General features: G+C 68.8%; 48 protein-coding genes and 1 other RNA gene. 30 read left to right on the top strand and 19 right to left on the bottom strand.

The genetic code is table 11. The features are described from left to right. The 6 genes from mtrB to secA all read left to right on the top strand — a co-directional run. A partial coding sequence (gene mtrB / locus ACT3T9_RS15900) for an MtrAB system histidine kinase MtrB (RefSeq protein ID WP_444601041.1) occupies nt 1-1,106 on the top strand: 1,106 nt, incomplete at its 5' end. Beyond that, entirely contained in the window at nt 1,103-2,806 is a 1,704-nt protein-coding gene (locus tag ACT3T9_RS15895) for an LpqB family beta-propeller domain-containing protein (protein WP_442332195.1), read from the top strand. The genes mtrB and ACT3T9_RS15895, both read left to right, overlap by 4 nt. A 100-nt stretch (nt 2,807-2,906) precedes the next feature. Beyond that, on the top strand, nt 2,907-3,701 hold the full coding sequence (locus tag ACT3T9_RS15890) for a ComF family protein (protein WP_441443279.1): 795 nt from the start codon (nt 2,907-2,909) through the stop codon (nt 3,699-3,701). A gap of 165 nt (nt 3,702-3,866) precedes the next feature. Beyond that, on the top strand, nt 3,867-4,526 hold the full coding sequence (gene hpf / locus ACT3T9_RS15885) for a ribosome hibernation-promoting factor, HPF/YfiA family (protein WP_441443278.1): 660 nt from the start codon (nt 3,867-3,869) through the stop codon (nt 4,524-4,526). Nucleotides 4,527-4,611: 85 nt separating this feature from the next. Beyond that, nucleotides 4,612-5,874 carry a winged helix-turn-helix domain-containing protein gene (locus ACT3T9_RS15880; RefSeq protein ID WP_441443277.1) on the top strand — a complete coding sequence of 421 codons (1,263 nt, stop codon included), beginning with the start codon at nt 4,612-4,614 and terminating at the stop codon, nt 5,872-5,874. A 113-nt stretch (nt 5,875-5,987) separates the two neighbouring features. Then, nucleotides 5,988-9,005 (top strand): preprotein translocase subunit SecA, encoded by a 3,018-nt coding sequence (secA, locus tag ACT3T9_RS15875; RefSeq protein WP_441443276.1) that lies wholly within the window; start codon nt 5,988-5,990, stop codon nt 9,003-9,005. Between the two features lies 1 nt (nt 9,006). Here the strand turns inward: secA and ACT3T9_RS15870 are convergent, their stop codons facing one another. Continuing rightward, nucleotides 9,007-9,408 carry an Rv3235 family protein gene (locus ACT3T9_RS15870; RefSeq protein WP_441443275.1) on the bottom strand — a complete coding sequence of 134 codons (402 nt, stop codon included), beginning with the start codon at nt 9,406-9,408 and terminating at the stop codon, nt 9,007-9,009. Continuing rightward, nucleotides 9,405-10,298, bottom strand: a complete 894-nt coding sequence (locus tag ACT3T9_RS15865) for a LysM peptidoglycan-binding domain-containing protein (protein WP_444607010.1) — start codon at nt 10,296-10,298, stop codon at nt 9,405-9,407. The genes ACT3T9_RS15870 and ACT3T9_RS15865 overlap by 4 nt, the downstream gene beginning before the upstream one ends. A 259-nt stretch (nt 10,299-10,557) precedes the next feature. On the opposite strand from ACT3T9_RS15865, the gene ACT3T9_RS15860 reads away from it, so the two are divergent. After that, a complete protein-coding gene (locus ACT3T9_RS15860) occupies nt 10,558-11,103 on the top strand; it encodes a hypothetical protein (RefSeq protein WP_441443273.1) in 546 nt (181 codons plus the stop codon). Nucleotides 11,104-11,144: 41 nt separating this feature from the next. On the opposite strand, the gene ACT3T9_RS15855 is transcribed toward ACT3T9_RS15860, so the two are convergent. Continuing rightward, nucleotides 11,145-11,384, bottom strand: a complete 240-nt coding sequence (locus ACT3T9_RS15855) for a helix-turn-helix domain-containing protein (RefSeq protein ID WP_441443272.1) — start codon at nt 11,382-11,384, stop codon at nt 11,145-11,147. Between the two features lie 219 nt (nt 11,385-11,603). On the opposite strand from ACT3T9_RS15855, the gene ACT3T9_RS15850 reads away from it, so the two are divergent. From ACT3T9_RS15850 to ACT3T9_RS15840, 3 genes are read left to right on the top strand one after another with little or no spacing between them, the layout of a single operon-like run. Further along, the gene (locus tag ACT3T9_RS15850) at nt 11,604-12,245 is read left to right on the top strand and encodes an SAF domain-containing protein (protein ID WP_441443271.1); all 642 of its coding nucleotides are present in this window, start codon (nt 11,604-11,606) and stop codon (nt 12,243-12,245) included. Then, nucleotides 12,242-13,444 (top strand): AAA family ATPase, encoded by a 1,203-nt coding sequence (locus ACT3T9_RS15845; protein ID WP_441443270.1) that lies wholly within the window; start codon nt 12,242-12,244, stop codon nt 13,442-13,444. The genes ACT3T9_RS15850 and ACT3T9_RS15845 overlap by 4 nt, the downstream gene beginning before the upstream one ends. 16 nt (nt 13,445-13,460) lie before the next feature. After that, a complete protein-coding gene (locus ACT3T9_RS15840) occupies nt 13,461-13,946 on the top strand; it encodes a DUF6912 family protein (protein ID WP_441443269.1) in 486 nt (161 codons plus the stop codon). A 19-nt stretch (nt 13,947-13,965) separates the two neighbouring features. On the opposite strand, the gene ACT3T9_RS15835 is transcribed toward ACT3T9_RS15840, so the two are convergent. Further along, nucleotides 13,966-14,472, bottom strand: a complete 507-nt coding sequence (locus tag ACT3T9_RS15835) for a DUF2505 domain-containing protein (RefSeq protein ID WP_441443268.1) — start codon at nt 14,470-14,472, stop codon at nt 13,966-13,968. Nucleotides 14,473-14,580: 108 nt separating this feature from the next. Here ACT3T9_RS15835 and ACT3T9_RS15830 point away from each other — a divergent pair, with 108 nt between their 5' ends. Continuing rightward, nucleotides 14,581-16,074 carry a sensor histidine kinase gene (locus ACT3T9_RS15830; RefSeq protein WP_441443267.1) on the top strand — a complete coding sequence of 498 codons (1,494 nt, stop codon included), beginning with the start codon at nt 14,581-14,583 and terminating at the stop codon, nt 16,072-16,074. A gap of 116 nt (nt 16,075-16,190) precedes the next feature. On the opposite strand, the gene ACT3T9_RS15825 is transcribed toward ACT3T9_RS15830, so the two are convergent. After that, nucleotides 16,191-16,439, bottom strand: coding sequence for a WhiB family transcriptional regulator (locus ACT3T9_RS15825; protein ID WP_299304496.1), 249 nt, complete (start codon nt 16,437-16,439; stop codon nt 16,191-16,193). A gap of 386 nt (nt 16,440-16,825) precedes the next feature. On the opposite strand from ACT3T9_RS15825, the gene ACT3T9_RS15820 reads away from it, so the two are divergent. Beyond that, complete coding sequence (locus tag ACT3T9_RS15820; protein ID WP_441443266.1) at nt 16,826-17,278, top strand: hypothetical protein; 453 nt, start codon at nt 16,826-16,828, stop codon at nt 17,276-17,278. Nucleotides 17,279-17,525: 247 nt separating this feature from the next. Here the strand turns inward: ACT3T9_RS15820 and ACT3T9_RS15815 are convergent, their stop codons facing one another. From ACT3T9_RS15815 to ACT3T9_RS15790, 6 genes are all read right to left on the bottom strand, one after another. Then, complete coding sequence (locus tag ACT3T9_RS15815; RefSeq protein WP_441443265.1) at nt 17,526-20,039, bottom strand: ABC transporter permease; 2,514 nt, start codon at nt 20,037-20,039, stop codon at nt 17,526-17,528. Beyond that, nucleotides 20,039-20,788: an ABC transporter ATP-binding protein gene (locus ACT3T9_RS15810; protein ID WP_441443264.1), complete on the bottom strand. Its 750-nt coding sequence runs from the start codon at nt 20,786-20,788 to the stop codon at nt 20,039-20,041. The genes ACT3T9_RS15815 and ACT3T9_RS15810 overlap by 1 nt, the downstream gene beginning before the upstream one ends. A 194-nt stretch (nt 20,789-20,982) precedes the next feature. Then, nucleotides 20,983-21,672 (bottom strand): response regulator, encoded by a 690-nt coding sequence (locus ACT3T9_RS15805; RefSeq protein WP_444591995.1) that lies wholly within the window; start codon nt 21,670-21,672, stop codon nt 20,983-20,985. Between the two features lie 78 nt (nt 21,673-21,750). Further along, the gene (locus tag ACT3T9_RS15800; protein ID WP_441443262.1) at nt 21,751-23,013 is read right to left on the bottom strand and encodes a sensor histidine kinase; all 1,263 of its coding nucleotides are present in this window, start codon (nt 23,011-23,013) and stop codon (nt 21,751-21,753) included. Between the two features lie 218 nt (nt 23,014-23,231). Continuing rightward, complete coding sequence (locus ACT3T9_RS15795; protein WP_444607009.1) at nt 23,232-23,978, bottom strand: SOS response-associated peptidase; 747 nt, start codon at nt 23,976-23,978, stop codon at nt 23,232-23,234. Nucleotide 23,979: 1 nt separating this feature from the next. Then, nucleotides 23,980-25,140, bottom strand: coding sequence for a YihY/virulence factor BrkB family protein (locus tag ACT3T9_RS15790; RefSeq protein ID WP_444607008.1), 1,161 nt, complete (start codon nt 25,138-25,140; stop codon nt 23,980-23,982). A gap of 194 nt (nt 25,141-25,334) precedes the next feature. On the opposite strand from ACT3T9_RS15790, the gene ACT3T9_RS15785 reads away from it, so the two are divergent. From ACT3T9_RS15785 to smpB, 13 genes are all read left to right on the top strand, one after another. Beyond that, a complete protein-coding gene (locus ACT3T9_RS15785; RefSeq protein WP_444607007.1) occupies nt 25,335-26,561 on the top strand; it encodes a CpaF family protein in 1,227 nt (408 codons plus the stop codon). Then, nucleotides 26,558-27,430 (top strand): type II secretion system F family protein, encoded by an 873-nt coding sequence (locus ACT3T9_RS15780; RefSeq protein WP_441443258.1) that lies wholly within the window; start codon nt 26,558-26,560, stop codon nt 27,428-27,430. The genes ACT3T9_RS15785 and ACT3T9_RS15780 overlap by 4 nt, the downstream gene beginning before the upstream one ends. Then, entirely contained in the window at nt 27,427-28,371 is a 945-nt protein-coding gene (locus ACT3T9_RS15775; RefSeq protein ID WP_444601049.1) for a type II secretion system F family protein, read from the top strand. The genes ACT3T9_RS15780 and ACT3T9_RS15775 overlap by 4 nt, the downstream gene beginning before the upstream one ends. A 151-nt stretch (nt 28,372-28,522) precedes the next feature. Continuing rightward, nucleotides 28,523-28,783: a hypothetical protein gene (locus ACT3T9_RS15770; RefSeq protein ID WP_441443256.1), complete on the top strand. Its 261-nt coding sequence runs from the start codon at nt 28,523-28,525 to the stop codon at nt 28,781-28,783. Between the two features lie 28 nt (nt 28,784-28,811). Then, the gene (locus ACT3T9_RS15765) at nt 28,812-29,282 is read left to right on the top strand and encodes a TadE/TadG family type IV pilus assembly protein (RefSeq protein ID WP_444502084.1); all 471 of its coding nucleotides are present in this window, start codon (nt 28,812-28,814) and stop codon (nt 29,280-29,282) included. Further along, complete coding sequence (locus ACT3T9_RS15760) at nt 29,279-29,746, top strand: hypothetical protein (RefSeq protein WP_442331765.1); 468 nt, start codon at nt 29,279-29,281, stop codon at nt 29,744-29,746. The genes ACT3T9_RS15765 and ACT3T9_RS15760 overlap by 4 nt, the downstream gene beginning before the upstream one ends. 53 nt (nt 29,747-29,799) lie before the next feature. Continuing rightward, nucleotides 29,800-30,207, top strand: a complete 408-nt coding sequence (locus tag ACT3T9_RS15755) for a pilus assembly protein TadG-related protein (RefSeq protein WP_442331764.1) — start codon at nt 29,800-29,802, stop codon at nt 30,205-30,207. Next, nucleotides 30,204-31,355, top strand: a complete 1,152-nt coding sequence (locus ACT3T9_RS15750; RefSeq protein WP_442331763.1) for a glycerate kinase — start codon at nt 30,204-30,206, stop codon at nt 31,353-31,355. Before ACT3T9_RS15755 ends, ACT3T9_RS15750 begins: the two co-directional genes overlap by 4 nt. Before the next feature lie 93 nt (nt 31,356-31,448). Continuing rightward, nucleotides 31,449-32,564 carry a peptide chain release factor 2 gene (gene prfB / locus ACT3T9_RS15745; RefSeq protein WP_441443251.1) on the top strand — a complete coding sequence of 372 codons (1,116 nt, stop codon included), beginning with the start codon at nt 31,449-31,451 and terminating at the stop codon, nt 32,562-32,564. 282 nt (nt 32,565-32,846) lie between these two features. Further along, nucleotides 32,847-33,797, top strand: a complete 951-nt coding sequence (ftsE, locus tag ACT3T9_RS15740) for a cell division ATP-binding protein FtsE (RefSeq protein ID WP_444607006.1) — start codon at nt 32,847-32,849, stop codon at nt 33,795-33,797. After that, nucleotides 33,794-34,711: a permease-like cell division protein FtsX gene (gene ftsX / locus ACT3T9_RS15735; protein WP_441443249.1), complete on the top strand. Its 918-nt coding sequence runs from the start codon at nt 33,794-33,796 to the stop codon at nt 34,709-34,711. Before ftsE ends, ftsX begins: the two co-directional genes overlap by 4 nt. 2 nt (nt 34,712-34,713) lie before the next feature. Further along, nucleotides 34,714-36,048, top strand: coding sequence for a peptidoglycan DD-metalloendopeptidase family protein (locus ACT3T9_RS15730; protein WP_441443248.1), 1,335 nt, complete (start codon nt 34,714-34,716; stop codon nt 36,046-36,048). Between the two features lie 182 nt (nt 36,049-36,230). Next, a complete protein-coding gene (smpB, locus tag ACT3T9_RS15725) occupies nt 36,231-36,737 on the top strand; it encodes an SsrA-binding protein SmpB (protein WP_299306216.1) in 507 nt (168 codons plus the stop codon). A 90-nt stretch (nt 36,738-36,827) separates the two neighbouring features. Here the strand turns inward: smpB and ACT3T9_RS15720 are convergent, their stop codons facing one another. Beyond that, nucleotides 36,828-37,400: a hypothetical protein gene (locus ACT3T9_RS15720; protein WP_442331760.1), complete on the bottom strand. Its 573-nt coding sequence runs from the start codon at nt 37,398-37,400 to the stop codon at nt 36,828-36,830. Between the two features lie 213 nt (nt 37,401-37,613). Here ACT3T9_RS15720 and ssrA point away from each other — a divergent pair. After that, nucleotides 37,614-37,984, top strand: a transfer-messenger RNA (tmRNA) gene (gene ssrA / locus ACT3T9_RS15715). Nucleotides 37,985-38,231: 247 nt separating this feature from the next. Here the strand turns inward: ssrA and ACT3T9_RS15710 are convergent. Together ACT3T9_RS15710 and ACT3T9_RS15705 are read right to left on the bottom strand one after the other, a co-directional pair. Further along, nucleotides 38,232-40,259 (bottom strand): glycoside hydrolase family 3 N-terminal domain-containing protein, encoded by a 2,028-nt coding sequence (locus ACT3T9_RS15710; RefSeq protein ID WP_442331759.1) that lies wholly within the window; start codon nt 40,257-40,259, stop codon nt 38,232-38,234. Further along, the gene (locus ACT3T9_RS15705) at nt 40,256-41,137 is read right to left on the bottom strand and encodes a sugar phosphate isomerase/epimerase family protein (RefSeq protein WP_442331758.1); all 882 of its coding nucleotides are present in this window, start codon (nt 41,135-41,137) and stop codon (nt 40,256-40,258) included. Before ACT3T9_RS15705 ends, ACT3T9_RS15710 begins: the two co-directional genes overlap by 4 nt. A 190-nt stretch (nt 41,138-41,327) precedes the next feature. Here ACT3T9_RS15705 and ACT3T9_RS15700 point away from each other — a divergent pair, with 190 nt between their 5' ends. Beyond that, complete coding sequence (locus ACT3T9_RS15700; protein ID WP_442331757.1) at nt 41,328-42,275, top strand: phosphotransferase; 948 nt, start codon at nt 41,328-41,330, stop codon at nt 42,273-42,275. 51 nt (nt 42,276-42,326) lie between these two features. Here the strand turns inward: ACT3T9_RS15700 and ACT3T9_RS15695 are convergent, their stop codons facing one another. Next, nucleotides 42,327-42,908, bottom strand: a complete 582-nt coding sequence (locus ACT3T9_RS15695) for a hypothetical protein (RefSeq protein WP_444599507.1) — start codon at nt 42,906-42,908, stop codon at nt 42,327-42,329. 357 nt (nt 42,909-43,265) lie between these two features. Next, on the bottom strand, nt 43,266-44,669 hold the full coding sequence (locus ACT3T9_RS15690; RefSeq protein ID WP_444607005.1) for a hypothetical protein: 1,404 nt from the start codon (nt 44,667-44,669) through the stop codon (nt 43,266-43,268). A 168-nt stretch (nt 44,670-44,837) separates the two neighbouring features. Between ACT3T9_RS15690 and hrpA the strand changes: the two genes are divergently transcribed. Both hrpA and ACT3T9_RS15680 read left to right on the top strand, forming a co-directional pair. Then, nucleotides 44,838-48,761 carry an ATP-dependent RNA helicase HrpA gene (gene hrpA / locus ACT3T9_RS15685; RefSeq protein ID WP_444607004.1) on the top strand — a complete coding sequence of 1,308 codons (3,924 nt, stop codon included), beginning with the start codon at nt 44,838-44,840 and terminating at the stop codon, nt 48,759-48,761. A 444-nt stretch (nt 48,762-49,205) separates the two neighbouring features. Next, nucleotides 49,206-49,847 carry a hypothetical protein gene (locus tag ACT3T9_RS15680; RefSeq protein WP_444607003.1) on the top strand — a complete coding sequence of 214 codons (642 nt, stop codon included), beginning with the start codon at nt 49,206-49,208 and terminating at the stop codon, nt 49,845-49,847. Between the two features lie 107 nt (nt 49,848-49,954). Here ACT3T9_RS15680 and ACT3T9_RS15675 read toward each other — a convergent pair whose 3' ends face one another. Genes ACT3T9_RS15675 through ACT3T9_RS15665 form a run of 3 tightly spaced genes read right to left on the bottom strand, consistent with a single transcriptional unit; the run spans nt 49,955 to nt 51,900 of the window. Continuing rightward, nucleotides 49,955-50,467 carry a hypothetical protein gene (locus ACT3T9_RS15675; RefSeq protein WP_444607002.1) on the bottom strand — a complete coding sequence of 171 codons (513 nt, stop codon included), beginning with the start codon at nt 50,465-50,467 and terminating at the stop codon, nt 49,955-49,957. After that, nucleotides 50,460-50,819, bottom strand: coding sequence for a hypothetical protein (locus ACT3T9_RS15670; protein WP_444607001.1), 360 nt, complete (start codon nt 50,817-50,819; stop codon nt 50,460-50,462). The genes ACT3T9_RS15675 and ACT3T9_RS15670 overlap by 8 nt, the downstream gene beginning before the upstream one ends. 4 nt (nt 50,820-50,823) lie before the next feature. Further along, nucleotides 50,824-51,900: a C2 family cysteine protease gene (locus ACT3T9_RS15665; protein ID WP_444607000.1), complete on the bottom strand. Its 1,077-nt coding sequence runs from the start codon at nt 51,898-51,900 to the stop codon at nt 50,824-50,826. Nucleotides 51,901-52,116: 216 nt separating this feature from the next. Here ACT3T9_RS15665 and ACT3T9_RS15660 point away from each other — a divergent pair, with 216 nt between their 5' ends. Then, the gene (locus ACT3T9_RS15660) at nt 52,117-53,574 is read left to right on the top strand and encodes an NAD-dependent malic enzyme (protein ID WP_441443236.1); all 1,458 of its coding nucleotides are present in this window, start codon (nt 52,117-52,119) and stop codon (nt 53,572-53,574) included. Nucleotides 53,575-53,706: the final 132 nt, after the last annotated feature.

Here is a 53,706-nt window from a genome sequence, read left to right as displayed (position 1 = left end):
AGCGGGTGATCCTGGGTGGCGGCGGGGTGCTGATGGCTCTCATCGTCGGCATCGCGATCGTCGTGGCGCGGATGGTGACCACTCCTCTGAAACGCGCCGCATACGCGGCGGAGCGGATGGCCGCAGGGGATCTGACCAGCCGCGTCGAGGTCTCCGGTGGTGACGAGCTGGCCCGGGTGGGGGAGTCCTTCAACGATATGGCCCGCAGCCTCGAGCAGAAGGTCGACGATCTCACCGAGCTCTCGTACGTCCAGCAGCGGTTCGTCTCCGACGTCTCCCATGAGCTTCGTACGCCGCTGACCACGATCCGCATGGCCTCCTCGGTGCTCGATGCTCGACGCTCCGATCTGCCCGGTGAGCTGCAGCGGACCACTGAGCTGCTCTCCGCGCAGGTCCAGCGCTTCGAGGTGCTGCTCACGGACCTGCTGGAGATCTCCCGCTTCGATGCGGGCGCCGCTGAGCTCGAGGCGCACCGCGAGAACGTCGACGCGCTCGTCGAGCGGGCGCTCGAGGACCTCCGCCCGCTGGCAGGGGCCCGCGGCTGCCTGCTGGACGTGCGGCTGGCGGGCGGGGACGTGCATGCGGTGGTCGACGCACGTCGCATCGACCGGGTGCTGCGCAATCTGTTGACCAATGCGATCGAGCATGGTGCGGGGCATCCGGTGCTGATCCAGACCGCCGCGGACGATGACGCGGTGGCGGTGGTGGTCCAGGACCAGGGCCATGGCATCTCCCCTGAGGATGCGGCGCACGTGTTCGACCGTTTCTGGCGTGCCGATCCCTCCCGGGCGCGGACCCTCGGGGGGACCGGCCTGGGGCTGTCGATCTCCGCCGAGGACGCGAGACTGCATGACGGCTGGCTCCAGGCCTGGGGACAGGAGGGCAGGGGCGCAGTATTCCGGCTCACTCTCCCGCGGCGCCCGGGAACCCCGTTGACACGTTCCCCGCTGCGGCTCGAGCGATCGCTGGATCGGTGGGGGGCCGACGCCGCGGTCTCCCCGACCCCGACCGGGGAGCTCCGGATCGGACCCGGCCTGCTCCCGGATCTGGAGGATCCAGGGAGCGATTCATTCCCGGAGCCCGACGAGAGCGGAGGTGTGCGATGAGACCGGCACGTCGTCATGTGCTGCGCGCTGCGGGTGCCGCGGCGGTGTTGGGAGTGGGCGCGGCCTGTGCCCGTATTCCCACGGACTCCCCGATCGACAGCCGCGCATTGACCGGACGGTCCCAGCCGGGGGCCCCTTATGTGAGGGCGCTGCCGCCCCCGCCCGACGCCGACGCCTCGGAGGTCGCTGCCGGATTCGTGCAGGCCGGGGTCGGTTCCGAGGACGACTTCGCGGTGGCTCGCGCATATCTCACCGACCCGGCCAGCGAACTGTGGAACCCGGCCGCCGGGATCACCGTGTACTCCGGCAGCCAGGAGCTGCAGGTTGAGACGCTCGATGACGGCAGGCTCGCACTGGTCCTCCAGGTGGTCGCCCTGGTGGACGGCAGCGGGGTGCGCACGGTGCTGGCCGGAGCGGTGCCCCGGGAAGTCCAGGTGGCGATCGAGCAGGTCGATGACCAATGGCGGCTCAGCGAGGTGCCCGACGGGATCTTCCTCTCGGAGGCGGCGTTCGAGACGCTCTATGGCCCTGCCCGGCTCTACTTCCTGGATGTGCGGGAGCGTCACCTGGTCCCCGATCATCGCTGGTTCCCGCTGCGCCGGGGCGCCGCCAGCGTGCTCGAAGCGCTCGTCGCCGGTCCCGCCATCTTCCTCCAAGGGGCTGTCAGCAGCGAGATCCCCCGCACCTCCGGGATCTCCGATGCCGTCATCACCACCGGCGCCGACGGCGGCACGCAGGTTGCGGTGCCCACCGCGATCGCCAGCCTTCCCACCGGCCCGAGGATGCTGGCGCTGTCCCAGCTGGAGGCCTCTCTGCGCTCGTTGCGCACCCTGTCCGGAGTCCGGATGGTGCAGGACGGCGAGGAGCTGGTGCTCGACGAGGAGGTGCGGACCGAGCGCGCGCTGCCCGGACATCGCCCGATCGCCGCCGGAGCGACCGGGATCATCTCGCTGGCCGAACCGGGCGGGGGAGCACCCGCCGCACAGCTGGTGCCTGCACTCGAAGATGCTGAGCTCTCCTCCCCGGTGATCGCGCAGGACGGAGTGCTCGCAGCAGCCCGCAACCCGGAGGGGAGCATCGTGCTGCTCGCCTCGACGGACGGTTCCGTCCCGGTGCGGGAGGCCGCGACCGGTGGCGCATTCGTCGCACCGTGCCTCGATGACGCGGGATTCGTCTGGACCGCCACCCGGTCGAGCGCGGGCGCTCTGCTGGCGCTGTCCGGCCAGGGGGCGGAGCTCGATGCGAAGGTCGATGCCCCCTGGCTGACCTCCCGCGAGATTCGTGCCCTGGACATCGCAGCCGACGCCACCAGGATGCTGGTGCTGTCCGCGGATTCCGGGGGCAGCCGGCTGGATCTGTGCGCGGTGGTGCGGGATGGGGAGGGGAGCCCGACCTCGCTCACCGAGCCCGTTGCCGTGCGCACCTATCTCCAGGACATCACCGAGGCCGGCTGGTATGACGAGATCGCGGTGCTGGTGCTGGGGACCGACCCCGCGTCGGGGGAGCGGCGGGCGCAGATCGTCGACTTCGCCAGCGGCAGGGAGGCATTGCCCCCGCTCGCTCCCGGCACCGATCGGATCGCCGGCTCGGTGGTGGCGGAGACGGTGTGGGCCGGCACCACGGAGGGCGTTCTGCTGCGCAGCAGCGGAGAAGGGTGGGCCACGGTCGACATCGAGGGCCGGGATCCGTCGTTCTACTGAGCAGCCCGCCTCGCGGGCCATCGTTCCTCCACAGAGCAGTTTCATCCACCAACGGGGCCCAGGGATGGATCGCCCGGCCGAGCTGGCGTGAAATGGAGGCATGACGGATACCGGCCACCCGACCCTGTGGGGGATGCTGCGCGGGGTGGCAGCCCAGACCTGCGCACTGGTCGCGCCCCGGCACTGCCCCTGCGGGCAGGAGGGCACATGGCTCTGCCAGCCATGCACGAAGCTGCTGGAGACGGCGCCATGCCGAGTGGAGTCGTGCTGTGACGCGCTGCAGGAGCTGAGCGCTGCACGGGTGCGAGACGTGGAGCTCGGCGATCTCGTGCTGCCCGCCGGAGTCGACCACGCACCGTTGCTGCCTGTGCTCGCGCTCGGAGAGTACGGCGGGGACCTGCAGCGGTTGATCCTGGCATGGAAGAACGGAGGCATGCTCCACCTCGGCGCACGAATCGCCCCTGCGCTGGCCCCTGCGGTCGCCCGGCTCGTCGAGGGAGCTGACCCCGCCCCGCCCTTCCTGGTCCCGGTGCCCTCGCAGCGCAGCGCACGGCTTCGTCGAGGTGAGGACCACACCGCGGAGCTGGTGCGTGCCATGGAACGCAGCGGTGCCGGGCACGCTCTGCTGCTGCGCGCGCGGCCCACCACCGCCCAGGAGGGACAGGGCGCACGACAGCGCCGCACCCGTCAGATACTCCTTCGAGGGCGCGCCGCCCGCGAAGCGGGACGGCAGGGTGCTCCGGTGGTGATCGTCGACGACGTGGTCACCACCGGCTCCACCCTGCGCGGGATGCATCAGGCGCTCACCTCCGCCGGCATGCGGGTGCTGGGGGCGGCGGTGGTCGCTTCCGCCCGAGTCCCTGCGCAGAGCGCGGCCAGCGAGCGAACAGGATGAACTTTCGGCACGAACATTCAGGAAACCCTGCGCAAAACATGGCATGCTGGTGATACCCGCCACACGACGGCGGGACCCCCTTCACCAGGAGGTGCGACACCCAGCCGAAGAGCCACCGCGGCCGGGCTCAGAGCGGCCGCACCCGGATAGGAGGAGAACCCACTCATGGAGATCAATGTCGTCGGACGCCATATGGACGTCCCGGACCGATTCCGTCGCCATCTCGCCGACAAGCTCGACAAGGTCACCCAGCTCGCCCCCGCGGCTCTCCGCGTGGACGTCGAGATCTCACAGGAGAAGAACCCCAGGCAGACTGAGCTCAGCGATCGTGTGGAGCTGACCGTCCATGAAAATGGCGCGGTGATCCGCTCGGAGGCCCGGGCGGACGATCTCTACGGAGCGCTCGACGTCGCCTACGGCAAGCTCCTCGAACGCCTCCGTCGGTCCCGCGACCGCCGTAAGGACCACCGTCGTGGCCGAGACCGCTCCCATCAGGGCGCCGGAGCGAGCCTCCGCACCATGCCTGCTGACCAGGAGATGCCCCCACCTCTGCTGGACGACGCAGCCGCGAGCGAGGACGAGACGGAGTCGGTCACGGCCACGGACGAGCACGACCTCGCCGAGGCCGGTTCACCGGTGGTCATCCGCGAGAAGAAGCACTCCGCAACACCCATGAGCATTGATGACGCGCTCTATCGGATGGAGCTCGTGGGCCATGACTTCTTCCTCTTCGTCGACGCCGAGACCGGCCACCCGAAAGTGGTCTACCGCCGCAAGGGCTGGAACTACGGTGTCATCGAGCTCGACGCAGAGCTGACAGCCTGACCTCTCTTCACGACGGCCGGGCGGGAGGAGCTGCACAGCTTCCTCCCGCCCCTTGTCGTGCCGACCATGCAGGAGCACCCCGCTGATGAGCTCGACCCTCACGTGGACCCGTGCACGCCGGATCGCCCTGCGGGCACAAGGCATGGGGCGAGCCCGCCGCAACGATATGCCGGCCATGGCGACCAGCCGACGTGCGCTCGCACGCACCCTCGAGCGGACCCACCTGCTCCAGATCGATTCGGTGAGCGTGTTCGCGCGCGCCCATCACCTCCCCGTCTTCACCCGCAGCGGGCCCTGGGACCCCTCCGTGCTCGAGGACTCCGTCCGTCCCGGGCCGCGACGCACTCTGCGGGAGAGCCTGGCGCATGAGGCCACCTACACCTCTCCCGAGATTCACCGCCTGCTGGCCTTCCGTCGCCGGGCCACCTCCGAGAAGGACTGGGGAGTGCTGCGGGACATCGCTGTGACCTCACCCCATCTGTTCCCGCAGATCCGGGAGGTGCTGGAGGAGATCGGGCCCGCCAGCGCGGCCACCGTCTCGAAGCACCTGGGCGACACCGAGCGCGGAGAGGGCTGGGGGTGGCGCCGCACCGCCACCCAATGGGCGGTGGAGTATCTGTTCCGCACCGGAGACCTCGACTGCGTGGGCCGCTCGTCGCAGTTCGAGCGGCTGTACTCCCTCGCAGGGGAGGACTCCCCACCGCCTCAGGAGGAGCTAGGGGAGGACACAGCATCGATCGAAGAGCTCACCTCGAGAGCGGCCTGCTCGCTGGGCATCGCCGAGGTCGGCTCGCTGGCGGACTACTTCCGCCTTCGCACGCGGGAAGTCATTCCCGCCGTCGAGCGTCTGATCGTCCAGGGCGAGCTGCAGGAGGTCGAGGTCTCCCACCCCGCCGGCAGCCGGAGGATGCTGCTGCACCGGGATGCCCCGGCCCCCGCCCCGTTGCGCGTCGCCGCACTGGTCAGCCCGTTCGACCCGATCGTGTTCCATCGCCCACGACTCGCGCATCTCTTCGATGTGGAGTACCGCATCGGGATCTACACCCCTGCCGCACGGCGCACCACCGGCTACTACTCGCTGCTCTTCCTGCTCGATGACGTCATCCCGGCGCGCGTGGATCTGCGGGCGGATCGCGCCCGGGACGTGCTCGAGGTGCGGGGCACCTACCGTGAACCGCTGCCCAACCTGCCCACCGGGCAGCGGCCGGAGGACCACCTGATCGTCGCGGCGCTCGCCGAGGAGCTCCGGCGCGCCGCCCGCTGGCAGGGCCTTGAGACGATCGAGGTCCTCACCGGGCCCGGGACCGGGGAGCTCTCGCCCGAGCTCGCGGCGGCCGTCCACGGGTGAACCGGCTTCGGGTGATGATGCGCGCAGGTGGTCACCTTCCTGGGCGGTGACGCATACGATGGGGCAGGCATCAGCCGCCCCACGGGGTGTACACGAGATCTACGGGAGCACGAGTGGTCAACCTCTTCGACAAGATCCTGCGCGCCGGCGAAGGCCGGGAAGTGCGCAGGCTCGAAGCCATCGCCCAGCGAGTGGGAGAGGCGGGGGACGTCTTCAGCGAGCTCAGCGATGACGAGCTCCGTGCCGAGACCGACCACTTCAAGGAACGGCTCGAGGACGGCGAGACCCTAGACGATGTGATGGTCGAGGCGTTCGCCGCGGTGCGCGAAGCGGCTCACCGCACGCTCGGCCAGCGTCCGTACGACGTGCAGATCATGGGTGGCGCGGCCCTGCACCGGGGCCGCATCGCCGAGATGAAGACCGGTGAGGGCAAGACTCTCGTGGCGACGCTCCCCGCGTACCTCAACGCGCTCTCCGGCAAGGGCGTGCACGTGATCACCGTGAACGACTACCTCGCCGGCTACCAGAGCGACCTGATGGGCCGCGTGTTCCGCGCGCTGGGACTGACCACCGGGGTGATCAAATCCGGGATGACCCCTGCCGAGCGTCGCGAGCAGTACAACGCCGACATCACCTACGGCACGAACAACGAGTTCGGCTTCGACTACCTGCGCGACAACATGTCCCTCAAGCCCGAGGACAGGGTCCAGCGAGGGCACAGCTTCGCGATCGTCGATGAGGTCGACTCGATCCTGATCGATGAGGCGCGCACCCCGCTGATCATCTCCGGGCCCGGCTCCGGGGACGCGAACAAGTGGTTCAGCGAATTCGCGAAGGTCGTCAAGCTGCTGCGCCAGGATCGTGACTACGAGGTCGACGAGAAGAAGCGCACCGTCGGCGTGCTCGAGGCCGGGATCGACAAGGTCGAGGACCATCTCGGGATCGACAACCTCTACGAATCGCTGAACACCCCGCTGATCGGCTTCCTCAACAACGCCATCAAGGCCAAGGAGCTGTTCAAGAAGGACAAGGACTATGTGGTCCTCAACGGCGAGGTGATGATCGTCGATGAGCACACCGGTCGCATCCTCGCCGGTCGCCGCTACAACGAGGGCATGCATCAGGCGATCGAGGCGAAAGAGGGCGTGAAGATCAAGGCGGAGAATCAGACTCTCGCCACGATCACCCTCCAGAACTACTTCAAGCTCTACGAGAAGCTTGCGGGCATGACCGGCACGGCCGAGACCGAGGCCGCCGAGTTCATGAACACCTACAACCTGGGTGTGGTGCCGATCCCCACGCACCGTCCGATGCAGCGTGCGGACGAAGCCGATCGCATCTACCGCACCGAGAAGGCGAAGTTCGAAGCGGTCGTCGAGGACATCGTCGAGCGCCACGACAAGGGCCAGCCAGTGCTCGTGGGCACCACCAGCGTCGAGAAGTCTGAGTACCTCTCCAAGCTGCTCACCGCCCAGGGCGTCGAGCATGAGGTGCTCAACGCGAAGAACCACGCGGGAGAAGCCGCGATCGTCGCCATGGCCGGCGCCAAGGGCTCCGTCACCGTGGCCACCAACATGGCAGGTCGCGGCACCGACATCATGCTCGGTGGCAACGTCGAGTTCATGGCCCACGCCGAGCTCGAGAAGCGCGGCATGGATCCGGAGGAGGACCGGGACGCGTACGAGAAGGCCTGGGACGAGGAGCTCGAGCGGGCCAAGGCGGCCGTCGCCGAGCAGCACGACGAGGTCGTCGAGATCGGTGGCCTGTACGTGCTGGGCACCGAACGGCACGAGTCCCGCCGCATCGACAATCAGCTGCGCGGCCGCTCCGGCCGACAGGGAGACCCGGGGGAGTCCCGCTTCTACCTCTCCCTCCAGGACGACCTGATGCGGCTGTTCAACTCCGGAGCGGCAGAGTCCCTGCTGGCCCGCGGCGGTGTCGACGAATCGATCCCGCTGACCGGACGCATGGTCTCCGGCGCGATCCAGCGCGCGCAGAACTCGATCGAGTCGCGCAACGCCGAGATCCGCAAGAACGTCCTGAAGTACGACGATGTGCTGACCAAGCAGCGCAAGAAGTTCTACGAGGAGCGTTCGCGGATCCTCGAGGGTGAAGACCTCGACGAGCACGTCGAACGCTTCATCGAAGAGGTCATCGGAGGCACCGTCGACGCCCACACCCGCGGCAAGCCTGCGGAGGATGTCGATCTGGAGGAGCTGTGGGGCGCCCTGCGACCCGCATATCCGGTCTCCCTCACGGCCGAGGAGCTCATCGAGGAGGTGGGCGGGAAGGAGAACCTCGAGGCGAAGGTGCTGAAGGAGGAGATCCTGGCCGATGCCCGTGTCGCCTACGAGAAGCGCGAGGACGAGCTGGGCGCCGAGGGACTGCGGCAGCTGCAGCGCCGCGTGCTGCTGTCCGTGATGGATCGACGCTGGCGTGAGCACCTCTACGAGATGGACTACCTCAAGGAGGGCATCGGCCTGCGGGCGATGGCCCAGCGTGATCCGCTCATCGAGTACGAGCGCGAAGGCCACCTCATGTTCAACGACATGATGGCTGGCGTGAAGGAGGACGTGGTCGGCTACGTCTACAACCTCGAGGTCCAGGTCGAGAAGGTCGAGCCCGTGGTGCCCAAGGCTGTCAGCGACCTGCTGCGCAGTGCCTCGAAGGTCGCTGCTGCAGCTGCCGCGACCGGCGCGGCGGCGAGTGCCGGTGCCGGCAGCGAGCGCGCCCCGGCCGTGAAGTCTGTGAAGTCCGAGGAGGCTGCTGCAGAGCCGGCGGAGTCGTCGAGCTCGGAGGGGGCCGACGACGCCGAGACTGACAGCGACGACAGCGGGAGCGACGCACCCGCTGAGGAGAAGCTGGCGCAGGAAGGTCGCGTCGTGCTGCGTGCCAAGGGCCTGGATGATGGCCCGGGAGAGCGCCAGCTGCGATACACCTCTGCCGAGGGCAGTGGCGTCCAAGACTCCTCGACTCTTTCTCGGGCGCAGCGCCGCAGGCAGGCGCGCCAGGCCCAGAACGGCGAGGCGAGCCCCGTCGCGAGCGACAAGGTGCAGGACAAGCCCGAGGGCGCGCCGCAGGGAGAGGGCCAGAACCGGGCTCAGCGGAGGATGAGGCGTCGCCGCCGCTGACTCAGCCGATCTCCAGCACCGTCACGCGCCACCCCGTGTGCCGCAGCTCCCAGCGCATGGCCATGAATCGTGCGCGGTCGGGCTCTCTGAGCACGCAGCTGGCTTCGACGGTGTGATCGTTGACCACGCAGATCCGCACCCCGGTCACCATCAGCTGTCGTGCAGGCGCGAAGCCGGTGGTGGCCCGGAGCCGACGGGTCAGTGCGGCGCGCCGCGCGAGCTGCTGGCTGATCTCAGGGGTGACCAGGCGGGTCAGTGAGTTCTCCGGCCGCATGTCGCGCACGATCTCGACAGCGCGCCGAGCCACCGGCACGACCAGATGCTCTATCGCCCGCGGATCGTCAGGGGCGTAGGTCTCGGCATTGGCGGCCTGGGCGGCGGGGCGCTGATCTGTGGCACTCATGGCATGTCCTTGGTGGTCAGTGCGTGGGGGACGGTGAGTTCCATCCCGGGGACCAGGTGATCCGGGTCTGCCCCGATCACCACGTAGTTGGCCTCATGCAGCAGCGGCCATGAGGCGGAGATCTCCGCGGCAGCGGTCGCTCTGGGAGAGAGCAGGTCGTCCGTGATGCTCCACAGGCTGTCTCCGCTGCGCACGATCACGATGTGCGGGCTGGACATTGTCGTCTCGTCCGTCGTCTCGTCCTCTGCGGGTGCCGCTGTGGGTGCCGCAGAGGCCGGGGAGACGGTCGAGGCTGACCCGTCGGGAGCCGGCTGGGTGGCGGAGGGCTCCTCGGCCCAGTCCAGCGGGGGCAGCAGCGCTCTGCTCTCGGCGGCGTCACTTCCGGCAGCAGAGCCTGATGCCGCGGGCTCCGGTGAGGGAGCCGCAAGCGGGCCGTCTGTGGGCAGCAGCTGGGCGGTCTGGGCGGGAGCCCGCTCGCTCAGAGCCGAGGAGGCGGGATGTCCTTCGCTCGCCGTCGCAGGGGCGAGCACGAGGGCGGTCGCCGTCGTCGCGACTGCGGCCCCGGTGGCCACTCGCTGGGCGAGCCGTGGTGCGAGCAGTCGCAGCGCAGCCAGTGAGGCGGTGCCGATGCGGGTAGCGGGCCCAGCCAGGAGCACGGCAGTGGCGAGCCCCCAGACGACCGTGAGATAGAGGCAGAGCAGAGCGCCCAGTGCGGCGAGCACGACCAGCACCCAGCCGATCAGTGCCTGGTCCGCGTGGGAGGTCTCTGCTGTTCTGCGCAGCGAGTCGGTTGCGGCTGTCATACCGGCGGTACCGCTCGCCGCGAGCAGCATGCACAGGAACGTGGTCCCTGTGTGTCCCGGCGTCGTCGCCGTGGTGTCGTCCTTCATGGAAGCCCCTGGCTGTGATGGGCCGTCGCTGCAGGGAGCGACGCCGTCCCGTTGGTGTCGTTTGGTGCAGTTTGATGCATCTAGTGCTTCTTGGGAGCAATTTATCGTGTTGTGATGCAGGACGCAATGGCGTCGCCGTGAGATGTGGAAGATCGGCAGCTGGGGAGGAACGATCCCCGGCGGCCGCTGAGAGACCCAGGGTCGGCGCAGAGAAGCTTCGGGCCAGGGTGCGGAACCGGGCAGGGCCTAGAGTGGCGCCATGCGATTCGAGCGGATCTTCGAAGACCTCGAGGGACGGTTCGCCCACCATGAGCAGCAGGAGATGCGTGCAGTCTCAGAGGACCTGGCCCGGGCTGAGCGTGCCCAGCTCACACTGGCCGACCGGCTGCGGGGAGCGGGGACGCAGCGGCTGACGCTCCACGTCGGTACCGGGCTGCGTCTCGATGGCACCGTCGAAGGGGTGGGGTCGGACTGGGTTGCACTGCGTGACAGCGCGGGCGGTCAGCGCATCCTGGTCCCGCTCGGAGCGATCGCGCTCGTGCACGGGCTGCCCACAAGGGCGCGGCTGCCCGAGGAGTCGCTACGATCGCCGCTCGGTCTGGGCTCCGTCCTGCGAGAGATCGCAAGGGATCGCAGCATCGTGCGGCTGGAGACCACTGCCGGCGGAGTGATCGGTCGGATCGCGGCGGTGGGTGCTGACACGCTGGATCTCCATGCGCTGCCTACCGGGGAATCGGTGCTGGTCCCCGGATCAGAACGGCTCACCGTGGCGATCGCCGCGCTGCAGGCCGTGCTGCCGCGCTGAACTCCGTGCGTCGCAGGACCGACCTGCAAGGAGCTGTGCGGTCAGCTCTTCCCGCCAGCCTTCAGCTGCTCCCGCTGGCGCTCCTCCTCGAGGATGCTCGCGGTCGCCTCGTAGCTGCGCTGGATGTATGACTCGATCTCCGTGACCTCGACCCGCCACTGACCCCGCCCGCCGACCTTGATCGCCCGCAGTTCCCCGGAGCGCACCAGAGCGTACGCCTGCGACGCGGAGATGGAGAGCATCTCCGCGACATCAGACAGCGGGACGAAACGTGGCGACATCGACGATCCTTCCGAGCGGAGCACCTGGAGGTGAGGCCCGGCCATTCTCTCATCCTCGGCACTGACCGCCCTCCCCGCTGTGGACAGCCGCCATCCATCTGCCTCGGCGGCCCGGATATCCACAAAGCTCCCGCATCGGCCCCATCGGAGCCCCTGCTGTCGTAACCTCCCGGGAGGTCCCGGTACCCCGGGATCCCAGCGAGGGGGCAGGAGAGGGCAGTGGGGGCTACCGCACCGATGATGAGGCTGCGCCGACCACGATGGAAGGATCCGCGTCTGATCGTAGGGATCGTCCTGGTCGTCGCCAGCGTGCTGATGGGAGCCCTGCTGGTCTCTCGACTCTCCGAGACGACGCCGGTCCTGGTCACCCGCTCTCCGATCGTGCCCGGGGACCCGATCGACTCCGCGGACCTGGTGGTCGTGGAGATGAGGCTCGGGGACCAGACGGCTCTCTACGCCGGGAACGTGGAGTCGATCCCCGCCGGCGCGGTCGCCACCCGCACCGTGCATGAGGGGGAATTGCTCCCGATGTCGGCGATCGGGCAGGCAGCTGACGTGACGCTGAGACCCGTGGTGATCCCGGTCGACGCGACCGTGGCAGAGTCCGTCGTCCCCGGTGCGACCGTGGAGCTCTGGCATACCGCTCCCACGAGTGCTGACTCCGAGGACGCACAGGCAGTGCTGCTGGTTCCCGACGCCGTGGTCCGCCGCATCGATGAGGGCAGCTCGCTGGGCATGCGGTCGATGGCCGTCGAGGTGCTGGTGCCCAGTGGCAGCGTCGGAGCGGTGCTCGAGGTGCTCTCGAAAGATGAACGGCTGGACGTGATCGGCGTCCCCGGCGCCCATGGACTCGCGCCATGATCGACATCGTGCTCTGCGCCTCGGGCAGCGATGAGGTACGCATCGTGCACGACCTGGCGGTGGACCGTGACCGCACGGCCCGGGTGGTGCGCCGATGCGCGGATCTCGCCGAGACCCTCGCGGTGACTGCAGCGGGGATCGGTGACGTGGTGCTCATCGACGTGTCGGTCCGCGGTTTGGGACGCGATGCGATCGCTGCGATGATGCGGGACGCCACGGTGGTGGGACTGCAATCCGAGGAGGCTGCGGAGAAGACCGGGCTCGGACTGCGTCATGTGCTCCCCGCCCATTCCTCGATCGACGAGATCCTGGCCGCGGTCTCCGCGGCAGTCTCGGGGGAGCAGGAGCAGGCGGACTCCTGGGTGCAGGAGGCGTCGGACCTCGAGGATGTGCCGACAGGTCGGCTGGTGGCGGTGTGGGGGCCGACGGGGTCCCCCGGCCGATCCCTGATCGCGGTCAACCTGGCCGCCGAGGCTGCAGCGAGCGGGGAGGACACGGTCCTGGTCGACGCAGACACCTATGGCCCCTCGCAGAGCCAGCTGCTCGGAGTGCTGGATGAGGCGCCCGGTCTGGTGGCCGCGGCACGTGCCCATGACCGCGACACCCTGGACGAGGAGACCCTGGAGTCCTTGCTGCCGCTGGTCCAGCCCCACCTGCACCTGCTCAGCGGGATCGGGGTCCCCGGCCGCTGGGCAGAGCTGCGCCGAACCTCGATGGAAGGCGTCTGGGGAGCGCTGGCGAGACGAGGCGGGCTCGTGCTCGCCGATATCGGTCCGGTGCTGGAGGAGGACGAGGAGCTCAGCTACGACACCGCCGCACCGCAGCGCAACGCCGCGGCGATCAGCGCGATCGAGGCGGCCGACGCGGTGATCGCGGTGGTCACCGCCGATCCCATCAGCATCACCCGATTGCTCCGCGAGCACACCAGGCTGGAGGAGCTGGGGGTGAGAGAGCTCCATGTCGTGGTCAACCGGGTGGGGGCGCCGGTTCCGGGTGACCGGGTGCGGGACCTGATCGCCTCGCGGATCCCGGTCGCCTCCCTGAACCTGCTGCCCGATGATCCGATCGCCTGCCGGACCGCGGGCTGGGACGGGGCTCTGCTCGCCGAGATTGCTCCACGTTCGGCGCTGCGCAAGGGGCTGCGGGATATCGCGGCCTCTCCTGTTCTGCGCGGCCAGGGTGTTCCGGCACGAGGCTGAGGGAGCCGGTGAGAAGATGACCTCCATGAGGATCTACCTGCCGCTGACCGACCAGGACCGACGCACGCTCGAGGGCGCAGGCGCCCGACTCGATCTCGAGGCGGGCCGCACCGCCTGGGCGGTCACCGTCGAAGCGCGTGCAGACCGCTCCGGCGAGGACGAGGAGGACCTCGAGTACGACGCTCTCCAGGACGCGGTCCATGTCGCCTTCAGCACGGGACGGAGCAGCGCGAGGGCGCTCGTGATCGCCGCAGATGTGCCCGACGGCGCATTGTCGCCCGGAGCCGAGGACAGTGGAGTCTTCGGAGTCGTCCTGAGGGAAGCGACCTCTGCCAGGATCGCGAGCCTTCATGTCACCGAGCAGGATGCGGCGGCTGCGCATGCTGACGACACGGATCCCGCCCTGCTGTGGTTCGACACCAGCGAGGCGACCGACGCCCTGGACTATCTGGACGCCGCCGCCTCGGACGTCGCAGCTACAGACGCCGCAACGAAGAGCTGACCGTCCTTGGAGGGGTCGCTCAGCGGGTCGTCGACTCGAGATAGGTCGACGCTGAGCGCTCTTCGGCGCGGAGCACTGTAGAGACGTAGGGGATCGCCGCCTTCTCCAGGCGCGGCCCCAGCAGCGGGACCTTCGCGACCAGATCGCCGTCGATTTCGACCGTGCTGGTCGATTCTCCGGTGGGGGTGAGGCGCAGCGTCGCGGTGAGTCCGGCGGGAGTGCCGACGACGTCTAGGTGCATGGTGCCTCGGCGGCTGCCGTCCTGCTCGGGCGCGGACCAGGACTGCTCCTCACGAATGGTGACCGAGGAGCCGACGAAGGGCCGCACCATGTCCGGCACCCGGTCGGTCGGCATCGACAGCTCGGTGCGCACGGTGAAGGAACCGGCAGGGTCCCCCTCCAGGGTGGATTTTGCCTGTGCGGCGCCGAGCGTGCGCCGGCGGATCCCGGTGTACTCCGGATCGGCGTACATCTCCGCAGCGGCGCGTGCGGACAGCGGGAGGTTCAAAGTCTCGCGAAGCTTCATCCTGGTCCTTCCTCGGAACGGTTCGGGCCCAGCCTAGAACAGTGCGGAGGAGCCGCTCGCCGGTGGGACGGTCACCGGCCAGGTGACGCGGACGCCTATCCTGTTCCCATGCCGAGCCTGTCCAAGTTCCTCGCCGACAACCGTGGTCTCTCCGAGAAGGAAGCGGACTGGTTGCAGCACCTGGTCGGTGACTGGAACCTGCTGTCCGACCTTCTGCGTGCCGACCTCGTGCTGTGGATCCAGGAGGATGACGGTCCGCTGGCTGTCGCGCACTGCCGTCCTGCCACCGGTCCGACCGTCTACTACGAGGATCCCGTCGGCACCACGAGCGACGGCGGTGAACAGGGCACCGAGATCGCGCGGCTGCTGGCCGGAGGGGACCCGCTCCGTGTCACCACCGAGATCGAACGAGAAGGGCGTCGGGCGATGGGGACCCTGGTCCCGGTGCGCAAGAACGGCCGCACCCTCGCCGCGCTGGCCGCCGAGGTCCCCGAGGCGGACCATCAGCCGTCCGACAACGAGATCCACCAGCGTGCGCTGGGCCACCGCCTGCTGCGGATGCTCGAGAACGGTGCCTTCCCGATCGCGGGTGCACCGATCCCGCCCCGGCGCGGTGCGCCCCGGGTCGGGGACGGGGTGGTCGAGCTCGATGAGTCCGGGATCGTCCAGTGGACCTCACCGAATGCACGCTCGGCCTTCCATCGTTTCGGCATCGCAGGGGACATGGAGGGCATCACGCTCGCCGAACTGTCCACCGAGATGCTCCAGTCCCGTTCCCCGGTCGATGAATCCCTGCCGCTGGTGCTGATGGGTCGCGCCGCCTGGCGCTCCGACATGGAAGCGCGCGGGGGGACCCTCTCCCTGCGAGCAGTGCCGCTGACCGAGCAGGGCCGCCGCACCGGTGCGGTGATCCTGGTGCGGGACGTGACCGAGCTGCGTCGCCGCGAGCGTGAGCTGATCACCAAGGACGCGACCATCCGCGAGGTGCACCACCGGGTGAAGAACAATCTGCAGACGGTGGCTGCGCTGCTGCGGATGCAGTCACGACGTATGAAGACGGATGAGGCGCGGGAGGCGCTGGCCGAAGCGATGCGCCGAGTCTCGACCATCGCCCTGGTCCATGAGTCCCTGCTCCAGGGATCTCAGGAGGCCGTCCACTTCGACGAGGTCATCGACCGCTGCCTGCGGCTGGCAGTGGATGCAGCGAGCGCATCCGTCCATCGCGCGGGGACCCCGCAGCTGACCGACAGCCAGGTCGAGGTGCGCACGCAGAAGATCGGCCGGGTGGGGTCCATCCGGGCGGAGGAGGCGACGCCGTTGGCTCTGGTGGTCACCGAGCTTGCGACCAATGCGGTCGAGCATGGGCTCTCCGAGACCGGGGGGACGCTCACCATCCGCAGCGATCGCACCGGATCCCATCTCGTCATCTCCATCGAGGATGACGGTATGGGCATGGGGGCTGCGAAGCCGACGGGGCTGGGCACGAACATCGCCCTGACCCTGGTGCAGGGCCAGCTCGGCGGGACGCTCACCTGGGAGGACCGCCCGGAAGGCGGGACCAGGGCGATGGTCGAGGTCTACCTGGATCCGCTCACGATCTGAGCGGGGACCGCTCACGAGCCGAGGACCGGGCAGGAGCCAGCCGGGGGCGTCGGTCAGGAAGCGCAACTGGGTCCTGCGGCGCCACGCTCAGAGGGGGGCGCCGCAGGACGGAGAAATCAGCTTGCGCGTCGGGCGCGGGCGTTCCGGCGCTTCAGGGAACGGCGCTCATCCTCGGAGAGTCCGCCCCAGACGCCAGAATCCTGGCCGGTCTCGAGCGCGAACTTGAGGCAGGCTGTCATGACGTCACAGCCCTGGCACACCGCCTTCGCTTCCTGGATCTGGGTGATCGCCGGTCCGGTGTTCCCGATCGGGAAGAACAGCTCGGGATCATGCTTGAGGCACTCGGCACGGTGGCGCCAGTCCATCGTCACTCTCTCTTTCCAGGACGCCCCGCCCCGCCCCGTGGGGCGTGGCGCGGCGAGGGTCACCCTCAACGGGGCGTTCTCGGGTCTCTGGCTCTTCGGGGCAGGACGGGGAGCGGATGCTCCCGCGATGTCCATCAGCCCGACGAGCCGATCTCCATTCTCTGGGGCGGTCGGGAACTCGACAAGGGCCAGGATGGGCAAGCCTGGTGGCACTTCCCACACCGTCTGAGTCCGGGCCGCAGCAGGCGTGATGCCGGGCACGAAGGCGTTGCATCCGGGTGCGGAAGGTGCTTCAGAAGCTGCCTGTGCGGGCGTCGGCGGGCTCGAGGAATGACGAGGCCGGGGAGGTGACGTCCCGGCACAGGCGCGGAGATTACAGTGCCCTCATGCCCACCGAATCCCATACCTCCACGCGCGGAGGCTCTCGAGACGACCGCGCTCGCGGATCTGAGGACGGCCCGGATCCGAGCCCTCGCAGCCGCCCGATCGTCGCCCTGCTGCTGGGCATCGAGGCGCTGCTGCTCGCATCGGCCGCCACCTACTGCTTCGTCGTGGTCGCCGGCGGCGGCCTGCACACCCGCCTCGGGATAGGCCTCGGGGTCTTCCTGCTCCTGTTCGCGCTGCTGCTCGCACTGGCCGCGCGCTCGATCCTCCTCAGGGGCCGCTTCGGACTCGGATGGGGCATCACCTGGCAGCTCTTCCAGGCCCTGGTGGGGGCGAGCATGCTCAACGCCTCCATGTACTGGCAGGGCACCCTCGCACTGATCCTCGCGATCACGCTGTTCGTGCTGCTGACTCGACTGGTCCACTCCACACCCCTGCCGCACCGCGGCGACTGAGGACTGGCCGCTGCGCCGCGCAGCCGTGAGCGGTGGCGGCGAGCCTCCGAAGCGAGCAGCGGCCGACCCTCGAGGAGAGAACGACGACGCGCGGTGAACGACGACCCGCGGCGAACGACGACCCGCGGTGAGAGAACAGAGGGGCACAGCCCAGACACAGCCCAGGCCCTGCCCCGGAGCACTCCGGAGCAGGGCCTGGACTGTGCAGGGACCTCAGCGTAGGGACCTCTGCAGCCCCCTCAGCGGCTCATTCGTTGTCCGCGAGTGCCGCGGCGGGTGCCGTCCGGGCGGCGGTGCGCCCGGGGAGAACCGAGGCGAGAGCACCGGCGATGCTGGCCAGCAGCAGCACCAGGCCGACCTGCCCCCACGGGATCGTCATCGTGACGGGATACGCGGACCCCAGCAGGGCGTTGATACCCAGGATCCCGTAGGCGCTGCCGATCACGATGCCCAGCACCGCACCGACCAGCGCCAGCAGCACACCCTCCCAGCCGAGCATCGCGCGCATCTGGCCGCGAGTGGTGCCCAGCGCTCGCAGCAGGGCGTTCTCCCCGGTGCGCTCGATGACGCCGAGGCTCAGCGTGTTGGCGACACCCACCAGGGCCACGAGCACGGCGACTGCGAGCAGGCCGACGGTGATCCCCAGCAGGATGGTGAGGATCTGGCCGTAGGCCTCCCGTTCCATCCCGCCGAAGTCGGCGGAGGCCTCTGAGAAGCCCTCGCCCATCAGCACCTCGTCGACAGCTCCCACCAGGTCGAGAGCCTCCACACCCTCCCGCTCGGGCGTGCCGGGATCGGCGAAGTCGCCGAAGATCGCCGTCGTGGCCTCGTCCCCCACGATCTCCTCGAACGTCGCCGGGCTCACGAAGGACAGCTGCAGGTTGGCATCGATCTGGACCCGCAGCTCGTGCACAGCGCCGTCGGCGCCCTCGACCTGAAGAATCTGACCATCGGTGACGCCGAAGCGCTCGGAGCGCTCCTGACCCAGCAGCACCACGCCGTCCACGAGCTCATCGGCCATGCCCGGTCGGTGCGAGGTCTCCCGCACCGCATCGCGGGAGATGCCATAGAGGGTCATCGGCTCGGGGACGCCCACCTGGATGTCCCCGCGGCTCCCCTCTTGGGCGGTGTCGATGCCATCCAGGGCGAGGACCTGCTCCAAGGCATCATCGGGCACCTCCTCGGCGGAGATGACCATGTCGATCGGGCGCCGTGAATCGAGCTCCGAGATGAGCGTCGCTTCGGCGGTGCGGGCTCCGACGGCCATCATCGTCATGAGCGTGGTGCCGATCAGGAGGGCGGCGATCGTGGCTGCGCTGCGCCGCGGATTGCGGGCGACGTTCGCGCTCGCGATCCGCGCCGGGAGTCCGCCGACCCTGCCCATGATGCGGCCGACGAGGGCCGAGAGGGGCCGGGTGAGGACGACCAGCGAGAGCAGGATGCCGGTGAAGCTGACCACGCCGCCGAGCATCGCCAGCAGGATGCCGATCGTGGCGTTGCCGTTCATGGCCAGGGCGGTGCCTCCGGCCATGACGGCGATGCCGAGGATGACGGCGCCCAGGCCGAGGGCACCTCGCAGGCCGATGCCGTGATGTATCGCGGGAGGGACCGGGCGCAGCGCCTGCAGGGGTGCCACCCTGGTGGCCGACCGCATGGGGGCGAGGCTCGCGAGCAGCGTGATCGCCACGCCGGCGAGCAACGGCAGCAGGAGGGACCAGAGGCTGAAGGGCACCAGCATCACGCCGTCCAGCCAGCCGACGCCGGCGGATATCGCCAGTGCGAGCTGCACCAGGAGATGCCCGCCGATCATGCCCGCCGCGGCACCGATCAGGCCGACGCTCAGCGACTCCCGCAGCACGACGCCGCGCACCTGCGAGCGCGTCGCCCCGAGGGTGCGCAGCAGCGCCAGGCTCCTGGTGCGCTGGGCGATGGTCACGGCGAAGGTGTTCGCGATGACCACGGCGCTGGTGAACAGGGCGATCACCACGAAGACGGCGAGCACCATCCCCAGGGCCGCGAAGTCGCCCAGGAACTGCCCGGCGGCCGCGTCCTCGGCCTCCTCGACGGTGCGCACGCTCTGGTCGTCCGTCGTCGCCGCGGATGCGACAGCGGCAGGGTCCGTGCCCTCGGCCACGGTGGCGAGCCAGGTCTCGGTGATGGTGCCGGCATTCGGCCCGAGCAGGTCGACGGCAGTGGCCTCGGAGATCAGCACCCGTGGCGTGCCGCCGAAGACGGCACCCTGCGGGGCGGAGGCGATGCCGACGACCGTCAGCGGGAGCTCCTGGTTGCTCGGAGTCCACTCGGCCGGCACCGTGACGGTGTCCCCGAGGTCGACGCCGAGCTGTTCCACCGCGGCGGTGTCGAGCACGATCTCCGTGCTCGAGGCGGGCAGGACGCCCTCCTGCATGGAGTCTGCCTCCGGCTGCCCCGGCGGCAGCAGGGAGAGCGAGAGGAAACTGCTGTCACCCTCCGCGGAGGTGAGCTCGAAGTACTCCTGCAGCTGGGGCCACACGGCGTCGGCTCCCTCGACCTGCGGTGCCTCGAGCGGCGCCTCGGTCATCCACTGCTCATCGGTCAGCGGGCGAACGATCTCGAGGTCCGCGCCCTCGTACTGCTGGGAGGCCTGTGAGCGCAACGAGGCCTGCATGAGGTTCCCGGCCAGCACCATCACGGCGACGAAAGCACAGGACAGGGCGATGGTGACGACGGCCGCGAGGTGCCTTCGCAGCGGAGTGAGCTTCACCGGAGTGCGCAGGGCCATCAGCGCTCGCCCCGCAGATCCTCGTCACGGGCGATCCGGCCGTCGGCCAGCGTGATGATGCGGTCCGCGCGCTCGGCGGCGTCCCGCTCATGGGTGACCATGACGACCGTCTGGCCGAACTGGTCCACCGAGAGCCGCAGGAACTCCAGGACCTCCTCGGTGGTGCGGGAGTCGAGGTTGCCGGTGGGCTCATCGGCGAAGACCACGGCGGGGGAGGTGACCAGGGCGCGGGCGATGGCGACGCGCTGCACCTGACCGCCGGAGAGCTGCGAGGGCAGATGGGAGAGCCGGTCGGTGATCCCGAAGGCGGAGGTGATGGTGTCCAACCAGGTGCGGTCCACGCGCTTCCCGGCCAGCTCCAGGGGCAGCAGGATGTTCTGCTCGGCGGTGAGCATCGGAAGCAGGTTGAAGGACTGGAACACGAAGCCGATGCGTTCCCGGCGGAGCTTGGTGAGGGCGTCATCGCCGAGCGCGGTGATCTCGGTGCCATCGATGCTGATGGATCCGTGGTCGACGTCGTCGAGTCCCGCCAGGGTGTGCAGCAGCGTGGACTTCCCAGACCCGGAGGGGCCCATGATGGCGGTGAACTCCGCGCGGGCTATTTCGAGGTCCACGGCATCCAGAGCGGTCACGATCCCGGCCCCGGTGCCGTAGGTGCGGGTGACGGCGCGGGCGGTGATGGCGGGCGGTGCAGGGGCCGCAGCGGCGGTGCCGCCGGAGGAGGGCACGGCGAGTGGCTGGGAAGTCATCGGAGTCCTTCACGAGGAGGTAAGCGGTCGTGATCGATGATCCCGTGGCGGGGGATGCTGCCGCGTCAGCCTGTGGTCGCGCTGTCGGAGGTCTGGAACGACCTGGAGCGCTGATGCCGTCATACCGGGGTCTGATGCCGCGACGCAGCGGGCTGATACCGACGGTTGGAGCGGCGGCGGTGGGAGGGGCGGGGTCAGCTGGCGCCGGGGGCGACCAGCCCGGTCTCGAAGGCGATGATCACGGCCTGGACCCGGTCCCGGGCGCCGAGCTTGGCGAGAACGCGGCCCACGTGGGTCTTCACGGTCGCCTCGGCGACGAAGAGCTCCGCCCCGATCTCGCGGTTGGAGAAGCCTCGACCCATCAGGGTGAGCACCTCTCGCTCCCGCTCGGTGAGCGGCTCCAGGACCGCCGTGTCCTTCTCCTGCGGATCGGGAGCGCGGACCACGCGCTCCAGCAGGCGGCGAGTTGCCGACGGGGCGATCACGGCGTCCCCGCGGTGGACGGTGCGGATCGCTCCCAGGAGGTCCTCGGGCTGGGCGTCCTTGAGCAGGAAGCCGCTGGCACCGGCCCGGATCGCAGAGACGACGTACTCGTCGAGATCGAAGGTGGTCAGCACGATGATCTTCGGGGAGCGGTCCGCCGGAGCCTGCTCGAGGATCCGGGCAGTGGCCTCGATGCCGTCCATCCGCGGCATGCGCACATCCATGAGGACCACGTCGACGGTGCGGCCGCGCAGCGCCTCGACGGCGTCGACGCCGTCGGAGGCCTGGGCGACGACCTCCATGTCGTCCTGCGAGCCGATCACCATCGTGAAGCCGGCGCGTACCAGCGGCTGGTCATCGACCAGGGCGATGCGCAGCGGTCGGTCGAGGGGATCATTCATCGGGGCTCTCCTGGGAACTCGCAGAGGGGACGGGCGGGGTGGAGGGAGGACATGGTGAAGGGACGGGGACCGACGCGGTCACCAGGCGGTGCGGGCGGCCAGCGGCTCCAAGGATCCGGTCAGCGGCACGGTGGCACGGACCCGGTAGCCGCGAGAGGGGAGCGGACCGGCCTGCAGGGTGCCCCCGAACACCGACATCCTCTCCCGCATCCCGGTCAGGCCGTGCCCTTGGCCGTCGGAGGATGGGTCGGTGCCCTGGCCGTCGTCGAGCACCTCGATGATGAGCTGCTGAGGGGCGCGGGTGATCCGCACGGCGGCGCTGGCGCCGGGGCCTGCGTGTTTGAGGACGTTGGTCAGCGATTCCTGGACCAGACGGAACACGGACACGCCGAGCGCATGGGGAAGGCCGTCCAGCGATCCGTTGATCTCCAGAGCGACGGGAAGCCCCGCCGCGATCACCCGGTCCGTCAGGTCGCCCAGCATCTCCGTGCCCGGCTGCGGGCCGAAGCTGGTCTCATCTTCTTGGCGCAGCACGCCGAGCAGGGAGCGCATGTCGGCCAGCGCCGCTCGACCGGTCTCCCCGATGGTGGCCAGCACCTCGGCGGCCTTCTCCGGCTTCTGCGCGGCGACGAAACGGCCGCCGTCCGCCTGCGCGATGATCACCGAGAGGGAGTGGGCGACCACATCGTGCATCTCACGGGCGATGCGGGCGCGCTCGGCGGCCACCGCGAGGGCGGTGCGCTGCTCTCGCTCGCGGAGGGCCTGCTCGGCCCGGTCACGGGTGAGGGCGAGCTGTCGCACCCGAGCCCGCTGCAGGTTGGCCAGCGCCCAGACCGCGACGATGGTGATGGTGCCGACGAGGCCGAGGCCGAAGAAGCTGATCAGTGCCTCGATCGGCCCGCCGTACTCGCTGCGCAGGGCGTCGATCGCCCAGAACGTGGCCTGTGCGAAGACGCCGAGCATGCCTGCGGCCACGCCGACACCGTGCACGACGGGCCTGCCGTAGGCGACGGCGCAGAACATCGCGTAGAAGGTCATGATGTCGCCCATGACCACCGGGACGTTCACCAGCAGATGGAGCACTGCGAGCCCGCCGATCAGCAGCACGCCGAGCAGCGGCCGCACCCGGCACAGCGCTCCGGCGGCGATCATCGGCACGGTGAACAGGGTCCACCAGCCGATGGATCCGGTCCACAGTGAGAAGAGCAGGGCCAGGAATGAGGCGCCGCCGAAGCCGATCAGGTCGACGGTGCCGGGATTCTCGATGATCCAGCGGAACGGGTCGCGGAAGCGGACGCGCCCGCCGGGTGCGTCCGTCCGATGCTCGGAACCGTTGGTCATGGCCTTGAGGGTACGGGCGCTGCGGTGCCCGGCGCGTCAGACCGCGGTCGGATCTGCGCCGGTGGTCGTCGCCCCAGGGGTGGTGATGTGAGGCCATGGTCGGAGCCGTGCGGAAACCGTGCAGAAACAGCCCAGTGCAGTGCAGTGCAGAGCGGAGCGGTGCGGAACGGAGCGGCGCGGTGCGTTGCGCGGTGGTGAAGTGTGAGTCGAGACGCTGCTCAGAGCAGGGTCTGCGGCGGATCCAGCAGTTCGGGGCCCTCATTGCCGACCTTGCCGATGCCTGGATCCACCTCGCGGACGGCGAGAGTGGCGTCGACCAGCAGGTGAGTGTCGTCCAGGATCCATTCCTGGGCGGCGTGGCGGTCGTCCATCGCCGTGTCGAGCCAGGGATCGAGCTGATCACGCCGCAGCATCACCGGGGTGCGGTCGTGGATCTCGGCGAGTTCTCCGGTCGCCTCCCGGGTGATGATCGTGGCGCTGAGCAGGAAGCGGCCGTCCTCGCTCGCGGCGGGGCCCTCGTGAGATCCCGGACCCTTCCACCAGGAGATCAGGGCTGCCATGTACAGCGCGGAGCCATCCGCCGGGGCGATGAAGTACGGCTGCTTGCGGGTGCCCTTCTCGCCGCGCACCCACTCGTAGTAGCCGTCCATCGGGACGATCGCGCGGTATCGGCCCAGGCTCCCGCGGAAACTGGGCTTCTCCGACAGGGTCTCGCGGCGGGCGTTGAATGTCCGGGAGGAGAACGAGGCCTCCTTCGCGAACGGGGGCAGCAGTCCCCAGCGTGCCACCCGCAGCGCTCGCAGCACTTCGCCGGTCTCTTTGTCGATCGATTCGGTGACCACGTGGATGGGAGCGGTGGGCGGGATGTTCCAGCGGCTGCGCAGATGCGGATCGGTGAGGTCCACGGCGCCGAGGTCGTCCACCAGCGGCTCGATCTCCTGGAAGAAGGCGAAGCGCCCGCACATCTCAGGTGTCCTTCGGCCGCGGATCCGTCGCGTCGGTGTCGGGATCGACGGTGGGCACGCCGTGGCGCGGGGTGAGGCGGGCATCCTCGCCGGTGTACGCCTCGGAGTCGTGGTGGAGGTTCTGGAGCCGGATGTCTCGACCCTCGTCGACGATCTTCTCGTGCTTGGCCTCCGCCTTCTCCGCGCCAGCAGTCTCGCGCATCGGCAGGGCCAGGGAGTCCTCGGCGGGTTTGCCGGCCGCGAGCTCGCGGGCGCGCTCGTACTCGGCATCGACCTCGGCGCCCATGATGATCACGATGTTGATGACCCATAGCGCGAACAGGACGGCCATGATGCCGCCGATGGCGCCGTAGCTGGAGTAGCCGGCGACGGTGCTCATGTAGATGGACAGGGCGACTGCAGCGACGGCGATGCCGAGGATCGCGAACACCCCGCCGGGGGAGATGAACCGGAAGGGCTTCTTGATGTTGGGCGCGCCCCAGTACAGCACCGAGATCAGGGCGAAGGCGATCACCAGGATCACCGGCCACTTGGCCCACGCCCAGATCGGCAGGAAGGAATCCAGGAGGAAGGTCAGCAGACCCTGTGCGCCGATGGTGGAGGCGATCGGGCCCAGCAGACCCTCCACGAGGGATTCGCTGAGGAGGAACGAGACCATCGCCAGCAGGATGCCGAGGATGATCGCAATCGTGAGCAGCAGCATGGTGCCGTTCATACGGATCGGACCGCGACCCTCGGGCACCTCGTAGATGTGGTTCGCGACCCGTCCGAACGCCTTGATATAGGCCGAGGCGGACCACAGAGCCGTCGCGATACCGATGATCAGCGCGACCGTGCCGCCGGTCGAGGAGCCCATCAGGGAGTCGAGCGTCGAGTCGACCGCTCCGCCGACCTCCATCCCGCTGCCGCCGGCCCCGGAGGAGATCGCGTCCTTGATGAGCTGAGCGATCTGATCCTTGATCCCGGACAGCAGCAGCGTGGCCAGCGAGAACAGCGCCAGCAGGGTGGGGGCGATCGAGAGCACCATGAAGTAGGTGAGCTTCGCGGCCTGATCCGTGCCGCCATCGCGCAGGAACTCGGTGAGCACGCGTTTGGCCATGTACTTCACGGTGGTGCCGGACATCGAAGGGGCGTCGTCGCCCTTGGCTGCGGAGTCGGCCATGGGGAGCTCCTGGGATCGGTTGACTCGCGGACAGTTGTCATCCTGCCATGAGCGGGAGCAGGGAGAGTTGTCCACAATCACTGAGAGTGACGAGCGGTGGCGGCTGGTTCCCCCTACAGTGGCGGAGACGACGCGACGTGCGTCACCTCACAACTGTGGGGGCAACCGGTCGGTCGGAGCCGGGAGGGGAATGGATGGACGCCGCCACCATCATCGAGAGCGAATCGCGCGAGCTGATACGCCGTCGCGGGCTCGATGTGCACGCCGATCAGCTGGAACCCTTCATCCGTGAGGTGATCTCCGACTACGATCGGCGCGCCTCCTCGGGTGAGGTCCCGGTGCTGCGCGACGACGACACGATGGTCGCGACGATCGCCGCCCGGATCGGCGGCTTCGGCCCGCTGCAGGAGATGCTCGACGACCCGGGCATCGAGGAAATCTGGTTGAACTCGCCCTCGCAGGTCTTCGTCGCGCGGAACGGGCGCAGCGAGCTGACCACCGTCGTGCTGAGCGATACCGAGGTGCGCGGCATCGTCGAGCGGATGCTGGTCAGCAGCGGCCGCCGGCTCGACATGAGCACACCCTTCGTGGATGCGCTGCTGCCCGACGGGTCGCGATTGCATGTCGTGATCCCCAGCGTGACTCGGACCCATTGGGCGATCAACATCCGAAAGTTCGTGGCGAAGGCATATGACCTGCAGGGTCTGGTGGCCCTCGGCTCCCTTCCGCAGCAGGCCGCGGATTTCCTCGACGCCGCGATCGCCTCCGGGCTCAACGTGATCGCGTCAGGGGCGACAGGCGCCGGAAAAACCACCTTCCTACGCTGCTTGGCACAATCCGTCGGTGCTCGGGAGCGAGTGGTGACGATCGAGGAGGTCTTCGAGCTGAACCTCGCGCTCCGCGACGTGGTGGCGATGCAGACCCGTCAGGCGAACCTCGAAGGCACCGGGGAGATCTCGATGCGAAGGCTCGTGAAGGAAGCGCTCCGCATGCGCCCCAGCCGGATCATCGTCGGTGAGGTCCGTGAGGCGGAGAGCCTCGACATGTTGATCGCGTTGAACAGCGGGCTGCCCGGCCTCGCCTCGATCCACGCGAACTCGGCACGCGATGCCGTCACGAAGCTGTGCACGCTGCCTTTGCTCGCCGGGGAGAACGTGTCGAGCAGGTTCGTGGTCCCCACGGTGGCGAGCGCCATCGACCTGGTGGTCCACCTCGACATGTTCGCGGATGGTCGTCGCCGGGTGCGGGAGATCGTCGGGCTCAGCGGTCGGGTGGAGGACGAGACGATCGAGATCTCCGATGTCTTCTCGCAGCGCGGGGATCGGCTGGTGCGGGGTGACGGTCATCCGCCTCATCCCGAGCGTTTCGCCCGTGCCGGATTCGACCTGACGGCACTGCTGGGGCAGGCGCTGGCGGCATGAGTGATGGAGCTTTCCTGGGACTGATCGCGGGACTCGGCCTGCTTGCGATCTGGTGGTCGATGTGGGAACAGGAGGGCAGCACGAGCCGCCGAGGGGTCGTCGCCCGGGCGATGGATCGACTTCGCGATGATCTGATCAAGGTCGGGCTCGATACGGTTCCGCCCGCCTCGGTGCCGGCACTCAGTGCCGGTCTGGGAGTGGTGGTGGCGGCAGTCCTCTGGGCGATCTCCAGCGCGGTAGTCCCGTCGCTGACGATCGGAGTGGTCGTCTCCGCGCTTCCGGTGCTCGTGCTGCGCTCGGCGGCGCGCCGTCGCACCACCGCCATGCGCGAGGTCTGGCCGGAGGCAGTCGACCACATCAACTCAGCGGTCCGTGCCGGACTGTCGCTCCCGGAAGCTCTCGTCCAGCTCAGCCGTAAGGGGCCTGAGGAGCTGCAACCAGCTTTCGCGGAGTTCGCCCTCGACTACCAGGCCAGCGGTGATTTCGCATCCTGCCTCGATCGGCTCAAGATTCGCCTTGCGGATCCCGTGGGGGACCGGATCGTCGAGGCGCTGCGGATCACCCGGGATGTCGGCGGCACAGATCTCGGCGGCCTGCTCCGCACGCTGTCCGCGTTCCTCCGTGAAGACTCCCGAACCCGCGCGGAGCTGGAGGCCAGGCAGTCCTGGACCGTCAATGCGGCGCGGCTTGCGCTCGGCGCGCCCTGGATAGTGCTGGGTCTGATGGCGACGCGTCCCGAGGCGGCCCAGGCCTACGACTCGGGGACGGGACTCATCGTGATCATGGTCGGAGCGGCCGTCTCCCTGGTCGCGTATCGCATCATGCTGCTGATCGCCAGGCTTCCTCAGGACGAGCGAGTGCTGCGATGAACGGCTCCGTCACCGCGATCTCGGGAATCGTGCTCGGCCTCCTGTTAGGGGTGGGGATCACCCTCCTCGCCTGGCAGCTGCCATGGCTACGCTCGCGGGACCTCGCCGCACGGGTCGATCCATATCTCCGTCGTTCCCGGTCGGCATCGCTGTTCGCCGCGCCGCGAGCGACCAGCCAGGCACGGATCGTGCTGGAAAGATTGATGGGACCAGTCGCGGTTCAAGGGTTGAGCGTGCTCGAACGGCTCACCGGTGGTCCCGAGCAGCTCGAGCGTCGCCTGCGTCTCGCAGGTCGGCGCACCTCGGCAGATTCCTTCCGCATCGAACAGGTGATCTTCGGTGCCGCCGGAATGGTGATCGGTGTCATCCTGGCCGTCCTGGCGATCGGGCTGCGTGGCACGAGCCCGCTGCTCGGCTTCACGATCGTGGTTCTCGGCACGCTGCTCGGAGTGCTGCTGCGCGATTACCTGCTGGGGGTGGAGATCAAGCATCGGGCAGCTCGGATGGCGCGCGAGTTCCCGACCGTCGCGGATCTGCTGGCCCTGGCGGTTGCCGCGGGCGAGAGCCCGATCGCCGCCATGGAGCGCGTGGCCCGTACCTCTTCGGGAGCGCTGCCCGATGAATTCGCAGCGACCGTCGCCGACATCCGTGCCGGCACCAGCGTCTCCCAGGCGCTCGCCTCCCTGGGCTCCCGCACACCTCTGGACTCCTTGAGCCGCTTCGGCGAAGGGGTCTCGATCGCCATCGAGCGCGGCACTCCGCTCGCCGAGGTGCTGCGTGCACAGGCCCAGGATGCCCGCGAAGGATCGAAGCGAGACCTCATGGAGACGGCCGGACAGCGCGAGATCATGATGCTCGTTCCGGTGGTCTTCTTCGTGCTGCCGCTGGTCATCATTTTCGCCATCTTCCCCGGCCTCGCCGTCCTGGAGATCAGCCTCTGACCAGTCCACCCGCCCATTCCGTCGTTCCCGACGGGCTTGACGTGACCCGACCAGACTCGACCTGAACCGAACCGAACCGAACCGAACCGACCCGACCCGACCCGACCTGCACGCCGGAGTTCGCTCCGCACCATCTGCCGAGGAGGCCGATATGACTGTCCACCGCACCACACTCCATCGCACCCGCCGCGCCTCGCGAACTGGTGCCCAGATGCCGGAACAGGCGCCTCGGCGGTCTCTCCGCCAGCGGCTGATGGCGCGCCTCGGCTCCGACCGGGGCGACGTCCCCGGGTGGGTGCTGATCACCTTGATGACCGCCGGGATCGTCGTCGCACTCTGGGCCGTCGCCTCAGACCAGATCGTGCAGATCTTCGAGAATGCGATGGCGCCGTTCCTCGGCGGCAGCCTCTGATCCGACCAGCACTTCGAGAGTCATCCTCATGAGGAGCATCAGAGAGGGTCCCCGAGCATCGGGAGCGGAGTACACAGCACGCCGCCGACCGAAGCACCGCCCGGGTGGCCTGCGCCACCTCGAGCGCAAGCTGCGAGCAGACGATGGGGCCGCAGTGGCGGAGTTCCCCATGGTCGCCGTGCTGATCGTGATGATCGGGCTGTTGATCATCCAGGCGGCGCTGATCGTCCACACCCGGAACACTCTGGTCGATGCTGCAGTCCAGGGCGCTCACCACGCAGCCCTGGTGGGTTCGACGCCGCAGGACGGGGCCGACCGTGCTGAACGGCTGATCGCAGAGCGCTTCGGCGACGGGCTCGATGCCGCGGCGACCGCGAGCCAGGAACCCGACGGAACCATCCACGTCCACGTCTCGGCAACTCTGCCACTGGTCGGGCTGTTCGGTCCCGGAGGGACGCTGTCCGTCGAAGGACGGGCACTGGATGAGGACTCGATATGACGATCCCGCGCCGAGTTCCGGGCCGAGCACCGATCCGCGATGCGCTCGGCCAGGAGGAAGGCAATGCACTGGTGGAATTCGTCGTGCTCTCGGCAGCTCTGCTGATCCCGACCCTCTATCTCGTGCTCACCCTCGGGAATGTCCAAGCCGCTGTCTTCGCGGCGGACACGATCTCCCGTGACGTGGCACGGATCCACGCGACCGACACCGATCCCGAGCGAGCAGCCCACCGCGCCGCCCGCCATACCGAGATGATCCTCGAGGATCATGGCCTGCCCGCGACGGAGGTGGCGACGATCAGCTGCAGCGAGGATCCCTGCGCCTCCCCGGGAGGAACGGTGAGCGTGCGAGTGCGTATCCCGGTCCCGGTCCCCGGGCTCGGTCCGATCCTCGGCGAGACCGGGCCGGTCGCCGTCGGGGCCTCGCATGCGGTGCCGGTCGATCAGCACCGGGCAGGCCGCTGATGCGCCGTCTCCTCGCTGCCCTGCGGGATCGCCTGCGGGATGCCCGCGGATCGATGACGATCCTGACGACCGGAGTGCTGGTCGTGGTGCTCATGGTGATCGCCGTCGGCACCGCGATCACCGGCGTGCAGCTCGAGCGCAACGGGCTCCAGCACGCTGCGGACAGCGCAGCGCTCGCCGCAGCCCAGGCCGTCGACCCCGCACGCCTCTACGTCGCCGGTGACGGGGCCGCGATCCATCGCAGCACCGCGCGCGCCGCCGCCGAGGCGCACCTGCGCGACTACCCGCACGAGACCGCCAGCACCGGGAGCATCCAGCTTGCGGAGGTCTCCGTGGACGCAGATGGCACCGTCCACGTGGTCATCTCCGCCCGCACCCACCCGCCCCTGGCAGGATGGTTCACGCGAGGGACCGGCACCGCCATCCCACTGACCGTCGAAGGAGAGGCTCGCGCCCGATGACCACCACCCGCACCGTGCTGCTCGCCCCGGACAAGTTCAAGGGCACTCTCAGCGCCGCTCAGGTGGTGGACGCGCTGCGCCGCGGCATCACCGAGACAGCCCCGCAGCTCCGCGTGCTCTCCTGCCCCATCGCCGACGGCGGCGACGGCACCGTCGATGCCGCGCTCGCCGCCGGAGCCACCGAGCACACCACCTCCATCACCGGCCCCACGAGACGGCCCCGCACCACCCGCTGGGCCCTCCAGGACGACGTCGCGGTGCTCGAGCTCGCCGAGACCGTCGGCCTGCAGGCGCTCCCTGACGGTGAGCTCGCACCGCACACCGCCTCCACCCGAGGCCTCGGCGAGCTGATCCGTGCCGCGATCACCGCAGGCGCCCGCACCATCCTGGTCGGCCTGGGCGGAAGCTCCTCCACCGACGGCGGTGCCGGTCTGCTGCAGGGCCTGGGTGCTCATCTCCTCCAGGCGGACGGCACCGACATCGGTGCCGGACTCGCCGGCGTGAGAACCCTCGCCTCTGCGGATCTCGCCCCGGCACTCGAAGCCCTCGAGGGCGTGACCCTCGTCGCCGCGAACGACGTCACCAACCCGCTGCTCGGTCCCGACGGAGCGGCTGCCGTCTACGGCCCCCAGAAAGGTCTCGACCCCGAGGACGTCGGCCGGGCGGACGCGACGCTCACCGCCGCAGCCCAGATCCTCGATCCGGCCCGTATCCACCGCGATCAGCCCGGGGCCGGAGCCGCCGGCGGGACCGGCTTCGCCCTGTTCCTGCTGGGCGCCGTCCAGCGCTCAGGAGCCGATGCCGTCTTCGAGCTGGTCGGCGTCGACGCACTGCTCGACCAGGCGGACGTGGTGGTCACCGGCGAGGGGAAGCTCGATGCCCAGACGCTGCACGGCAAGGGCCCGGCCGAGGTCGCCCGCCGTGCCCGGGAGCGCGGCCTCGACGTCGCCGCGGTGGCCGGCGCGATCACCCTCAGCCCGGAGCAGCTCCGCGACGCCGGAATCCTCGAGGCGTGGGATCTCACGTCGCGGGCCGGCTCGCTCCAGCGTGCTCTCGAGGACGGTGAAGAGCTGCTTGCCGAGGTGGGGCGCGACCTCGGCATCTGGCTGGCAGGGGCGGGGGAGCGAACCTCGTCGTCCCGCGACTGAGCGTCCCCAGGCGCCGGGCCGCCGCCATATAGCAAGCACCATCTGCCGCACATCGGGCAGCATGTCCAGCCCCCTGCCGTAGACTCCGACGTCGTGGCTTCCATCGACTTCTCCGTAGAGATCCCCCAGCTCCGCTCGACCCTGTCCTCGATCGAGCAGGTGACGGACATCGACGCGCTCGACGCGAAGATCGTCGACCTCGAGCAGCAGGCGTCCGCGCAGGACCTGTGGGACGACGTCGACAATGCCCAGAAGGTCAGCTCCGCGCTCTCGCACGCGCAGTCCGAGCGGCGCCGCATCAGCGAGCTCTCCTCCCGCATCGAGGACCTCGAGGTGATGGTGGAGCTCGCCGCTGAGGAGGACGACGCCGACACCCTCCACGAGGCGGAGAACGAGCTGGTCAGCATTCACAAGACCCTCGACGAGCTCGAGGTCCGCACGCTGCTCGCCGGCGAGTATGACGAGCGGGACGCGGTGGTCACCATCCGCGCCGGCGCCGGCGGTGTCGACGCCGCGGACTTCGCCGAGATGCTCATGCGCATGTACCTGCGCTGGGCAGAGCGCCACGGCCATGCCTCCAAGGTCATGGACACCTCCTACGCGGAGGAGGCCGGGCTGAAGTCGGTCACCTTCCAGATCTCCGCGCCCTACGCCTATGGCACCCTCTCGGTCGAGGGCGGCACCCACCGCCTGGTGCGCATCAGCCCCTTCGACAACCAGGGCCGCCGCCAGACCTCCTTCGCCGCGGTCGAGGTGATCCCGCTGATCGAGTCCACCGACGCGATCGAGATCCCTGAGAACGACCTCAAGGTCGACGTGTTCCGCTCCTCCGGCCCCGGCGGCCAGTCCGTGAACACCACGGACTCCGCTGTGCGCATGACCCACCTGCCCACCGGCACCGTGGTCTCCATGCAGGACGAGAAGTCGCAGATCCAGAACCGAGCTGCGGCGCTGCGCGTCATGCAGTCCCGCCTCCTGCTGCTCAAGAAGGCCGAGGAGGCCGCCGAGCGCAAGGAGCTCGCGGGCGATGTGAAGGCGAGCTGGGGCGACCAGATGCGCTCCTACGTGCTGAACCCGTATCAGATGGTCAAGGACCTTCGCACCGAATACCAGGAGGGCAACCCCTCCTCCGTGTTCGACGGCGAGATCGATGAGTTCATCGATGCCGGCATCCGCTGGCGTGCCGAGCAGAACAAGTCCCACAGCTGAGCGCCTGAGCGAACGGATGCCACGCGCTCCGGCGCCGGGACGATCGAGCGCCTGCGCCTGAGTGCTCCGGCACCGGGACGATTGAGCGCCTGAGTGCTCGGGCACAGGGGCGATCGAGTCCCTGAGCGATCAAGCACCGGAATGATCGAATGCCCGAGCGTGACCAGAGGCACCCACACTTGACCAGGTTTTGACCAGGATGCTGTCCGCACCTTCGTCGATTCCGGGCCCTGCGCCCCTACGCTGGAGGAGCACGACTTCCCCCAGATGTGACAGGCACCAGTGATCCGCTTCGACGACGTCACCAAGACGTACATGCGTGGACAGCACCCCGCCGTGGAGAATCTCGACCTCGAATTCACCCGCGGGGAATTCGTGTTCCTCGTGGGAGCTTCCGGCTCCGGGAAATCCACTCTGATGCGCATGGTGCTCAAAGAGGTCGCACCGACCCGCGGCACGGTCTACGTGGCGGGCAAGGACCTCTCCCGCATCCCATCGTGGAAGGTCCCCTCGCTGCGCCGCGACATCGGCATGGTGTTCCAGGACTTCCGCCTGCTGCCCTCCAAGACGGCCTACCAGAACATCGAGTTCGCGCTCGCCGTGATCGGCACGCCCCGCAAGGTGGTGCGCCGCCTGGTGCCCGAGATGCTCGAGATGGTGGGCCTGGAGGACAAGGGCAGGCGACTGCCTCATGAGCTCTCCGGCGGTGAGCAGCAGCGCGTCGCGATCGCGCGGGCCTACGTCAACCGGCCCTCGATCCTGCTGGCCGACGAACCCACCGGCAACCTCGACCCCTCCACCGCCGAGGGGATCCTGGACCTCCTGACCGAGATCAACGAGCGCGGCACCACAGTGGTGATGGCCACCCACGACCGGACAGCCGTGGACCGGATGCAGCGCCGAGTGGTCGAGATGGTCGGCGGCCAGGTAGTGCGTGACGAGGAAGGCGGAGGGTACGAGACCCCGGCGCCGGTGAGCGTCATCTCGGGGAATCTTCCCGACGACTCGTCCTACCGCGAGGAGCATCCGCTGGAGGACGCCGACCTGGTGGCCGACTGGGACGGGGCCCCGGAACAGACTCCTGCGACTCAGACCGTCGCGGAGAGTGACACCCCCGAGACGCAGACCCCTGCCGAGGACATCCTCGAGGAGGAGCTGATCGACGAGCGCGAAGCACTGCGGGCCCAGGACGAGGACCCCTTCGCCGAGGACGACGAGGAGGACCTCCGATGAGGGCGCGGTACATCCTCGGGGAGATCCTCACCGGTCTGTGGCGGAACATCGCCATGGTCATCTCCGTCGTGATCGTCACCGCGGTCTCGCTGACCTTCGTCGGCACCGGCGCGCTGATGCAGAAGCAGATCATGGACATGAAGTCGACCCTGGTCGAGCAGTCCCAGGTGACGATCTTCCTATGCTCCCCCCATTCCACTGCTGCCTCCTGTGCCGGCGGTGCGGCGACCGATGCCCAGATCGACTCCGTGCGCGAGGCGCTCGAGGGCGATGTGCTCTCCCCGTATGTCGCCTCCTATACCGAGCGCTCCCAGGACGAAGCCCTCGCGATCTACCAGGAGCAGTTCGCCGGGGAGAGCTTCGTCTCGAACTTCACCGCCGCGGACATGCCGGTCTCCTTCCACATCACCCTCGAGAACGCCGACGACTCCGCGGCCGTGGTCGAGTTCTTCCAAGGCCGGGACGGGGTGGACGAGGTCACGGATCTGCTCGGGGCCTTCGCGCCCTTCATCGACGTGCTGAACCAGTCCACGATGTTCGCCCTTGGCCTCGCCGTGCTGATGCTGATCGCGGCCCTGCTGCTGGTCGCGACCACGATCCGGATGTCCGTCGCGGGCCGCCGTCGAGAGATCGCGATCATGCGCCTGGTCGGTGCCTCGAACCTCTTCATCCGCCTCCCATTCCTGCTCGAAGGCGCGGTCGCGGCGATCATCGGTGGCGTCATCGCCTCCGGCATGCTCTGGTTGGGATTGCACTACATCGTCCAGGGCTGGCTCGCACCCACCCTCGGCGAGCAGCTCATCACCGTCGGCCCCGCCGATCTGGTCTGGGCCGCGCCTCTCCTGATCGTGCTGGGAGCCGCGCTCTCGATCGCCTCCTCGGTGGTCTCCCTCAATCGCTATCTGAAGGTGTGAGCATGTCCCAGAGCATCCTGCGCCGCCCCCTCTGCATGCTCGCCGCAGCCCTGATGGTGCTGCCGATGCTGATGATGCCGGTCTCCCCAGCCTCGGCCGAGGGCACCAAGGAAGACAAGATCGCCGAGCGCTCCGTGATCGATCAGAAGCTCGAGGACCTCCGGATCGAGCTGAACGATGTCAACACCGAGCTCGCCGAGACCTACCTCGCGCTCGCCGAGACCGAGCTGCTGATCCCGCAGGCGCAGGAAGACCTCGAGCTCGCCCAGGCCGAGCTCGAGGAAGCGCGCGAGGATGACCGCATCATCGGGGAACGCCTGACCACCGCGCAGAAGGAGGAGCAGCGCCTCTCGGGAGAGGTCGAGGAAGGGAAAGAGGAGGTGGAGCGCAGCGGCGGCGAGCTCGCCACCGTGGCGCTGACCGCCTACAAGGGCGGCGGCATACCGAACCCCTCCACGATCTACCTCGGCAACCAGTCCCCGCAGGATGCCGTGGACCGGTCGATGAACTACCGGATCACCATGGCCTCCCAGGGCACCCGGCTCGACACCCTCCGCACGGATCAGGTGGTGACGGAGAACTCCGCCGAGCGCCTCACCGCTGTGCGCGAGGAGATCAAGCAGCTCAAGATCGACGCCGAGAAAGCCGTCGAACGGACCAAGACCGCCGAGGAAGTGGCGTCTCAGGCGAAGATCGATCTCGATGCGCTCTATGAGACGCAGAAGACCCAGCGGGACACCCTCGAGGAGCAGAAGACGAAGTATGAGGGTGACACCACCACCCTGGAGACCCGCAGCACCACCCTGGACGGGGAGATCGAGAAGCTCGCCCAGCAGGAGCGGGAGAAGGAGGAGCGGGCCCAGCGGGAGCGCGAGAAGCAGAGCAGCAGCGGTAGCGGCAGCAGCGGCGGGGGAGGCTCCTCGAGCAGCTCGGCGGACACCGGCGGCGGCTGGATCTATCCCGTCAACGCCCGGCTGAACTCGAACTTCGGCTGGCGCGTGCACCCGATCTACGGCACCCGGAAACTCCATGCCGGGGTCGACTTCCCGGCGGCCTGCGGAGTCCCGGTGGGAGCAACTCACTCCGGCCGCGTCATCGCCAGGACCTACAACAGCGGCGCCGGCAACAAGATCATCCTCAGCCATGGCATCCACAACGGGCGCCTGATCACCAGCTCCTACCACCATCTGCAGGGCTACGCCCAGCCGGTCGGTGCGCAGGTCTCTGCCGGGACCACCGTCGGCTATGTGGGCAACAGCGGCTCCTCGACCGGCTGCCACCTCCACTTCGAGATCCACGAGGACGGGAACGCCGTCAACCCCGGCAAGTACCTCTGAGCCCCGGCGCCCGCTCACGGGCTCACGGGCTCACGGGAGGGCCACGGACGGTGTCAGCGGTGTCCGCTGCCTGCGAAAAGCGTTCGCGACCGGCGATGACCACCGCGTAAGCTGGGGTGTCCGGTCGCCAGGGGTGGCCGGAGCACGCACAGACCACGACGAATGGCAGGAGGGACCCCCCGATGGCGGCGAAGAAGGCTGCGGCGAAGAAGGCCGCTGCGGAGGAAGGCCCCCCGAAGAAGCGCATCGCCTCGAACAAGCGGGCCACCCACGACTACTACATCGACCAGACCTGGGAAGCAGGCATCGTCCTGACCGGTACCGAGGTGAAGTCGCTGCGCGATCGTGGAGCATCCCTGATCGATGGCTACTGCTACATCGAGGGCGGTGAGGTGTGGATGGACAACGCCCACATCGCTCCCTACGTCAAGGGCACCTGGACCAACCATGCCGCCCGCCGCAAGCGCAAGCTCCTGCTCCACAAGCAGGAGATCGAGAAGCTCGCCAGCAAGTCACGGGAGAAGGGCTTCACCATCGTTCCGATGGAGATGTACTTCCTGGGCTCGCATGCGAAGGTCGTGATCGGCCTGGGCCGCGGCAAGAAGGAATGGGACAAGCGCCAGACCCTGCGGGAGAAGCAGGATCTGCGCGAGGCACAGCGCGCCATGCGCCAGCGCGAGATCGCCTGAACCGAGCAGCCGCAGAGCCGCAACCAGACTCGAGCGGTGCGGGCCGGCGGTGCTGTCAGCTCGGCTGGGCGGTCAGCCCTCCAGATCCTGTCAGCTGTCCAAGTCCCGTCGCTCCAGCCGGGCGACCGTCTGCCTGCTCGAGCTGATGACACCCTCGTCAGCGACTCCCAGGTGCTCGCGCATGTACAGCGCTCGCCGTGCATCCTCCACGGCGAGGTCCCACGTCCGTGCGGCGGCCTGGGTGCGTCCGGCGCCATGCTCCGCCAGCGCGTGCTCGAACCGGCACTTCGCACGATGCTGGAAGACGGCGGCCAGCACCGACAGGGATGACGGTGACGTGGGATCCTCGAGCCCGGTCTCCTCCGCGGCCAGATCCAGCTGTTCCTCGGCGGCGAGGAACGCCCCCTGCCACTGCAGCACATGGGCGTAGCGCGCCCGGCGCACGGCCCGCATCACCGGTGAGAGACCGCTGTCCTCGAGGGCTGCGCGGCCGGCGATCGCGGCCTCGTCAAGCCGTCCGAGCATCCTCAGATAGGCGACGGTACGAGGATCCCGCGGATGGACCGCACACCACTCGGCCAGCGTCGCCGGATCGGAGACCACCTCCCGCAGGCTGTCGTCATCGATCCGGACCTGGACGTCTGCTGCCTCGAAACCGCTCACCGCCCCATCATCGCGGCCGGGACCGTACGGGGTCCAGGCCGACGGGCTTCGCCGTGAGCTGAGGGATATTCGCTTCAGAACCACGGCCGGGCGCGGTAGAGTGGGACCACGACGCACGGGGAGACCCGTCGTCAGTGGGTGTTTGACAACAGAAGAGTGAGTGCAAGGACGGCCCTGAGGGGCCGTCGATATCTGTGCTGCATACCCACGCTGGGGGCCGATCGGTTTCGACGGTAGTTGTCCAGCAAGGGGAAGCGGGCCGAGAAGCCAGAGTCATCTCGTAAACGTTCTCTGGAAACCAATAAGTGCCGAACCTAAGCGCACTGACTTCGCTCTCGCTGCCTGATCAGCGTTAGCAGTCTGGAACCCCGGGCGTGCTTCTGACCCGGATCGTTCCATCATCTAAGAAGCCACTGCTGCCGACCCTCGTCATCGGGGAAGGATGAACACCTCAGAGTGACTGAGTCTGTCGACGTCGTGTCCGTGCGAACGTCGGGACTGAGAAAACGTCAATACGGACTGCGCCCGGAGAAGCCCTGGCTCCGCACTATCGGACGCGGGTTCGATTCCCGCCGGCTCCACCATTGCACTCACTACGAAAGGCCCCCTCACCTGCGCGAGAGCGCGGGGGAGGGGGCCTTTTTCTGTTGCCGTCCGAGCGGACCGCGGGCCGACGACCGGGGCATGCTGTCGGCCCCCGGGGGCGCGGTCTGCGCACCGGAGCGCCGCCGGCCATGGTGTGCGCCACCGGCCATGCTGCTCGCCACCGGCCATGGTGCGCGCCACCAGCGATGGTGCGCACCGTCGGCCCTGCCAGCGCGCACCATCTGCTCAGCCGCTGTACGTCAGGCCGTGTCCGAGCTCGTAGCGGTTGCCGTCGGCATCGACGTACACATACGGACGCCCGTCCATGTGCTGCTCCTTGGCGAAGCCCGGGACGTCGTTCGGAGAGGCGCAATGCCCGTTCTCGTCGACCGCGATCGCCGCGGCGTCGATCGGGAAGGTGATCGGCAGCTTTCCCGTGGGGGAGAACTCGCCGAGGATCGCCTCGACCATGATCCCGTAGTCGGTCTCGAAGCCCATCAGCAGGCCGTCGGCGAGTGGTTCGATGCCGTCGAGCAGCCAGGGGAACAGGGTGTTCAGGCCCACCACCATCGTGTCCACGTGCTTGCGGATGTCACGGACCTTCTCGATGTCCACATGCGAGTGGTCATCGATGCCGAGGTCGCCGATCCCCACGAACTCGAAGTACGAGCCGATGAACGGGCGCAGCAGCAGGATCGCCACGTCCGCGTCGTGGTAGTCGGTGGTGAAGGAGATCCCGGGATGCGCGGCGGCGAGGCGGCGGCGCAGCGCGTCGAGCTCCTTGACGGTCAGGCGGGTCGCGAACAGCTCCACATACACTCGCTTGCCGGCCAGGGTCTCCTCGGTCAGCGGCAGCGCCCCGTCATGGTTCTTGGCGAGCACCACGGACCTGCGGTGCGCGTCCTCGGCCGCGGCGCGGGCCTCGGCATTCTGCACCACCCGATCCGCTTCCTCGGGGTCCACGTACGGGTTCTCGAACAGGCCCAGGGCGAACAGCTCCTCGAGCAGCAGCGAGGCGGCCTCGTCGAGCCGTTCCGAGGTAAACAGCCCTCTGACATACGCCTCGCGCACGGCGGCAACATCATTGGTGTCGGCGAACATGTCGGTGCCGGCCATGACGGCGGCACCCACCCGCTCGGCGGTGGTGAGCTCCTCGACGCCCCAGGCCATCTTCGAGAGCACGCCCGAATCGGAGTTGATGTAGCCGCGATGACCCATCTCGCGCAGCAGGTTCAGGATCTCGTGGTTGAACGCGAAGCCGACCTGTTCGAACTCGGTGACCCGTCCCTGCGGGGTCGAGGACTTCTCCTCCGACGGGATCGCGTAGTACGGCATGATCGAGGAGGTCCCGGCGTCGAGCGCCGCCTGGAACGGCGGCAGGTGGTATTCCTCGAGCGACCCGGGCGTGGGGTAGATGTTGAACCGGCCCTCCGCATAGTGCGGATCGGTACCGTTCTCGCGAGCGCCGCCGCCGGGGAAGTGCTTGGTGGTCAGCGCCACCCCATCGGCCGAGAGCCCGTCCTTGCCCTGGAATCCACGCACCAGCGCCCCAATCGCCTGGCCGACGAACTCGGGGTCCTCGCCGAGGGTGCCCTGGCCGCGGAACCAGCGCGGGTCGGTGAACACATCGGCCATGTACATATAGCCCTTGCGCAGGCCTGAGGCGCGCCACTCGGCGCGGGAGTGCTCTGCGAAGGACTCGATCACCTCGAGCGAGCCGGTGGCGGCCAGGCCCAGGGTGCCCGGCCATTCGGCGAAGGGCTGGTCCTCGGGAGTGCCGCCCATCTTGAAGGCGCCGGCCTCGTTCTTCGAGTTCGCAGCGACGATCACCGGGATGCCCCAGCGGGACTCCTCCGCCACCTCGTTCATGGTGTTGATCCAGGTCGCGATGCGGGATCCGGTGGGCTCCTCGCGCATGATGAAGTGACGGATGTTCAGCTCCGCGATCATCTGCGTGGTCCCCTCGAAGGGGATGCCGGCGCTGGTGTGAGGGTCGACCTTGATCGGCAGGTACTGCTCATCGAGCACGCCGTCGTGGCTGGTGAAGTCCTTGTTGTGCTGAGAGATGCCCATCGGCCGGGAAGTGATGACCATCAGGCCGAGCTTCTCGTCCGGGGACATCCGCGCCGCGAGGTCCTTGGCGCGCTCAGCGGGGCTCAGCCGCCAGTCCTCGAAGGGGGTGAGCGCGCCGTCGCCGTCGAGGTCGCGGAACTGCAGCCCGTCGACCTCGATGATCTGCTTGACCCTGCTCGAGAGTGGAACCTGCTCGGTCATCGCTGTCCTCCTGTGGTGATGAGTGATTCGAAGCCCAGCGAGACCAGGTGTCGCCGGCTCATCGCCAGTGACTCCCAGATATCGCGCCCGTAGGTCTGGTCCTGCTCGATGAGCAGATGCTGTGCGCCGGAGGCGACGGCCTGCTCGATGACCGGCTTCCAGTCCAGGGTGCCCTCACCGACCTCGGCGTACTGCACGATGTCCCCGAGCCAGAAGCGGGAGAAGGTCTCGGCGTCTCCGGACTCTCGGGCATCGAGGATCTCCGCCGACGGCATCGCGATGCGGTAGTCCTTGAGATGCACCAGATCCAGCACCCCGGCGAAAGCCCGCAAGGTGCGCTCGGGATCCTGCCCGCCGCGCTGGACCCAGTGGCAGTCGATCTCGAAGCGCAGATGGGGGGCGCGCTGGCGCAGCCGGTCCAGGAGGGTGGTGCCCTCACGCTTCGCGAACTCGATGTGGTGGTTGTGGTAGCTGAGGCTGATCCCGTGCTCGGCGAGGCGCTGGGCATAGCCGTCGACCTCGGCGGCGAAGTCATCGAACGCCTCCAACGAGCGCAGCGCGGTCATCGGCATCATGCCGATCCGGATCATCGTGGTGCCCAGGCGCCGGGCATGCTCGACATGGGGGTCGAAATCCTCTGCGAGGCTGAGCTCGTCGCTGCCCGGCGGGACCGTGGTCTTGGCGGAGATCGCGGCGACCTCGATGCCCAGGCGCGCCCGCGCGGCTTCCATGCCGGCGACGTTCTCCTCGGTCATCGGGATCTGGGAGACCTCCACCACCTCGAAGCCTGTCTCCTTCACACGCTCCAGGACCGGACCGATGCCCTGGTCACGGACGTGGTCCTTGAGCATCATCAGCTGGATTCCGATTCGGGCCACGAGGGGACCTCCGGGTCGTTGCAGGGATGTGGCGGTCGATGGCGGATGCCGAACGGCCGCAGGAGGCCCACGGTAGCCATCGAACCGTTCGACCTGCAGCAGTTGTCTGGGATTGCCCCGGGGGCGGGCGCGCCCCGCCGGAGAGGTCGAGATCGTTGCCGACGATGCCTGGCCACCGTACGGTGGCCGGATGACCAGCCTGCCGCGTACGGCTCCCTTCCTGCCACCAGCCGACCTGCCCGTGGATCTGCGGCGCGTCGAGCTGCTGTGCGCGCGGCTGCGCCCCGAAGAGGGGTTCCAGCTCGAGCGGATCGACTGGACGATCGGGCGTGCCCCGCGGGGTGAGGGCTGGGACAACGCGCTGTGGCCGGTGGGTCAGCTGGAGGGTCGTCCGCTGGTGCTGAGAGTCGCACGGCGGGAGTCCGCTCGGGCGCTGCTGGGCCGCGAGGTGACGGTGCTGCGACGCCTGCGCGGTCTCGGGATCCCGCTGCCGATGGGGCTGCCGATCATCCTGGCCACTGCCGACGATGCCGTGCTGGCGCTGTGGATCGACGGCAGCACCGCGGATGAGGCGCCCCAGATGATCCGCGAACTGGTCGCACAGGACCTCGCTCGGATGCTCGCCACGATCCATTCCGGGCCCGCGCCGGAGGTCGGTCGGAACCCGGCGCGAGGCGTCCCGCTCGCGGAACGGATCACGGCGTTCGCCGCTGATCTCGACCGTGCAGACCTGCCGGACGCCGTGCGTGAGCGGGCAGAGGTTCGGTGGAGCACCGGACTGGCCGCAGCTCCCTGGGAAGGCCGGGAGCTGCTGCTGCACGGGGACCCGCACCCCGGGAACGTCGTCGTCCCCCTGCCTGGAACAGGAGGACGGGCCTCACTGATCGACTGGGGCGATACCACCCGCGGTGATCCGGCGAGCGACCTGGGAGGCCTGCTGCTGCACGTGCCGTCGACCACGGTGCTGGAGGATTACCGCGAGACGGCCGCCTGGACCGGGATCGACGATGATGCGATCTGGGATGCGCTGGTGTCCAGGGCGTGGGCGTGGGGGACCCGGATGGCTCTCGCACTGGTCACCGCCTATCCGCCGACGCACAGCCTGGGCGCCGCCGGGCACAGTTTGCTATCACGCTGAGGCCGGGCGCCGTCAGCTTCCCGAATATTTCTGGCCCGCGTTCGGCGCACCTCACCGCCACACGTCGTCCTCCGCGGTCGCATGGATCAGCTCCTCGAGTCGCTCCTTGAGGTCCTCCAGGTCATAGCACCCGAGCAGGTCCAGGACCTCCTCGAAGACTTCGAGCTCCTCCTGGATCGGTGTCACCAGGGAGGGATCCACCGGCAAGGTGCAGTTCATCAGCTCCGACCCGAGCACTCGCAGTTCATCGACGCACCTCCAGCGCTGTCTGCACTCCATCACCAGCTCGAAGAAGGACCTGGGCGCAGCGGCGGGGATCATCGGCACGCCGAAGGTGGTCGTGATATCCGCAGCGGTCAGCACCCGGTGTGCAGGCAGATCGAAGAGGACCAGCCCGTGCTCGTGGGCGAGGCGCGCCACTGTGGCGACAGCCGCCGGCTGCGGACCATCGAACTCGACGGTGAGGACCTCACCCCAGAGCGTCCCGTACTCCCCGGGCACCTCCCAGGGGCTCTCCCGGCCGGCCGACGACGCCCTGAGACTCTTCACCGCCGCCCGACAGAAATCCAAGACCTCGGGGTCCTGGCTCGGAAGGGTGCCATGGCGGTACCAGGAGATGCCATGGCTGATCATCTTGGAGGAATACTCGTGGCACGCGGAGGCAGAGTCTGCCGGGGAGGGACCGGGCCAGAGAACGAGTGTGCGGATCATCGCGCGTCGCTTCCGCGGCGCGATCGGTGTGGTGCCCGCCCCTGGCAGAAGGGCCGGTGCGGGGGAGGGGCTGTGCTCGTGGCGCTCATGGGCGGAGCATGCCTCTTACGATGCGAGCGCCGTCTCGTCCACGCACATCCTGCTGGTCAACGGCCTGGAGAACGTTTCCTCCACAACGCTGTGCCCCGAGCTGCGCCACGACTGAATCGTGGGGGTGGGACGTCGTGGTTCTCCTGGCCGCGGATCGCGGCCGCATCTTGTGAGGGAGTCGGCCCCGAATCAGGGAGTCTGCAGAGGGGCCACCGGGTGCGTGACGCCGTCGACGATCAACTGGCCGGTGAGGTTCGGTGCGCTGTCAGGCCCGAACAGATCGAGGCTGTGGCCGCTCTGAAGCAGCACCGTAGACGGGATGGTCAGCCTTGGGACTGCTGGGATCCCTGCGAGCGTCCCTGACTCGATCCTGCAACCTGCTGTGCTGATGTTGAGGACGGTGAACGGCGTGGGATCAGGGAGCCCGTCCTCGTCTCCGCTTGAGGAGGACCGGGGACGGGCCGTCACCGCCAGCTGCTCCGGAGCGCAGGGCGGTGCGATGTCCAGGTCCTCACGCCAGTTCTCATCGGTCCCCAGGAGCACCCCGTATCCCGCGTGCTGCCAGGGCGAGGCTGTCATCTCATCGCCGTCGCGCACCCGGAGGGTCAGGTCACTCGGATCTGCGAGCGCTACCCAGTTGCCACCGAGCATGAGGGTGAGGGCGTCACCGTCGGGGCTGATCTGATGAGGACGGAACGAGAGGAAGGTGGCGGCAGATTCCCAGGCAGCGAGGTCGAGGGGTGCCCCAGCCTGGGTCAGGAAGGGGACGACGGGCTCGCCCTGACGGTCGACTCTCAGTCCGGAGAGCGTCGGCACGGTGCAGGAGCTCGGTGAGACGTTCTGGATCCGCAGGATGACGCTGTCCTCAGGGCCGGCGCCGCTGGCGGAGTCGAGCACCGCGTCCAGGGCCTCCGGTCCGCAGTCGCCCGTCGTCGGCGGCCGATCGGTCGGCACGAGCCCGCTGGCCGGAAAACCGCGCTGGATGGGGTCGCTGCTCGAGCCGTGAGAAGTGTTGTCGGCGGAGCGGAACGCTGTGCCCGTTCGCAGCTCCGGCCGCTCCAGGGTGGCGGCAGGGTCGTCCGGAGAGCTCTCGGACGGAGGCTGTTCGGGGGTCTCCTGCGGGCACTGGACCTCCTGCCAGGCGATCCGGGCTTCCTGCTGATCGATCTGCAGCAATACGCAGTGCGCGGACCATGACCGGTCCGCGCCGTCCTGGTCCGGGGAGGATGACGACCAGACGATCGCTCCGAGCGCCGGTTCCTCGGGACCCTCCGAGTCCTCGGGAGAGAACAGCGCATAGTCGGCATCTGGCCACGCGGGATGAGCGAGGGCAGCCGGACGGATCGAGCCCAGCTTGACGGCGAGATGCGCGGGGGAGCGCACGCCCATCGCCCCCAGGAGCTCTCCGAGCACCGGGACCATGCGGTCCATCGTCGCGCTGAACTGCGTGGTCGAGGTGATGGGAGATGCGTCATGGGAAGCTCGTCTCGCCCCGAAGACGACGCTCGCAACCACGACCGCCACGACCAGCAGCACGAGCAGGAGTACGCGCGCGAGGCCACGGGCGGAGCGACGTCCACGGATGATCGACATGCGCTGTGTCTACCTTGCGCGGAGCCCTGCCGGGGCCAAGTCCTCGGCACATCCGCCACCTGCGCGCAGGATCACCACTTTTGAGCGGTCCACGAGATATCGGTCGGCGCCCGGTCGAGGGAAATCACCGGGACCCGCAGCGGCCGAGCCACGTAGAGTGGGCCCGCCATGACCACGCCTTCTTCGACGCCTGCCTCCGCGCCTGCCACTGAGCCCGCCTCCACGCCAGCCTCTGCCTCCGACACCGGGCTGCGCCTGAACTATCCCGCAGAGCTCCCGGTCTCCCAGCAGCGCGAAGACATCCTGGACGCGCTGCGCGAGCACCAGGTGGTCGTGGTCGCTGGCGCCACCGGCTCCGGCAAGACCACACAGATCCCCAAGATGCTGCTCGAGCTCGGCTACGGCAAGCGCGGGAAGCTCATCGGCCACACCCAGCCGCGCCGGATCGCCGCCCGCTCGGTCGCCCAGCGCATCGCGAGCGAGCTCGGTGAGAAGCTGGGGGAGGGAACCGTCGGCTTCCAGGTCCGCTTCACGCGCGAGACCAGCCGCAATGCCCGGCTGAAGCTCATGACCGATGGCATCCTGCTGGCCGAGATCGGCCGTGACCGGCTGCTGAAGCGCTATGACGCGATCATCATCGATGAGGCCCACGAGCGATCGCTGAACATCGACGTGATCCTCGGCTATCTGCGCCAGATCCTGCCCCAGCGGCCGGATCTGAAGGTCGTCATCACCTCGGCCACGATCGACCCCGAACGCTTCGCCGAGCATTTCGCGAGCACCTCGCCCTCGGGTGAGAAGCGGCCAGCCCCGATCATCGAGGTCTCCGGGCGCACCTACCCCGTCGAGATCCGTTATCGACCCCTGGTGCTCGAGCCGGAGGTCGAGGAGGACGACGAGCTCGAGGACATCCACTCCGTCGAACGTGACCTCACCCAGGCGATCACCGACGCGGTCGACGAGCTCGCGGCCGAGGGCCCCGGTGACATGCTCGTCTTCCTCCCCGGCGAGCGCGAGATCCGTGAGATCTCCGAGGCGTTGACCGCCCACCTCAATCGCGGCACCCGGGGTCGTTCCGCGCTGCCGGTCGAGGTGCTCCCGCTGTTCGGGCGGCTCTCGGCCCAGGATCAGCAGAGGATCTTCTCCCCGCCGAAGGCCGGCACCTACCGCCGTCTCATCCTGTCCACGAACGTCGCCGAGACCTCGCTGACAGTCCCCGGCATCACCTATGTGATCGACTCCGGCCTGGCCCGCATCTCCCGCTACTCCCAGCGCACCAAGGTGCAGCGCCTCCCCATCGAGCCCATCTCCCAGGCCAGCGCCGACCAGCGCTCCGGCCGTTCGGGCCGCACCGCCCCGGGCATCGCGATCCGGCTGTTCTCCGAGGAGGACTTCGAGGGGCGCGAGGAGTTCACCGAACCCGAGATCCTGCGCACCTCGCTCGCCTCCGTGGTGCTGCTGATGACCTCGCTGGGGCTCGGGGACGTGGAGTCCTTCCCCTTCGTCGAACCGCCCGCCTCCCGCGCGATCACCGACGGGGTGCGGCTGCTGGACGAGCTGGGCGCGATCGAGGACGCCCCGGGCGAGCCCGGCGGCCGCCGACTCACGCCCGTGGGCCGCACCCTCGCCCGCTTCCCGCTGGATCCGCGGATGGCACGCATGCTGATCGAGGCGCACCGTCTTGGTGCGCTGCGGGAGGTGCTGATCATCGTCGCCGCGATGTCGATCCAGGACCCGCGTGAGCGACCGCTGGGCCAGGAGCAGCAGGCCAAGGAGAAGCACAAGCGCTTCGAGGACGAGACCAGCGACTTCCTCGCCTACCTCAACCTCTGGAACCACCTCCAGGAACGGCGCAAGTCCCTGTCGAACTCCGCCTTCCGCCGCGAGGTGCGCTCCGAGCACCTGCACTACCTGCGGATCCGCGAATGGTGGGACCTGCACAGCCAGCTCAAGGACATGGCCAAAGACGCTGAGCTCTCCCGCAACGACAACGACGCCTCCCCGCAGGCGATCCACCAGTCGCTGCTCGCCGGGCTCCTCAGCCACGTCGGCCTGCTGGATGACCGCACCCGGGAGTATGCCGGCGCCCGCGGCGCCCGCTTCGCGCTCTGGCCCGGCTCGGCCCTGTCCAAGAAGCGGCCCGACTACGTGATGGTCGCCGAGCTCGTGGAGACCTCCCGGCTCTGGGGCCGTACCGCCGCCCGGATCGACCCGGTCTGGGCGGAGGAGACCGGCTCCCATGTGGTCAAGCGCTCCCACTCCGCCCCGCACTGGTCCTCGAAGCAGGCCTCCGCGATGGCGCACGAGAAGGTCTCCCTGTTCGGGGTGCCGATCGTGGCCGACCGCGTCGTGGGCTATGGGCGCATCGATCCCGAGGCCGCCCGGGAGATCTTCCTCCAGAATGCTCTGATCGAAGGGGACTGGCGCACCCGCCACCACTTCTTCCGCGACAACCGGTCCCTGATCAAGGAGCTCGAGGAGCTCGAGGCGAAGACCCGTCGCCGCGATCTGCTGATCTCCGACGAGCAGCTGTTCAGCTTCTACGACCAGCGAATCCCTGCCACCGTGGTCTCCGGTCGACACTTCGACACCTGGTGGAAGACGCAGCGCCACGAGACCCCGGACCTGCTCACCCTCACCGAGCAGGATCTGCTCGCGGCCGACGAGAGCGTGGCGGAGGCGATCGCCGCAGACTTCCCCGACACCTGGGTGCAGGGAGACATCACCCTGCCGCTGAGCTACTCCTTCGGCGACGTGGGAGCGAAGGGCATCGACGGCGTCACCGCGACCGTGCCGCTGGCCGTGCTGAACCGCCTTCAGAAGCGCGGCTTCGACTGGCTCGTGCCCGGCATGCGCGAGGAACTGGTCACCGAGCTGATCCGCTCCCTGCCCAAGCCCATCCGCCGCCACCTGGTCCCCGCCCCGGAACGAGCCAAGACGGTCGCCGTGACGCTCCACGACGAGGATCCGGACGCCGGAGAGATCTTCCTCGAAGCCGTCGCCGACGAGCTGGTCGCCCTGCCGGGGGTCCCCGACGACCTCCCGCTGTACGGCCCCGAGTTCGACCTCGCGAAGCTGCCCCCGCATCTGCGGATGCACTTCCGCGTGGTCGACGACAAGGGCCGACAGATCGGCACCGGCGACGACCTCGAGACGCTCAAGGGGCGGCTCAAGCAGCGCGTCGACGCCTCGGTCTCCGCGCAAGCAGATGACCTGGCCCAGAAGGATCTGCCGAGCTTCCCCGCCGAGGGCGTGCCGGCGCTGCGGGAATCCACCGTCGGCGGGCTGAAGGTCACCGGCTACCCGGCGCTGGTGGCGCGCCGCGGTGAGGACGGCCGCCTGCGGCAGGTGGACCTCGCCGTGCTCGCCACCGCCGATGAGCAGGCACTCGCCCACCGTGAGGGCGTCATCGCCCTGCTGGACCGCGATCTCGGGGCCGACCTCGGCGCGGTCCTGAACGCGCTGCCGAACCCGACGAAGCTCGCCGTCGCGGGCTCGGACTACGCCTCCACCGCCGCGCTGCTCGCGGATGCCTCGACGGCGGCGACCGTGCACCTTGCGGGCACGGCGGTGGTGCGCACGCGGGCGGAGTACGACGCCCTCCTGGATCGTGTGCGCACTCAGCACGTCACCCTCGCCGCCCAGGCGGTGAAGGATGCGGCGGCGGCGCTCGCCACCGCTGGGAAGCTGCACAAGGAGCTCTCGCGGGCACCATCGCTGGCTGTGCTCTCCCACCTCACCCAGATCCGGGAGCACGCCGCCTCGCTGCTGGGTGACGGATTCATCGCCCGCACCGGCATCACGCACCTCCCGGACCTGCGCCGGTACCTCGAAGCAGATGCGATCCGGCTGGACAAGCTGGCCGGCAACCCACGACGCGATGAGCAGCTCGCCTGGCAGATCGGAGATCTCCAGCAGCACTGGGCGACGCAGCGGGCGAAGCTCTCCGCCCGCCGCCGCGCCGAACCCGCCGCCCGCGAGATCGACTGGCTGCTCGAGGAATTCCGGGTGAGCCTGTTCGCCCAGACGCTCGGCACGAAGCAGACGGTCTCGGACAAGCGGATCCGCAAGGCGATCGCCGAGCTCTCCTGAGGTCGGTCAGGGGTGTCATGGGCATAGCGCCGGCTCGGCGGTAGCCGAGCAGGTCAAGAGCCGAGCAGGTCAAGAGCCGAGCCGGACAAGAGCAGAGCCTGCCGGGCACGGTGGCTGGCGTGGCGCACGGCACCCGGAGCGTGTCTGCGCGGTCACGTGACGAAGTTTTTACCCGCGCCGGCTGCGGGAGCCGACGGCGTGCGCGCCGGAATGAGGCTGGCTCCCTTTCGTGGCGTGATGACCGGCGGTGACGCCCGCAGCTCGCACCTCTGGCCCCGGGCGTGCTTCGGTCATGGCTCGCACAAGTCGGGACGCTGCGCGTCCCCGGAGGCAAGGGGAGACGTGACCTGCCTCCTTCCCTCGCCGTGATCGCTTCGTTACCTTGGCACAGCTCGGGATGACCGGGCATCGCCCACCGTCTCGGAACGAAGGACCCCCATCCTCATGGCATCTGCCACCACCGTCCGTACCGCCGCCCCGTTCTCTCGCCGCAGCCTCATCGCCGCCGGCACCCTCGGCCTCGCCTCCACGACAGGCCTCGGTGTCCTCGCTCCTGCCTCCGCGGTCGAGCCCGGTGCGGAGAAGGCGATCGGCGCCGACGAGTGGACCGAGGAGTTCCTCACCCGACCTGAGACCCGTGAGGGCTTCCTCGTGGACGCGATGGACGACTGGCAGCTCGCCAACGCGAAGTTCATCATCGCCGCGGTGAAGGGTCACGAACTGGGTGAGGAGGTCGCCGTCATCGCGCTGATCACGGCGATCGTCGAGTCATGGCTGTACAACTATGAGCCGGCCGTGGACGCGGATTCCGGCGGCCTGTTCCAGCAGCGTCCCTCGATGGGCTGGGGAACCTATGACCAGGTGCGTCACAAGCAGCACGCCCTGGACGCCTTCCTCGGGCTCGCGGAGGATACCGACGCGCCGGGCCTGCTCCAGGTCATCCCTGACGTCACGCGCTGGGAACCGGGCGCCGCCGCACAGACGGTGCAGTCCTCCGCGCACCCTGAGCGCTATGCGGAGCAGGTCACTGCGGCGCACCAGATCTGGGAGCGTTACGCCTCCGAGGTCACGCCCTTCACCGCCTGAGGCGCGGCGGGTGGAGACGCCGGTGCCCCGCGCCACCGCAGGTGGAGATGACCGGCACACGGTGTTCTCACCGGCCTCGGTCACAGGCCCAGGGGCACCAGCCGTGATCAGAGGCCCAGGGTGGCGTCCTCGCATGGCTCGGCATCGACCCGGACATCGGTGATGCGCAGCTCTCCGTCGATGTAGAGCTGCAGCCGCGACCCGTTCGGTCCCTGGCTCTCCAGCCAATAGGCGCTGCCGGAGCTCTGCTCGCGCCCGAGGGCCTCGAATCCATGCTCCTCCAGCACCGGGTCGAGCGCCTCACGCCAGGGGTCCCAGTCCCGGCCCTGGCCGGGCTCCGGGTAGAGGACGTCGTCCGCTTTCCATATCCCTGGCCGATAGCGGCAGTCCTGTGCGCCGGGTTCGATGATCTCCTGTGAGCCACGCTCCCAGGCCAGCGGCCGCACTGTGGTGAGCGCCTCGAGAACGTCCTCCGCCACGACCTCGTACTGCGCCACCGCCTCCTCCGCAGGCATCGCGTCGCCACCGCCACCGCATCCCGAGATCACGAGCAGCACCGCTGCGAGCAGGGTGGCGCGGCGGGGGAGGAGCCGGCTGCATGTCGACCGCTGCTCACCCATGGGCGGCACCGTCGTCGGGTTCGGTTCCGGGTTCGGTTTCGGTTCTGGTTCTGGTTCTGGTTCTGGTTCCGGTTTCTGTTCCGGTGCGGGCGCTCGCCAGTGCCAGGCGCACCGATCCGCGGCGCTCCCGAGTCGAGGGCTCGGCCACCAGCAGCAGCAGATCACCGATCCCCTCCAGCTCGGTCGCGTCACCGGGACGCATCGTCAGCTCCTGGACGTGCTCTGCGCCGGATACGGACAGGCGCAGCACCGCGTACGGCCCGTCCTCGTCGGCAAGAGTGCGGAAGACCCCTACCCGGAGCGTGCCGAGCGTGAGCTGGCCCGACTGCTGGATGAGATGCTGCGTCCACATCGGCTCACTCACCGATCCCAGTCATGAAGATCGAGGTGGCATACATCGGATCGTCAGGGTCGATCCTCACCTCGTAGGTGGTCGAGCCGTTCGGCCCGTGAGGGTTGGTCAGGATGATCTCGCCGGTCTCCTCGTCGTATCCGGAGACCTGGTAGACGTGCGCGGCCACCAGGTCGTCGCGGGCCGGCCCGATCGGCTTCATCGGATCGGTCATCACCGTGATCGGGCGGCCCTCATCGATCGCCTGCTTGTACTCGTCGAAGGAGGGCTGCCCGATGGAGTCTGACTCCCGTGCGGACTCGCCGGTGATCATCTCCAGGCCGGCGGCAGGGGTGTCCGCGGAGACGGCCGAGGCCCGGCCATCATTCGCGTTGATCATCGCCATCTCATAGATGGTCGCCCAGCTGGGGTCGCCGGTTCCATCATCCATGGTGCCGTTGACGCCGAGATCCTCGGGGCTGACGGGGACGTCCTGCCACTCGCCGTCGAGGAAGAGCTGCACCTCCCAGCCGTCGGCACCCGGTGGCTCACCGACGCCGCTGATGTTCTCGGCCAGGAGGCCCGGGTCCGTCTGCTGCACTGCCATCAGTGCTGCGAGATACCAGCAGTCGCCGAGGGATCCCTGGTTCACGAGCGAGGATTCGATGCCGTTCTGATCGATGTCGACATCGGCAGGATCCCACTGGGGATTCTCCTCGGTGTACCGCGACCCGAGAGAGCTCTCGGGATCGCCCGCCTCGATGCGGTCGCGCCATATGTCACCGACGCGCTCACCGGCGTTGATCAGGTCCGACCAGTCCAGGAACTCGCCTCCGAGCATCCCGCCGTAGTCCCCGGCATCGATACGGCCCTCGGGATCGGAGGCGGCGTCCTGCTGCGCTGCCTGGAGTGCGAGATGCTCGGCCGCGCTGCCCAGATGGCCTGCCGTCAGCGACAGCTTCTGACGGCACTGCTCCCAGCGCTCACGGAAGTCGGTGGCGTCAGGTCCCTCCCAGCCGACGACGGCGACAGCACTCTGCAGCGCCTCCGCAGTCCCCGTGAGCTGCCCGTCGTGATCCCTGAACCGGCGTGCGAGCGCCACCAGTTCTGCCGTATCGGCCCCCCCAGAACGTCATGCCCGAGGGTCCCACGGATGTTGTGACGCACGCAACGCAGGGCCAGTGCGGGTCATCTGCGGGTACTGATCAGGACGGCTGTGGGGTCGCGGCGCTCCATCGTGCGACTGCACGACGCTCCGCTTTCTTCTGATGCCGCGTGCTGTCCCTACGGAGCCGCTGATCTCGTTAGGCTGTGCCTCATGTCACCGTCGCCATCCGTGAGTTACTCCATCACGATCCGTCTCGAGTTCGCCGCCCGCTCTGCCGCCGTCAGCGACATCACCAGTCGCATCGAGAGACGCGGCGGGACCGTCACGGCCCTTGACGTCTCCGCCTCCGGGCCGGAGCGGATGCGCGCGGACATCACCGTGCTCACCGCGGGCCATGACCATGCCATGGAGGTCGTGGACGAGCTGCGCGGGATCGAGGGGGTCGAGCTCGGCAAGGTCTCCGATCGGACCTTCCTCGCCCATCTCGGCGGGAAGCTCACCGTCGAGTCCAAGCTCCCGATCCGTCACCGTGACGACCTCTCGATGATCTATACCCCGGGTGTGGCACGCGTGGTCAAGGCGATCGCCGAGAATCCCGAGGATGCACGGCGCCTGACCATCAAGCGCAACACCGTCGCCGTGGTCACCGATGGCTCCGCCATCCTGGGGCTCGGGGACCTCGGCCCGCTCGCCGCGATGCCGGTGATGGAGGGCAAGGCCGCGCTGTTCAAGCGCTTCGCCGGCATCGACGCGTTCCCGATCTGCCTGGACGCCCATTCGGTGGACGACATCGTCTCCCATGTGAAGGCGATCGCGCCGGTCTTCGCCGGCATCAACCTCGAGGACATCTCCGCCCCGCGCTGCTTCGAGATCGAGGATCGGCTGCGCGCCGAGCTCGACATCCCCGTCTTCCACGACGACCAGCACGGCACCGCGATCGTGGTGGTCGCCGCGCTGCGCAACGCGCTGCGCGTGGTCGAGAAGGACATCTCCACGGCCCGCATCGTGCTCTCCGGAGCGGGAGCGGCCGGCACCGCCATCCTTCGCCTCCTGCGTGCGGCCGGTGCTCGTGACGTCGTGGTCACCGACATCGACGGCATCGTCCATGAAGGCCGCGAGCAGCTCGAAGGGCGCCTGCCCTGGATCGCCGAGGTCACCAACCCGCGAGAGCTCACCGGCACCCTCCGGGATGCGGTGGTCGACGCGGATGTGTTCATCGGCGTCAGTGCCGGGAACATCCTCACCGCCGAGGACGTCGCCACCATGGCCGAGCGCTCGATCGTGTTCGCGATGGCGAACCCGACCCCCGAGATCGATCCGGCCGAGGCGGTCAAGCACGCCGAGGTGGTCGCGACCGGTCGCAGCGATTTCGCGAACCAGATCAACAATGTCCTCGCCTTCCCCGGCGTGTTCCGAGGGCTGCTGGACGCCCATGCCACCCGGGTCAGCGACCGGATGCTGCTGGCAGCGGCCAAGGCCCTCGCCGACGTCGTCTCCGCCGACGAGCTCAACCCCACCTACATCGTGCCCAGTGTCTTCCACGAGGGCGTGACCAAGGCGGTGGCGAGCGCCGTTGAGACGGTGGCCCGCGAGGAGGCCGGAACGGTCGACACCATCACCGGCGCGATGACGGCCGTCTACGCCGACGAGATCACGCTCGAAGGCTGAGCGACGTGCTGCGAGCGTGCGAGCGGGAGGAGCTCAGTGAAGGGCACAGAGGCTGAGCGACGTGCTGCGAGCGTGCGAGCGGGAGGAGCTCAGCGAAGAGCACAGAGGCTGAGAGCAGGACCTGAGCAGCAG

This window comes from Brachybacterium sp. AOP29-B2-41 (assembly GCF_052378395.1).
In the GTDB taxonomy this organism is placed as follows: Bacteria; Actinomycetota; Actinomycetes; order Actinomycetales; family Dermabacteraceae; genus Brachybacterium.
The sequence above is the reverse complement of the archived record's forward strand: the minus strand, read 5'-3'. Positions and strand labels throughout refer to the sequence as shown.

Excerpts from the sequence above, each read along its gene's own strand:
- ACT3T9_RS15895 (WP_442332195.1), top strand. The coding sequence starts at position 1,103 with ATGAGACCGGCACGTCGTCATGTGCTGCGCGCTGCGGGTGCCGCGGCG.
- ACT3T9_RS15835 (WP_441443268.1), bottom strand. The coding sequence starts at position 14,472 with ATGAAGCTTCGCGAGACTTTGAACCTCCCGCTGTCCGCACGCGCCGCT.
- ACT3T9_RS15860 (WP_441443273.1), top strand. The coding sequence starts at position 10,558 with ATGCGATTCGAGCGGATCTTCGAAGACCTCGAGGGACGGTTCGCCCAC.
- ACT3T9_RS15825 (WP_299304496.1), bottom strand. The coding sequence starts at position 16,439 with ATGGACTGGCGCCACCGTGCCGAGTGCCTCAAGCATGATCCCGAGCTG.
- ACT3T9_RS15730 (WP_441443248.1), top strand. The coding sequence starts at position 34,714 with ATGTCCCAGAGCATCCTGCGCCGCCCCCTCTGCATGCTCGCCGCAGCC.
- ACT3T9_RS15760 (WP_442331765.1), top strand. The coding sequence starts at position 29,279 with ATGACGATCCCGCGCCGAGTTCCGGGCCGAGCACCGATCCGCGATGCG.
- ACT3T9_RS15690 (WP_444607005.1), bottom strand. The coding sequence starts at position 44,669 with ATGTCGATCATCCGTGGACGTCGCTCCGCCCGTGGCCTCGCGCGCGTA.
- ACT3T9_RS15830 (WP_441443267.1), top strand. The coding sequence starts at position 14,581 with ATGCCGAGCCTGTCCAAGTTCCTCGCCGACAACCGTGGTCTCTCCGAG.
- ACT3T9_RS15710 (WP_442331759.1), bottom strand. The coding sequence starts at position 40,259 with ATGACCGAGCAGGTTCCACTCTCGAGCAGGGTCAAGCAGATCATCGAG.
- ACT3T9_RS15870 (WP_441443275.1), bottom strand. The coding sequence starts at position 9,408 with ATGAGTGCCACAGATCAGCGCCCCGCCGCCCAGGCCGCCAATGCCGAG.
- ACT3T9_RS15700 (WP_442331757.1), top strand. The coding sequence starts at position 41,328 with ATGACCAGCCTGCCGCGTACGGCTCCCTTCCTGCCACCAGCCGACCTG.
- hrpA (WP_444607004.1), top strand. The coding sequence starts at position 44,838 with ATGACCACGCCTTCTTCGACGCCTGCCTCCGCGCCTGCCACTGAGCCC.
- ACT3T9_RS15755 (WP_442331764.1), top strand. The coding sequence starts at position 29,800 with ATGACGATCCTGACGACCGGAGTGCTGGTCGTGGTGCTCATGGTGATC.
- ACT3T9_RS15775 (WP_444601049.1), top strand. The coding sequence starts at position 27,427 with ATGAACGGCTCCGTCACCGCGATCTCGGGAATCGTGCTCGGCCTCCTG.
- ACT3T9_RS15785 (WP_444607007.1), top strand. The coding sequence starts at position 25,335 with ATGGACGCCGCCACCATCATCGAGAGCGAATCGCGCGAGCTGATACGC.
- ACT3T9_RS15660 (WP_441443236.1), top strand. The coding sequence starts at position 52,117 with ATGTCACCGTCGCCATCCGTGAGTTACTCCATCACGATCCGTCTCGAG.
- ACT3T9_RS15800 (WP_441443262.1), bottom strand. The coding sequence starts at position 23,013 with ATGACCAACGGTTCCGAGCATCGGACGGACGCACCCGGCGGGCGCGTC.
- ACT3T9_RS15770 (WP_441443256.1), top strand. The coding sequence starts at position 28,523 with ATGACTGTCCACCGCACCACACTCCATCGCACCCGCCGCGCCTCGCGA.
- ACT3T9_RS15880 (WP_441443277.1), top strand. The coding sequence starts at position 4,612 with ATGAGCTCGACCCTCACGTGGACCCGTGCACGCCGGATCGCCCTGCGG.
- ACT3T9_RS15855 (WP_441443272.1), bottom strand. The coding sequence starts at position 11,384 with ATGTCGCCACGTTTCGTCCCGCTGTCTGATGTCGCGGAGATGCTCTCC.
- ACT3T9_RS15750 (WP_442331763.1), top strand. The coding sequence starts at position 30,204 with ATGACCACCACCCGCACCGTGCTGCTCGCCCCGGACAAGTTCAAGGGC.
- hpf (WP_441443278.1), top strand. The coding sequence starts at position 3,867 with ATGGAGATCAATGTCGTCGGACGCCATATGGACGTCCCGGACCGATTC.
- ACT3T9_RS15790 (WP_444607008.1), bottom strand. The coding sequence starts at position 25,140 with ATGGCCGACTCCGCAGCCAAGGGCGACGACGCCCCTTCGATGTCCGGC.
- ACT3T9_RS15695 (WP_444599507.1), bottom strand. The coding sequence starts at position 42,908 with ATGATCAGCCATGGCATCTCCTGGTACCGCCATGGCACCCTTCCGAGC.
- ACT3T9_RS15805 (WP_444591995.1), bottom strand. The coding sequence starts at position 21,672 with ATGAATGATCCCCTCGACCGACCGCTGCGCATCGCCCTGGTCGATGAC.
- ACT3T9_RS15670 (WP_444607001.1), bottom strand. The coding sequence starts at position 50,819 with ATGTGGACGCAGCATCTCATCCAGCAGTCGGGCCAGCTCACGCTCGGC.
- ACT3T9_RS15845 (WP_441443270.1), top strand. The coding sequence starts at position 12,242 with ATGATCGACATCGTGCTCTGCGCCTCGGGCAGCGATGAGGTACGCATC.
- ACT3T9_RS15815 (WP_441443265.1), bottom strand. The coding sequence starts at position 20,039 with ATGGCCCTGCGCACTCCGGTGAAGCTCACTCCGCTGCGAAGGCACCTC.
- ACT3T9_RS15795 (WP_444607009.1), bottom strand. The coding sequence starts at position 23,978 with ATGTGCGGGCGCTTCGCCTTCTTCCAGGAGATCGAGCCGCTGGTGGAC.
- ACT3T9_RS15840 (WP_441443269.1), top strand. The coding sequence starts at position 13,461 with ATGACCTCCATGAGGATCTACCTGCCGCTGACCGACCAGGACCGACGC.
- ACT3T9_RS15810 (WP_441443264.1), bottom strand. The coding sequence starts at position 20,788 with ATGACTTCCCAGCCACTCGCCGTGCCCTCCTCCGGCGGCACCGCCGCT.
- ACT3T9_RS15865 (WP_444607010.1), bottom strand. The coding sequence starts at position 10,298 with ATGAAGGACGACACCACGGCGACGACGCCGGGACACACAGGGACCACG.
- ACT3T9_RS15890 (WP_441443279.1), top strand. The coding sequence starts at position 2,907 with ATGACGGATACCGGCCACCCGACCCTGTGGGGGATGCTGCGCGGGGTG.
- ACT3T9_RS15820 (WP_441443266.1), top strand. The coding sequence starts at position 16,826 with ATGCCCACCGAATCCCATACCTCCACGCGCGGAGGCTCTCGAGACGAC.
- ACT3T9_RS15680 (WP_444607003.1), top strand. The coding sequence starts at position 49,206 with ATGGCATCTGCCACCACCGTCCGTACCGCCGCCCCGTTCTCTCGCCGC.
- ACT3T9_RS15675 (WP_444607002.1), bottom strand. The coding sequence starts at position 50,467 with ATGGGTGAGCAGCGGTCGACATGCAGCCGGCTCCTCCCCCGCCGCGCC.
- ACT3T9_RS15765 (WP_444502084.1), top strand. The coding sequence starts at position 28,812 with ATGAGGAGCATCAGAGAGGGTCCCCGAGCATCGGGAGCGGAGTACACA.
- ACT3T9_RS15780 (WP_441443258.1), top strand. The coding sequence starts at position 26,558 with ATGAGTGATGGAGCTTTCCTGGGACTGATCGCGGGACTCGGCCTGCTT.
- ftsX (WP_441443249.1), top strand. The coding sequence starts at position 33,794 with ATGAGGGCGCGGTACATCCTCGGGGAGATCCTCACCGGTCTGTGGCGG.
- smpB (WP_299306216.1), top strand. The coding sequence starts at position 36,231 with ATGGCGGCGAAGAAGGCTGCGGCGAAGAAGGCCGCTGCGGAGGAAGGC.